Here is a 54,991-nt window from a genome sequence, read left to right on the forward strand (position 1 = left end):
ACGGCGGATTCACCCCGAGCCCCACGGCGAGCACCGAGCCGCCGCCGAGCACGAGGACGAGCCCCAGCACCCCGAGCACGATCCGGTTGACGGTCCTGAGCACGCCGCTCACCCCTTCTTCCCCGGCCGCGCGACCCGCACGGACAGGCCCGGCGCCTTGCCGAGCCCCAGCTGCTTGATCCCGTCGCCGAGCGTGGCGTCCAAGTCGGCCCGTACGTCGTCGAGTTCACGGAAGTGCGAGAGCGCCCGCACGTCCACCTTGGAGCGCTTCATACGGACGCGTACGGACTGCACGCCCGACACCTCCATGGCCCGGTCGCGCAGCACCATCGCCGCGGCGTCCCGGTGCAGCGCCGCACGGACGTCGGGGTGGGTGCGGCGCATCGGCAGCAGCGCGCGCAGGCCCGGCGTCACCGCGAGCAGGATCAGCCACAGGCCGAGCGCGGCCGCGACACCCGCGCCGACGAGGACGGCGGTGTCGTCGAGGGTCCGCGTGGACAGCTCGTCCGCGAGCGTCCGGCGCCACTGCATGGACTCGTGTCCCGCCCGCACCGCGGCCACGTCGTAGAGCAGCAGTCCCGCGGCGGCCAGGATCACCAGGGCCACGAGCGCCGCGGGAACCCGCCGACCGGACCAGAAACGACTCGCCCTCGGTTCGCTCTCCAGCGTGGGATGCGGTTCGTACGAGGCGGCGGACGCCGACTGGTCGAGCGTGCTGCCGTCCGGCTCGACCACCGGAATCGGCCGGGTGGGTTCGCTCATCGGATCCTCCCCCGGTCCGTTCCCCGCGTGTGCGCCGAGTGCAGCCGCTCGACCTGGACGGCCACCTCGGGCACCTCCATTCCCGCCAACTCCCTTACCCGCTCGGACACTTGACGACGCACGGCACCGCACTGGCGGCCGATGTCCGTCGGGTACTCCAGCTCAAGGCTGATCCGGACCCGCGCACTGTCCTGCCGTACGGTGACCGTGGCGCCCGGCGCCGCCCCGTCCTCGGGGATCCGGTCGAGTGCCTCTCGTGCCGCGTGCGCGGCGATCTTCGCGACGACCCGGTCGGCGATCCGGGTCGCGCCGCGCTCGGCCGGCGCGACCTGTGCCGCCATCGGTCACCCCCGCCGATCGCCGCGCGAACGGAAGAACTCGCCGACTTCCAGGTCCCCTTCCAGGAACCGGCCCGCGACGAAGCCGATGGCGCCGAGCGCCGCCACCAGCAGGAAGGCCCCGAAACCGCCGAAGTATCCGGCGAATCCGAGGGCCATGCCGGCGATCATGCCGACCACGGCCAGATTCATCGTGCGCTCCTCCTAGGGAAGCCCGTAGCTACGCGGACGGATCTCACTGGAGCCGGGACTCCGGCTCCTCGTCCTCCTCGTCCGGCAGCTTCACGTCGCTGACGGCGATATTGACCTCGACGACCTCGAGCCCGGTCATGCGCTCGACGGCGACGATCACGTTCTCCCTGACGGCGCGCGCGGTGTCCGCGATCGACACGCCGTACTCGACGACGATCTCCAGATCGAGCGCCGTCTGGACCTCGCCGACCTCGGCCTTCACTCCGCGCGAGACGGACTTGGCGCCGCCGGGGACCCGGTCGCGCACCGCGCCGAACGTGCGGGAGAGGCCGCTGCCCATGGCATGGACGCCGTCGACGTCGCGCGCCGCGAGGCCCGCGATCTTCTCGACGACGCCGTCGGCGATCGTCGTCCGTCCCCGGCCGGCGGGGTCGCCGCCGCCCCGCTTGGTCACATTGGTCTTGGCTGCGGCCGAACCGGGCGTCTCGCCCGGCTTCTGCGCGGTGTCACTCATCGGGCCGTCCCCTCGGTGAGGTGCGATCTCGGTGGGGTGTTGCATTCTTTTGCCCACATTAGGTCCAGGAACAGGAAGGCGCGCTCGCTATGCGGCAGCCTGGGGCAATGACGGCTGATCGATGGACACAGGCAGTGCGCACGCAGCTGGGCCTCGGCAGACTGCTGCCGCTCGGCGGGCCGCGGGACGGCGCGTGGGTCACGGAACCGGCGGCGGCGCAGGCGCTGCGCCGTGCGGTTCAAGGGGTGCGGGGCGTGCGGCTCGGCGCATTGCGCATCGGTCTCGCCGATCCCGAGGAGGCGGCGGAGGCCGTGGTTCCGGCCCCGCCGAGTGCCCTGCCGCCGGGGGCCCTGCGGCTCACGGCGGAGTGTGCGGCGACGGCGGAGGAACCGCTGCCGGTTGCCGCCGATCGGCTGAGGGAGGCGCTCGCGGGGGCGGCGGAGCGGGTGGGGCTCGTGGTGGCGGAGGTCGACCTTCAGGTCACGGCGCTGCTCGACGAGGACGACCGGGTGGCGGACGCGGGGCCCGGTTCCGCCGACGAGCCGGCCCCCGACGCGAAGCCGGCCGCTTCCTCGGGGGACGCGGGGCGTGTGGCGGAGGCGGTGCTCGGGGTGCCGGGGGTGACGCGGCTGACCGGGGCGCTTGGTGGTCTCGGCCGAGCGGTCCACATCGAGGAGCACCCGGGCGGGGCGGCGCTCCCCCGGCGTCATGTGCGGGTGGAGCTGGCGGTGGCGGCGGACGTCCGCGCGATCGAGGTGACGGGGGCGGTTCGGGCCGCCGTGGCCAAGGCCCTCCCGAACAATCCGACGGTCGCGGTCCTGGTCACGGACCTCACGACGTAACTCGCCCCCGCCGCCCCTACCCGTCCCATCCCTGGGGGCTACGCCCCCAGACCCCCTGTCCTCAATCGCCGGACGGGCTTGATTGGCAAGCCCCGGACCGACTGGGATGGCAAGCCCCGGACGGGCTTGATTGGCAAGCCCCGGACCGGCTGGGATGGCGAGCCCCGGACCGGCTGGAATGGCAGCGCTGGGCGGGCTGGGATGGTGGGCGCCGGGCGGGCTGGAGGGGTGGCGTCAGTCGCCCAATCCCGCCAGGTCGCGGAGGCGGCGGCCCTGGGCCGCGCGTTCCGCCGTGCGCTGGGCGTCGAGGGTGCGGTCCGTGGCTCCCTGGAGCAGCGCCTTCGTCTCGATCACGGCGTCGCGGGGCGCGGCGACGAGGGCCGCGACCAGGTCCTGGGTCGCGTCCGCGAGCTCGCCCGCGGGGACGGACACATTGGCCAGGCCGCTGCGGACGGCCTCGTCGGCGTGGACGTAGCGGCCGGTGACGCAGATTTCGAGGGCTCGCGCGTAGCCGACCAGCGAGACGAGCGGGTGCGTGCCCGTCAGGTCCGGCACCAGGCCGAGGCTGGTCTCGCGCATGGAGAACTGCACGTCGTCGGCGACGACGCGCAGATCGCAGGAGAGGGCGAGCTGGAACCCGGCCCCGATGGCATGCCCCTGCACCGCGGCGACGGTCAGGATGTCGCTGCGCCGCAGCCAGGTGAAAGCGTCCTGGTACTCGGCGATCGTCGCGTCGAGGACGTCGTCGTCACCGCGCGCCAGGTCGATGAAGGACGGCTCGCCGTCGAAGCCCTCGGGCGTGAAGGCCTGACGGTCGAGGCCCGCGGAGAAGGACTTGCCCTCACCGCGCACCACGACGACCCGCACGGACCCCGGCAGGGCACGCCCGGCCTCGCCCAACGCCCGCCACAGCGCGGGACTCTGGACATTGCGCTTGTCCGGGTTGGTCAGGCTGACCGTGGCGATCGCGTCGTCGACGGTGAGCCGGACGCCGTCCTTGTCGAGCAGCGGTGCGGGCTGGTTCATCTGGGCCTCCGGGTCTGCGCAGCCGTACGGCACGTAGTCGTACGAGACGTAAGTGACTGCACAGTAACCACCCGGCCGGACTGCGGACCGACCGGGTGGTCAGTTGGGCCCAGTGAGCCGAGCGAGCCCCGCGAGGGTCAGGCCGACGCGGCCTTCTTGCCTCGCGTGGCCCCGCCGCGACCGCGCAGCGTGACCCCGGATTCGCTCAGCATCCGGTGGACGAAGCCATACGAGCGGCCGGTCTCCTCGGCCAATGCCCGAATGCTCGCACCGGAGTCGTACTTCTTCTTCAGGTCTGCCGCGAGCTTGTCGCGCGCGGCGCCGGTTACCCGGCTGCCCTTCTTCAGAGTCTCGGCCACCCGTGCCTCCTCATGGGAAGTGCGCTCTGGATTTCCCATGATCACCCCTTGCGGCGTTCCTGGCCACCCATTCGGCAAGGTCCATAGACCACCAATTCCGGGCTCGACGGGGATCCACACGAGTGGAATCCGGAATTCCGGCGGGGTTTCGCGGCCCTGGAATGCGCCCGCGCGAAAGAAGCGCCAGGTCAGCCACGGGCCAGGCGCCGCAAGGGCGCCATGCACCACGCGGCCCGAAATTCCGTGCATGACACACCTGAGTACGAGGCGATCTCACCCAGATGAAGGATCACGGATCGGCCGAATGATCCAGATGGAGTGGATCAGTCAGTCGATCAGCCAGTGGATCAGTCGGCGATCAAGAAGTGGATCAAGGAATGGATCACCGGCCGGCCACCGTTCGGATCACGCGAGGGCCACGAGATCCGCGTACGCCTGGCCCCACAGGTCCTCGATTCCGTCCGGAAGCAGAATGATCCGCTCCGGCTGCAGGGCGTCCACCGCGCCCTCGTCGTGCGTGACGAGGACGACCGCGCCCTTGTACGTGCGCAGCGCGCCGAGGATCTCCTCGCGGCTGGCCGGGTCGAGGTTGTTCGTGGGCTCGTCGAGGAGCAGCACGTTCGCCGAGGACACGACGAGCGTGGCGAGCGCCAGACGGGTCTTCTCGCCGCCGGAGAGGACCCCGGCCGGCTTGTCGACGTCGTCGCCGGAGAACAGGAACGAGCCGAGCGTCTTGCGCACCTGGATCAGGTCCAGGTCGGGGGCGGCGGAGCGCATGTTCTCCAGGACCGTGCGCTCCGGGTCCAGGGTCTCGTGCTCCTGCGCGTAGTAGCCGAGCTTGAGGCCGTGGCCCTCGATGACCTGGCCCGTGTCGGGCTTCTCGGCGCCGCCGAGGAGCTTGAGCAGGGTCGTCTTGCCCGCGCCGTTGAGGCCGAGGATGACGACGCGCGAGCCCTTGTCGATGGCCAGGTCGACGTCCGTGAAGATCTCCAGGGAGCCGTAGGACTTCGACAGGCCCTCGGCCATGAGCGGCGTCTTGCCGCACGGCGAGGGCTCCGGGAAGCGCAGCTTGGCGACCTTGTCGGACTGGCGGACCTCTTCGAGTCCGGCGAGGAGCTTGTCGGCGCGCTTGGCCATGTTCTGCGCGGCGACGGTCTTGGTGGCCTTGGCGCGCATCTTGTCGGCCTGCGCGTTCAGCGTCGCGGCCTTCTTCTCGGCGTTCTGCCGCTCGCGCTTGCGACGCTTCTCGTCGGCCTCGCGCTGCTGCTGGTAGAGCTTCCAGCCCATGTTGTAGACGTCGATCTGGGAGCGGTTGGCGTCCAGGTAGAAGACCTTGTTGACGACCGTCTCGACCAGTTCGACGTCGTGGGAGATCACGATGAAGCCGCCGCTGTACGTCTTGAGGTAGTCGCGCAGCCAGACGATCGAGTCCGCGTCCAGGTGGTTCGTGGGCTCGTCGAGGAGGAGCGTGTCGGCGTCCGAGAAGAGGATGCGGGCCAGCTCGATACGGCGCCGCTGACCGCCGGAGAGCGTGTGCAGTGGCTGGCCGAGCACCCGGTCCGGCAGGTTCAGCGCGGCGGCGATGGTGGCGGCCTCGGCCTCGGCGGCGTACCCGCCCTTGGTGAGGAACTCCGTCTCCTGGCGCTCGTACTGCCGCAGGGCCTTGGCCTGCGTGGCGCCCGAGCCGTTCGCGATGCGCTGCTCGTTCTCGCGCATCTTGCGCATCAGGACGTCGAGGCCGCGGGCCGAGAGGATGCGGTCGCGGGCCAGCACGTCGAGGTCGCCGGTGCGCGGGTCCTGCGGCAGGTAGCCGACCTCGCCGGAGCGCGAGATGGTGCCGCCGGCCGGCTGGCCCTCGCCCGCCAGGCACTTCGTGAGGGTCGTCTTGCCCGCGCCGTTGCGGCCGACGAGGCCGATGCGGTCGCCCTTGGCGACACGGAAGGTGGCGTTCTCGATGAGGATGCGCGCACCGGCGCGCAGTTCGATACCCGATGCGGTGATCAAGGGAGGTACTCCAGGACAGGATTAACGGCTGGTTGACAGGGCGGGGGCCAATCAGCGCCGCTAATGCACCCAGAGAAGGAACGTCATACGAACCAGTTTACCGGTGACGTGCAAGCGGTTTTCCCGGGCGCCCGCGTCCCCCGTTCGGCCCTCGGATCCGGCCCCGCTGACCAGGGACGTAACAGGATGAGGGGGTCATGCCCGGCGAGAAGGCGGTGCCGCATGCAGTTCGACGACGACGCGCGTCTGGACACCTCGGAGGTCCAGGACGTGCGCGGCAGCCGGCTTCCCGGCGGCAGGGCCACCATGGGCGGCGGCCTCGTGGGGGTGATCGCGCTGGTCCTCGGGCTGCTCTTCGGCACGGACCAGTTCGGGCTCTCCGACGGGACCACCGGCGCCCCGGCCGCGCGGATGTCCAGCGAGGCGCAGGTCCAGGAGCAGTGCCGGACGGGCTCGGACGCGAACAGCCGGCAGGACTGCCGGACCGTCGCCGTGGTCAACAGCGTGCAGGACTTCTGGGGCGCGGAGTTCGCGCGCAGGAGCGCCGCGTACACGCCCGCGTCGACGGTGTTCTTCACCAACCAGGTCGCCACCGCGTGCGGCTCGGCGACCTCGTCGGTCGGGCCGTTCTACTGCCCCGGGGACCGGCGGGTCTATCTCGACCTCGGCTTCTTCGACGAGCTGCGCACGAAGTTCGGTTCGAGCGGCGGGCCCTTCGCGCAGGCGTACGTGGTGGCGCACGAGTACGGGCACCACGTGCAGAACCTGATGGGCACGCTGACCCGCGCCCAGGACGGGCGTACGGGCGAGAACAGCAACGCGGTCAGGGTCGAGCTGCAGGCCGACTGCTACGGGGGCGTGTGGGCGCGGCACGCGACGCGCACGCCCACCGAGTCCACCGGCAGGCCGCTGATCACCAGCCTGACCGACGCGGACATCCGCGACGGCCTGGACGCCGCCGCGGCGGTCGGCGACGACCGGATCCAGGAGCGGTACCAGGGCCGGGTGACTCCGGAGACCTGGACGCACGGCTCGGCCGCCCAGCGCCAGCAGTGGTTCTACCGGGGCTTCGAGAGCGGCGACATGGCCCAGTGCAACACCTTCCGGTGAGCCGCTCGAGCCGGTGGGCTACGCCCCGCCGGTGTGCACCTGGAAGGCCGCCCTGCGGACCGCCTTCGCGAGCGCCGGGTCGGGGTGCGCGGCGGCCAGCGCGACGAGCACCTGCACCGTGCGCGGGTGCCCGACGGCGCGCACCTCGTCGATGAGCGCGGGCACCGTCGGCTGCACCGCGGCCTCCAAGTGCCGTACGAGGAGCGGGGCTTCGCCGTGGTCGGCGACGGCGGCGGCGGTGTCCACCCACAGCCAGGTCGCCTCCTCGCGGCTGAGGACCGTGTGCACGTCCTCGGGGTCGGCGCCCTCGTGCTCGGCGAGCCACAGCAGCGCGTAGGGGCGCAGGTGCGGGTCGTCGGCGGCGCGCCGGACCTCGGGCTCCGCGGGGGCGCCGACGACGCGCAGCGCCTCGAAGGCGAGTCCGCGCAGCAGGGCGTCCTCGCCGCGCGCGGCGTCGAGGAGGTCGGTGACGGCGGTGCCGATGTCACGGGCGGCGAGCCAGGCCCGGTACTCGTCGCGCGCCGCCTTGGGGCGCAGGCGCGCGCAGCCGCGCAGCATGTCCTCGGCCGCCACCTCGATGTTCCCCGCCGGGGACTGGGCGGCGACGCAGATCTGCTCCAGCTTGACCCACACCGCCCAGCTGCCGAGCGGGGTGAGCGTGGCGTGCCCGTCCTCGTACGTGAGCGCGCCGACGGCGGCGAGGCCGCGCAGCGCCCAGTCGAGCAGCGGGAGCAGCGGGGTGTCCTGCGGCGGGGTCGGTTCGGGCTGGGGCCCGAAGGGGATCTCGCAGCGTTCGGTGCGCAGCTCGGTGACGCGCTGGTCGAGGAGGTCAAGGAGCTGGGCGACGGCGACCCGGTCCGCCATCAGCTGCAGGAAGCTCAGCAGTTGCGGCACCGCCTCGACGACCTCGGCCACGGCGGCGGGGCCGACCCCTTCCGGTGCCGGGTGGACCAGCGACCAGGCGTCGAACAGGGCGACCCAGCCGCGCAGGACGGCGGTGTCGTCGCGGTCCCAGGCGCGCAGCCGCCAGCCGGGCCGGGCGCTTGCTCCGTGCACCTCGACGAGCCCGGCGAGGCGGGCCGTGTCCCAGTCCGCGCGGATCTGATCGACCGTCAGCCCGAGCTCGTCCGCGGCGCGCAGCGCGGTCGCGTCGGAGAGGGTGCCCTTTCCGTCGCGCGCGGCCGTGCTGTTGCCGGGGCCGATCCTGGTGTCCGCCCAGCGGGCCACGCGGACGGCGGCGGCGAGGTCGCGGCGCGCGGCGCGGGCGAGCTCCGCGGGCGGTGGGGTGCCCTCCGGTGGGCGGGGTGCGGGACGGCGTGCGGCGACCGGCCGCGGGGTCGGGGCGGCCAGGGGCTGGCGGCGCGGGCTGACGAGTCGGAGCCGGGAGTCGCGCGGGGTACGGGACGTCACGAAGGGCAGTCTCCCGGTTGACCCTGCCAATTCCCAAACGGGGGCCCGGTGCTGCCGTTACATCAACGGCGTCAGGAACCTTCGCAGGGCCTCCTCGTAGCCCTTCGCGTCCGCGTTCCACATCGCGTTGTGCGGCGCCTCGTCCACCTCGTGGAGCGTGACCAGGTCCGGGCGGCGGTCCGCCAGGCGGCGGGAGAGCGCCCACGGGGAGACCTCGTCGCCGGGGCCGTGGAACAGGAGCGTGGGGACCTTGAGGGCGCCCGGGTCCGCGGCCTCCGAGAGGCGGTCGCCGGTCAGGCCGGTGCGGCCCTGCGCGGCGCGGACCGCGAGCGGGAGCAGCGGGCCCGGGGTGCGACGGGCCCGTGCCAGGGCGCGCAGCGTGGCCTCCCAGCTGAGCACCGGCGAGTCGAGGACGAGGCCCTTGATCCGGTCGCGCAGCGCCGAGTGGGCCGCCGCGTGCAGGGCCATCGCTGCACCGGTCGACCAGCCGAGCACGATGACGTCGCGGGCGCCGTAGCGCACGGCGTAGCGGATCGCCGCGTCCAGGTCGCGCCACTCCGTCTCGCCGAGGTGGTTCAGGCCGTCGGGAGAGCGGGGCGCGCCGAGGTCGCCGCGGTAGGCGAGGTCGAGCACCGGGAACTGGTGGTGGTGCAGGAACTCCATGAGGTTCATGGGGTGTTCGCGGGTGGTGCCGAGTCCGTGCACGGCGATCACCCAGGTGTCGCGGGTGCCGGGCAGGAACCAGGCGGGCAGCGCGCCGAGTTCGCCGGGCACGTCGACGTCGGCGTGGTCGAGGCCGAGCGCGGCCTTGGGGTCGCCGATGTGCACCTGGGGCGTGAGCCAGGCCTTGGCGCCGGGTTCGAGGGTGCCGTGGGTGACCCGCTCCAGGCGGCGTACGACGGTGTCGGCGGAGGTCGTGGCCGATTCGACGACCGGGCCGACCACCGCGTGGTAGCCGTCGCCCTGCAGCCCGTACCTGCCGGGGCGCAGCGAGGCCAGGTCGCGGGTCAGGGTGACCTGGCCCGCGGCGGTGGCGTGCACGGTGAGTCTCGGCTCGGTGGGCAGCGGACGGCCCGAGGGCGCCTTGAGCGCTGCGTCGCTGGCCAGGCGGCCCGCGGCGATCGCGGCGACCGAGGCCCCCAGGGCGGCGGTGACGGCAGCGGCCGTCGCTTTGGCGGTGCGCACCCGTCCAGTGTCGGGGCCCGCGCCCGCCCCGGCCAGTGGGGCGACGGTCACGGGTGACGCGAACGACGCGTACCGGTCACCCCGCGCCCTGCTGCCCGTACCCGCCGAGCCGCTCCCCCACCTCGCGCAACTGCTCCCCGGTCAGCAGTGAGGGGGTGCGGCCGGGGACGGAGTGGGCGGTGAGCCACAGGCGGCACATCCACTCCAGTTGGGCGGTGCGGTCGTAGGCGGCGGCGAGGGTGGCTCCGTATGTGAGGGCGCCGTGGTTCTGCAGCAGGCAGCCCGTGCGGTCGGCGAGCGCGAGCAGCATGTTCTCGGCCAACTCCTGCGTGCCGTACGTGGCGTAGGGGGCGACGCGGACGGGGCCGCCGAGCGCCGCCGTCATGTAGTGCACGGGCGGGAGCTCGGTCACGAGCGTGGAGACCGCGGTGGCGTGCAGTGCGTGGGTGTGCACGACGGCGCGGGCGTCGGTGTGCCGGTAGACCGCGAGGTGCATCGGGAGCTCGCTGGTCGGCTTCAGGGAGCCGGCCAGCCGCTCCCCGTCGAGGCCGACGGCGAGGAGATCGTCCGGACCGAGGTCCTCGTACGGGACGCCGGTCGGGGTGACCAGCACGGTGTCGCCGACCCGCGCCGAAACATTGCCGGAGGTCCCGACGACCAGGCCGTCGGCCACCGTACGGCGGGCCGTCGCCACCAGTTCCCGCCATGCCTCGTCGAGTTCCTGAAGCCGTGTCATGGCGCGCATCCTGCCAGCCGCCGGGCGGCACAGCGGCGGCGGCCGGTGCGGAGCCGGAACCTCCGGAATACCCCATATGGGGATTGATCAGTCTCCGATGTTATTTGGCCGAGCTTGACCGGGTAATTGATGATCTCTCGCTACTCTCTGGGGGTTCCCTGGGGATTTGTCATGCACGTCGTCACTTTCGGGGGGTATCCATGGCTCTCAGCCGCACCGCGTCCCCGCGTCGCCACCGCGTCGCCGCGCTCACGTCCGTCGCCGCACTGACCATCGGCGGCACCCTGCTCGCGGAGCTTCCGGCCCAGGGCGCGGGCAAGCCGCGCGGGCACGACGTCTCGTCGCACCAGAAGAACGTGAACTGGCAGAAGGCCAGGAACAACGGCGCCCGGTTCGCCTACGTCAAGGCGACCGAGTCGACGAACTACCGCAACCCCTACTTCTCCCGGCAGTACAACGGCGCCCGGAACGCCGGCATCATCCGCGGCGCCTACCACTTCGCGCTGCCGCAGAAGTCCTCCGGCAAGGCGCAGGCCTCGTACTTCGTGCGCAACGGCGGGGCGTGGCGGCGCGACGGCTGGACGCTGCCGCCCGCGCTCGACATCGAGTACAACCCGTACGGCAAGGGCAAGCACCCCTGCTACGGACTGCGGAAGTCCACCCTGGTGTCCTGGATCAAGTCCTTCAGCGACCAGATCGTGCGCAGCACCGGACGCCGTCCGGTCATCTACACGAACGCGCGCTGGTGGAAGCAGTGCACCGGGAACAGCAGGGCCTTCGCCGCCAACCACGCGTTGTGGCTCGCCCGGTACGACGAGCGCGCGGGCGCACTACCGGCAGGCTGGACCTACTGGACGTTCTGGCAGTACGACGAGAGCGGCCGGCTGCCGGGTGATCAGAATCTCTTCAACGGGTCGATGGCCCAGCTCAAGCGGTTCGCGCGGGGGTAGCCGAAAGACCCGGCCGAAGGTCCCCGGAGCCCCTGGTTCCGGGGCCGAGGGCGCCTCGAACCGGAACCGGCCGCGCCGCCTGATGGCAAGCGGAGCGAGGCCCCTCCGGTTCGGGTCACCGGGGCGCCCGGCCCAGTTCATCTTCCGTTCACTCGGGCTCTTTACGTTCCAAGAGCCACTGACGTCCAACCGAAGCCTGGGTAAATGGAACACATCACGCTGCTCCTAGCGATCGTGATCGTTACCGCGCTGGTCTTTGATTTCACCAACGGTTTCCACGACACCGCCAACGCGATGGCCACGACCATCTCGACAGGCGCCCTCAAGCCGAAGACGGCGGTGGCCATGTCCGCCGTGCTGAACCTCGTCGGAGCGTTCCTCTCCGTCGAAGTGGCCAAGACGATCTCCGGCGGCATCATCAACGAGGACGGCCTCAAAACGGAGGTCATCTTCGCGGCGCTGGTAGGCGCCATCCTCTGGAACCTGCTGACCTGGCTGCTCGGCCTGCCGTCCAGCTCCTCGCACGCCCTGTTCGGCGGCCTCATCGGCGCCGCGGTCATGTCGATGGGCTGGTCCTCGGTGAACGGCGGCACGGTCGTCACCAAGGTGCTGCTGCCCGCGGTGGCCGCACCCCTCGTCGCCGGCATCGCCTCGATGCTGGCCACCCGCCTCACGTACCGCATCAGCAAGAAGACGGACGAGAAGGCGACCGCCAAGGGCTACCGCGCCGGGCAGATCGCCTCCGCGGGCCTCGTCTCCCTCGCGCACGGCACGAACGACGCGCAGAAGACGATGGGCATCATCACCCTCGCCCTGATCACCGGTGGCGTGCTCGCGCCGAACGCCGATCCGCCCCTGTGGGTCATCGTCTCGGCCGGTGTGGCCATCGCCCTCGGCACGTACCTGGGCGGCTGGCGCATCATCCGCACCATGGGCAAGGGCCTCACCGAACTGGCGCCGCAGCAGGGCTTCGCGGCGCAGACCAGTGCGGCGACCGCGATCCTCGCCTCCTCGCACCTGGGCTTCTCCCTCTCCACCACGCAGGTCTGCTCCGGCGGTGTGATGGGCGCGGGCCTCGGTCGCAAGGGCGGTGTCGTCCGCTGGTCGACCGCCACCCGGATGTTCGTGGCCTGGGGTCTGACCCTGCCGGCCGCGGGCCTGGTGGGCGCGGGCGCCGAGTTCCTGACCAAGCAGGGCCCGTGGGGCATCGGCCTCACCGCCGCGCTGCTCGTGACCGGCTCGGCGATCATCTGGAAGCTGTCGCGCCGCAACTCCATCGACCACACCAACGTCACGGCGGACGAGCCGCACGCCACCCCCGCGCAGGACGCTCCGGGTGTCGTGACGACCGCGATCGCCTCGGTCACCCCGCCGCCGGTGGGCACGGTCGAGTCGGCCGAGTCCGAGGCGAAGAGCACCGACCGGCCGAAGGCCGGAGCGGTGCACGACCCCGCGCGCCCCGCCGGCGCCACGCTGTAAGGAAGCAGGACAGGTATGAAGATCGACTGGGCGGCCCTCGGCTCCGTCTTCGGTGTCTCGCTCGTGGTCACCGTGGCCCTCGTCGGCCTGTTCACCCTCGGCATCGTCGGCCTCTCCAAGCGGGAGTCCGCGGCGCGCGAGGGCGGCTCGGCGGCGGTCGCGACGTCCGGCGCCTACGTCTGCTTCGCCCTGTGCGCGGCGGCCGTGGCCTACGGGATCTATCTGATCGTGGCCTGACACGGCCCGATGACGCACGGATGGGGTGCGGGACGTACGACGTCCCGCACCCCATCCGCGTACTGAACAGCAAGTTGACGTGCCAACTCGGGGCGTGGTGGACTTCCCCCGCCATATACGGCAGCAGTCCGAGGAAGCCGGTGCGAATCCGGCGCGGTCCCGCCACTGTGAGCCCCCTTCTCCAAAGGGGCGAGCCAGGAACTCTCGCTGCCGGTCTCGTCGAACCAGGGCGTGGACACCCTGAGTGAGGACACCTACCGCCATGCTCGCCCCGCGCGGCACTTGGCGGCACGAGCGCGTGTATGCGTGCGGTGCCGCCGCCGGAATCTTCGCCGACCTTCTGCTCGGCGATCCGCGCCGAGGGCACCCCGTCGCCGGATTCGGCCGCGCCGCCGCGGCCGTCGAGCGCCGGCTGTGGCGGGACCACCGTGGCGCGGGCGCCCTGCACACCGCGGTGTGTGCCGGAGGCGCCGCCGCTCTCGCCGCCGTCGCCTCGCGTGCCGTACGCCGCTCCCCCGCCGCCTCCGTCGCGCTGACGGCCGCGGCGACCTGGGCCGTCGTCGGCGGCACCTCGCTGGGCCGCGAGGCGCGCGGCGTGGGATCCGCCCTGGAGGCCGGGGACGTGGAACTCGCGCGCGAGCTGCTGCCCCGGCTGTGCGGCCGTGACCCGCAGGGGCTCGACGCCGACGGGATCGCCCGGGGCGTCGTCGAGTCCGTCGCCGAGAACACCTCCGACGCTGTCGTGGGCGCGCTCGTGTGGGGCGCGCTCGGCGGGGTGCCGGGCCTGGTCGCCTTCCGCGCGGTGAACACGCTCGACGCGATGGTCGGCCACAAGTCCGCGAAGTACCGGCGGTTCGGCTGGGCCTCGGCCCGCCTCGACGACGTGGCCGGCTGGCCGGGGGCCCGGCTGACCGGCGCGCTCGCCGTCCTCGCCGGTGGCAGGCCCCGGGAGGCGCTCGACGCGTGGCGGGCGGACGCGCGGCGCCACCCCAGCCCGAACGCCGGCGTCGTCGAGTCCTCGTTCGCGGGAGCCCTCGGGGTGCGGCTCGGCGGGACGTTGGCGTACGGCGGGCGGGTCGAGCACCGGCCGGTGCTGAACGCGCCGGGGCGCGCCGTCGAGGTGCGTGATGTGGATCGGGCCGTGCGGCTGTCACGGCGGGTGTCTCTGTTGGCGTTGGGAGTCTGTGTGGGTGCGCGAGTGGCTGTACGAGCGCGGGGGCGGCGATGACGGGCGGCGGGCTGCTCGTCGCGGGGACCACCTCCGACGCCGGGAAGAGTGTCGTCACCGCCGGGATCTGCCGGTGGCTGGTGCGGCAGGGCGTGAAGGTCGCGCCGTTCAAGGGGCAGAACATGTCCCTCAACTCGTTCGTGACCCGCGAGGGCGCCGAGATCGGGCGCGCGCAGGCCATGCAGGCGCAGGCCGCGCAGGTCGAGCCGAGCGCGCTCATGAACCCCGTCCTGCTGAAGCCGGGCAGCGACCGCAGCAGCCAGGTCGTCCTCATGGGCAAGCCCGTGGGCGAGCTGAGCGCGCGGGGCTACCACGGCGGGCGGCAGGCCTCGCTGATGGACACCGTCGTCGGGTGCCTGGAGGAGCTGCGGGCCACCCATGACGCCGTGATCTGCGAGGGCGCCGGATCGCCCGCCGAGATCAACCTGCGGCGCACCGACATCGTGAACATGGGGCTCGCGCGGGCGGCGCGCCTTCCGGTCCTCGTGGTGGGCGACATCGACCGGGGCGGGGTCTTCGCCTCGTTCTTCGGGACGACCGCACTGCTCGCTCCCGAGGACCAGGAGCTGCTGGCGGGGTACCTGGTGAACAAGTTCCGCGGTGACGTGAGCCTCCTCGAGCCGGGCCTCGACATGCTCAAGTCCCTTACCGGGCGCGACACTTACGGCGTTCTGCCGTTCCAGCACGGCCTCGGCATCGACGAGGAGGACGGGCTGCGGGTGTCCCTGCGGGGCGCCGTACGGGAGTCGATCGTGGCGCCGCCGGTCGGCGAGGACGTGCTGCGGGTCGCCGTGTGCGCGGTACCGCTGATGTCGAACTTCACCGATGTCGACGCGCTGGCCGCCGAGCCGGGGGTCGTCGTGCGGTTCGTCGACCGGGCCGAGGAGCTCGTCGACGCCGATCTCGTCGTGGTGCCGGGGACGCGCGGCACGGTGCGGGCGCTCGACTGGCTGCGCGAGCGCGGGCTCGCGGACGCGCTCGCGCGGCGGGTCGCCGAGGGGCGGCCCGTGCTCGGCATCTGCGGCGGCTTCCAGGTGCTCGGCGAGACCATCGAGGACGAGGTCGAGTCGCGGGCCGGGACCGTCGACGGGCTCGGGCTGCTCCCCGTACGAGTGCGGTTCGAGGCCGAGAAGACCCTCGCGCGGCCGGTCGGCGAGGCGCTCGGCGAGGACGTCGCGGGGTACGAGATCCATCACGGGGTCGCCGAGGTGCTGGGCGGGGAGGCCTTCCTGGACGGGTGCCGGGTCGGGGCCGTGTGGGGGACGCACTGGCACGGGTCGCTGGAGTCGGACGGGTTCCGGCGGGCGTTCCTGCGGGCGGTCGCCGAGGCGGCCGGGCGGCGGTTCGTGCCGGCGCCGGACACGTCGTTCGAGGCGCTTCGGGAGGAGCAGCTCGATCGGCTCGGGGATCTGATCGAGCGGCATGCGGATACGGATGCGTTGTGGCGGTTGATCGACGGTGGGGCGCCGGGCGGGTTGCCGTTCGTGCCGCCGGGAGCGCCGTGATGGGAAGTCGCCCCCGCCGCCCCTTCCCGTCCCGTCCCCGGGGGCTGCGCCCCCGGACCCCCCTAAAAGATGCGCAGTTCCCCGCGCCCCTAGTGATGGAGGTCCGTTTCCGATGAGCACCCCCTACCCGTTCACCGCCGTCGTCGGGCAGGACGATCTGCGGCTCGCCCTGTTGCTCAACGCCGTGTCGCCCGCCGTTGGCGGTGTGCTCGTGCGTGGGGAGAAGGGGACCGCCAAGTCCACCGCCGTGCGTGCCCTCTCCGCGCTCATGCCGGGCGTCGACGTCGTCTCCGGGTGCCGGTTCTCGTGTGATCCGGCGGCGCCCGATCCGCAGTGCCCGGACGGGCCGCACGACGACGTTCCCGGCGGTCAACGGGACACCCGAATGGTCGAGTTGCCCGTCGGCGCGTCCGAGGACCGGCTCGTGGGCGCGCTCGACATCGAGCGGGCGCTCTCCGAGGGCGTGAAGGCCTTCGAGCCGGGGCTGCTGGCCGACGCGCACCGCGGGATCCTGTACGTCGACGAGGTGAACCTGCTGCACGACCACCTCGTCGACCTGCTGCTCGACGCCGCCGCCATGGGCGCCTCGTACGTCGAGCGCGAGGGTGTGTCCGTACGGCATGCCGCACGGTTCCTCCTCGTAGGGACGATGAACCCCGAAGAGGGCGAGCTGCGGCCGCAGTTGCTCGACCGGTTCGGGCTGACCGTGGAGGTCGCGGCCTCGCGGGAGCCGGAGCAGCGCGTCGAGGTCGTCAAGCGGCGGCTCGCCTACGACGACGACCCCGAGGGCTTCGTCGGCCGGTGGGCCGAGGACGAGGCCGACGTGCGGGCCCGGATCGTCGCCGCGCGCGAGCTGCTGCCCCACGTGCGGCTCGGCGACCGGGCGTTGACGCAGATCGCGGCGACGTGCGCGGCCTTCGAGGTGGACGGCATGCGCGCCGACATCGTGATGGCGCGCACCGCGACCGCGCTCGCCGCCTGGGCGGGCCGCGAGGACGTACTGGCGGAGGACGTGCGGCAGGCCGCGCTGCTCGCGCTCCCGCACCGCAGGCGCCGCAACCCCTTCGACGCGCCGGGCCTCGACGAGGACAAGCTCGACGAGACCCTGGACGAGTTCGGTCCCGAGGAGGAGCCCGAGGGTCCGGAGGGGGACGACGATCCCGACGGGCCCGGCGGCGGCCCGGACGGCGGCGGCCCCGGTGGTGGCGTGCCGCCGCAGCAGGATGGCCCGCACGACGCCCCGCAGGAGAGCGGCGACTCGCAGGACACACGGGACCCGCAGGACGCCCCGGCCGGTGACGACCGGGAGGACTCCCCCGAGGAGCCCGCCGCCGCGCCCGCGTCCGGCGGCGGAGCCCCCGAGCAGAAGCCCGTGGCGGCCGGTGAGCCCTTTCGTACGAAGATGCTGAGTGTTCCCGGCCTCGGCGAGGGCGCCGCGGGGCGGCGGTCCCGGGCCCGTACCGAGCACGGCCGCACCACCGGCGCCACTCGCCCCCGCGGCGCCCTGACCAAGCTGCACCTGGCCGCGACCGTGCAGGCCGCCGCCCCGCACCAGCGGGCGCGCGGCCGTTCGGGCCGGGGGCTCGTCGTACGCCGTGACGATCTGCGGCAGGCGACCCGCGAGGGGCGCGAGGGGAACCTCGTCCTGTTCGTGGTCGACGCCTCCGGGTCGATGGCGGCGCGGCAGCGGATGACCGCCGTGAAGGGCGCCGTCCTTTCGCTGCTGCTCGACGCGTACCAGCGGCGGGACAAGGTCGGGCTCGTGACCTTCCGGAAGTCGGCTGCCGAGGTCGCGCTGCCGCCCACGTCGAGCGTGGACGCGGCGGCGAGCCGCCTGGAGTCGCTGCCGACCGGCGGGCGCACCCCGCTGGCGGCCGGGCTGCTCAAGGCCCACGAGGTGCTGCGCGTGGAACGGCTGCGGGATCCGGCGCGGCGGCCGCTGATGGTCGTCGTGACCGACGGGCGGGCGACCGGCGGCCCGGAACCGGTGCAGCTGGCGGGGCGTGCGGCCGGGCTGCACGCCGCCGAGGGCACCGCGTCCGTGGTCGTCGACTGCGAGACGGGCATGGTGCGGCTCGGGCTCGCCACGGAACTCGCCGGACGGCTCGGCGGCACCGCCGTCACACTCGACGAGCTGCGGGCGGACTCGATCGCCGGGCTCGTGAAGGACGTCACCGGAACACAGAACACCATCAGGAGGGCCGCTTAAATGCCGCAGGGACAGCCGAGCGTCGTACCGAACGACGGACTGACGACTCGTCAGCGCCGCAACCGTCCGCTGGTGTTCGTGCACACGGGCATCGGCAAGGGCAAGTCGACGGCAGCGTTCGGGCTCGCGCTGCGCGCCTGGAACCAGGGCTGGCCGATCGGGGTGTTCCAGTTCGTCAAGTCGGCGAAGTGGAAGGTCGGCGAGGAGAACGCGCTCAAGACGCTCGGCGCGAGCGGCGAGGGCGGCACCGTGGCCTGGCACAAGATGGGCGAGGGCTGGTCGTGGGTGCAGCGGGACGACCAGGCCGACAATGAAGAGAAGGCGCGCGAGGGCTGGGAGCAGGTCAAGCGCGACCTGGCCAACGAGACGTACAAGCTGTATGTGCTCGACGAGTTCGCCTACCCGATGCACTGGGGCTGGATCGACGTGGACGACGTCGTCGAGACGCTGCGCAACCGTCCCGGGCAGCAGCATGTCGTCATCACCGGCCGCAACGCCCCCGAGAAGCTCGTCGAGTTCGCGGATCTCGTCACCGACATGTCGAAGGTGAAGCACCCGATGGACGAGGGCCAGAAGGGCCAGCGGGGCATCGAATGGTAGGTCCGCAGACTGCGCAGGCCGTGGACGTGCCCCGCCTCGTGGTCGCCGCTCCGGCCTCCGGGACCGGCAAGACGACCGTGGCGACGGGCCTGATGGCGGCGTTCGCCGAGCGCGGGCTCGCCGTGTCGCCGCACAAGGTGGGGCCCGACTACATCGACCCCGGCTACCACGCGCTCGCGACCGGCCGTCCCGGGCGCAACCTCGACGCGTACATGTGCGGGCCCGAGCTCGTCGCCCCGCTGTTCGCGCACGGTTCGGCGGGGTGCGAACTCGCCGTCGTGGAAGGCGTGATGGGGCTGTTCGACGGCGCGTCGGGCGAGGGCGAGCTGGCCTCGACGGCGCACGTCGCGAAGCTGCTGAAGGCGCCCGTCGTGCTCGTCGTCGACGCCTCCTCGCAGTCGCGGTCGGTGGCGGCGCTCGTGCACGGCTTCGCGTCCTTCGACCCCGAGGTGCGGCTCGCGGGCGTCATCCTCAACAAGGTCGGCTCCGACCGCCATGAGGAGTTGCTGCGGGAGGCCATGGAGGAGGTCGGCGTCCCGGTGTACGGGGCGCTCCGCCGAACGCCCCAAGTGGCGACTCCGTCAAGGCACTTGGGGCTGGTGCCCGTGGCCGAGCGGAGTACGGAGGCGGTCGACTCGGTCCGGGCCTCTGCCGCGATGGTGCGGGAGGGGTGTGACCTGGAGGGGTTGCTGGAGCTGGCCCGTAGCGCGCCGGCTCTCCGTACGGATGTGTGGAGTCCGGGTGAGCCCGGAGCTCTGGGCGGAACCGGCGTTGAGGTCGCGGGGCTCCGCCCCGGACCCCGCTCCTCAATCGCCGGAGGGGCTGGATTGGCCGGCCGGGCTGAATTGGCCCAACCCGTTGTCGCGGTCGCCGGGGGTGCCGCGTTCACCTTCTCGTACGCCGAGCACACGGAGTTGCTGCGCGCGGCAGGCGCGGAGGTCGTGCCGTTCGATCCGCTGCACGACGAGGCCCTCCCCGAGGACACCGCCGCCGTCGTCATCGGCGGTGGGTTCCCCGAGGTCTACGCGCCCGAGCTGTCGGCCAACGAACGGCTGCGCAAGGCCGTCGCCGAACTGGCCCGCACGGGTGCCCCCGTGGTCGCCGAGTGTGCGGGGCTGCTCTATCTGTCCCGTTCGCTCGACGGGCAGCCGATGTGCGGGGTGCTGGACGCCGACGCGACGATGTCGGGGCGTCTCACCCTCGGCTACCGGGACGCCGTGGCCGTGTCCGACAGCCCGCTCACCCCTGCGGGGGCCCGGCTGCGCGGTCACGAGTTCCACCGGACCGTGCTCGAGCCGGGCGCGGGGCCCACGCCCGCCTGGGGCATGCGGCTGCCGACGCGGCGCGTCGAGGGCTTCGTGCAGGGCGGCGTGCACGCCAGCTATCTGCACACGCACTGGGCGGCGCTGCCGGACATCGCGCACCGCCTGGTCCGGTGGAGCGGCGCACGGTGAACCGATCAGCCCGCGATGCCCACAACGAGCCAGATGAAGGCCGCGCCCGCGACGGTGCACAGCAGCGTCGAGCGGGCCGGGTGCTCGTGGTGGGCCTCCGGGAGGATCTCGGCGGCGGCCAGGTACAGCAGCACGCCGCCGAAGAAGCCGAGATAGCCGCCGAGCAATTGCTCCGGAATGGTGAACAGGAGCGTGGACGCGGCGCCCACCACGGGCGCCGCCGCGTCCGCGAACAGCATGATCAGCGCCTTGCGGCGGGCGTTCCCGTAGAGCCGGGTGATCGTGTACGTGTTGAAGCCGTCGGCGAAGTCGTGGGCGATCACCGCGAGCGCCACGGCGGCGCCCATGCCGCCGCCGATCTGGAAGGCCGCGCCGATCGCCATGCCGTCCATCAGGCTGTGCCCGACCATCGCGGACGCCGCCGTGAGCCCCACCTCGGGGGCCCGGCCGTTCGCCCCCTCCTCCGCCCCGTGGGCGGCCTGGCGGCGGGCGAGCAGGTGCTCCATGATGTGCGCGCCGAGGAACCCGGCCACGAACAGCAGCAGTGCCCCCGGCACCCCGTACAGCTCGCCGTCCATGGCCTCCAGGGCCTCGGGCAGCAGGTCGAGGCCGACCACGCCGAGCATCAGGCCACCGGCGAGGCCGAGCACCAGGTGGCGCCGGTCGGTGACCCGCTGCGCGGTCCAGCCGCCGACCAAAGTCATCAAGAAGGCGCTGAGCGCCACGATCACGGCCATGGCCCCTTGCTAACCCATCCGGGGGCCTGCGCGCACATCCTGCGTGGCGTGGTCGTCGGCGTCGGCGCCCGGTCCGGCGCCCCGGCGGACGAGGTCATCGGACTCGTGCGGGCCGTGCTCGCCGAGGCGGGCGCGACGGACGTCCTGGCGCTCGCGACGCTCGACGCGAAGGGCCGCGAGCCCGGCATCGTCGCGGCGGCGCGGGCGCTCGGCGTGCCCCTGGAGACGTACGACGCCGAGCGGCTCGCCGCCGTCCCCGTGCCGCACCCGTCCGCGCGGGCCCGCACCGCCGTGGGCACCCCTTCGGTCGCCGAGGCCGCCGCCCTCGTACGCGGTGGTGAACTGCTCGTCCCGAAGCGGACGTCGGCCGGGGCGGGCGGGGGCCCGGGCCGGGTGACGTGTGCGGTGGCCCGGCCCGGGTAGGGACCGGCCCGGCTTCTCCTTCCCCCTGGATTCCTCTCCCGATCCCCGCTCGATCTCCTGCAAGGAGCCCGTCCCCATGCACACCCCTCCCCCGGCCCTGCTCGCCGCTCTGGAGCAACGGCTCGACGACGTGTCCGGCGGCGGCCCGCGGACACCGCGCGACCGCGCCGATGTGACCGTGCTGCTCGTCGGGGCCGGCTCGGCCGACTCCGCGGCCAACGCCGAACTCGCCGCCGCCGCACGGATGTTGTGGGAGGGCAGCGGCTACGCGGGCGTGGAGGCGGCGTATGTCTCGGCGGCGCCCGACGTGCCCGCGGGGCTCGACCGGTGCGCGGCGCTCGGCGCGCGGCGGGTCGTCGTGCTTCCGTACGGGGCGCTGCCGCCGGAGCGGTTCCACGCGCAGGCCGTGGGGTGGGCCGCGGCGCATCCGGAGGTCGACGTGCGCTGCGCGGCCGCCCCGGCCGTGGCGGAGCCGGTCGGCGGGCCCGACCTGCGGCACCACGGTGACGCCGAAGTCCGTGACGACGGCGAGAAGTTGACGGATCTCGCGGTGAACGTGCGCACGGGCACGCCGCCGGCCTGGCTGCGCGATCACATCGCCGGTTCGCTGGAAGGGCTCGCGGCGTATCCGGACGGGCGGGCCGCGCGGGCCGCGGTGGCCGCGCACCACGGGGTGCCGGTGGAGCGGGTGCTGCTCACGGCCGGGGCGGCGGAGGCGTTCGTGCTGCTCGCGCGGGCGCTGCGGGTGCGCAGACCCGTCGTCGTGCACCCGCAGTTCACCGAGCCGGAGGCGGCGCTGGAGGATGCCGGGCACGCGGTGGGGCGGGTGCTGCTGCGGGCGGAGGACGGGTTCCGGCTCGATCCGGCGCTCGTGCCGCACGACGCGGATCTGGTGGTGGTCGGCAATCCGACGAACCCGACCTCGGTGCTGCACCCGGCGGACACGCTGACCAGGCTGGCGCGGCCGGGGCGGTTCCTGGTGGTCGACGAGGCGTTCATGGACGCCGTGCCGGGCGAGCGGGAGTCCCTGGCCGGGCGGACGGATGTGCCGGGGCTGGTGGTGCTGCGGAGTCTGACGAAGACGTGGGGCCTGGCCGGGTTGCGGGTCGGCTATGTGGTGGCCGAGCCGGAGGTGGTGGCTTCCCTCGAGCGGGCGCAGCCGCTGTGGCCGGTGTCCTCGCCCGCGCTCGTCGCGGCGCAGGCGTGCGTGTCCGCTCGCGGGGTGGCGGAGGCGGCGGACGCGGCGGGTGCCGTTGCGGCGGACCGGGCGTATCTGGTCGGGCTGCTGCGGGAGTTGGCGCCGTACGGGGTGTCGGTGGCCGGGCCGGCGGAGGGGCCGTTCGTACTGGTGCGGGTTCCGGGCGCGGGCGCCGTGCGCGAGCGGTTGCGGGGTGTCGGGTTCGCGGTGCGGCGCGGTGACACGTTCCCGGGGCTCGGTCCGGACTGGGTTCGCCTGGCGGTCCGGGACCGCGCCACCAGCAACAGTTTCGTCGCCGCGCTGGCCGGGGTGTTGCACGTCATCGCTTGAGCCGCTGCGCACCTCCAAGCCCCTGCGGCGTTGCGGCCACGGGGCTCCGCCCCGGACCCCGCTGCTCAATCGCCGCAGGGGCTTGATTTGCCTACACCCGGTTGCGGCCGCGCCGCGCCATGGCCACCGCGCCGCCGCCCGCGAGCAGCAGCACGATCGCCCCACCCGCGATGTACGGCGTCGTCTCGTTGCCGCCCGTCTCCGCGAGGTCCTGCTTGTCGGCCACGGGCTGCGCCTGCGTCTTCTCCCCCTGAGGCTTCGGCTTCGGTGCGGGCGCCTGCGCCTCCGCCGCCTTCGGCGTCTCGCACGTCGCCTCCGCGAGCGTGACCTCGCCGTCGACCTCCGCGACGTTGAGGTTCAACGGGTTGACGTGGACCTTGAGCTGGAGCGCGGAGGCAGCCGCCGTGGTGTCCGTCGTGGAACGGTTCGAGAGACCCAGCGTCACCTCGCCGACCTGCGGGACCTTGATGGACGTCGTACCGCCGGTCGACAGGGTGACCTTCTTGCCGAGAACCGTGATGCCGCCCAGCAGGTTCGACTCGGCGAGCGGCTTCTCGCCCGCCACGCACAGCGCCCTGGACGTGACCTGGTCGACCTCGATGAGGGAGAGCAGCGGAAGGCCGGGGACGTGCACCTTGGCGTGGGCGAGCCGGGTGAGGCCTTCCGCCTTTCCGCCCTCGACGGTGGCCTTCGTCCGCGCCACGTCCGCGCGCAGCACGCTGAACGGCTTGCCGCCGTCGACCCCGTCCAGCGTCGCGGTCAGCGCGGTCCGGTCGGCGCTCTTGGGCGCCTGCACCTCGTTCAGCGAGACCTTGAGCGGGACGTTCACGGTCTTGTTGAGGAGCGATACGTCGAGTCCCGTGCGGAGGACGACGGCGCCGGCCTTGCCGCCGCTGTGCTCGGTGGCCGCGGCCGGGCCCGCGGTCGCGAGCAGGGTCGGGCCGAGAGCGAGCGCGGTGGCGGCCGCGGTCGCGGCGAAGCGGCGGCCGGGCGTGCGCAGGACTGTGGGCAGGGTGGAGCTGGGCATGGCGGTGGGACCCCCAAGTAGCAACCAGGACCGCGCGTGACGGGACAGCACGGAACAAGGCAGGAAGGAATGAGGCGGAACGGGACGGAACCGCCTCGACTGGTCATCGGTAAGGGAATCTTTACGCACTGAGAGTGAACGGGCGCCCACGTTCATGGAGTTCACCCCAAAGTGGCGTTTCCGTGCACACCTTCGAATCAGGGGGCACGCCCGTCCCGCCGGTCACACACCGTCAACGCGGCAGGTCACCCGACCACGTTGCCCCGCAGCACGATCCTGCGCGGCGCCGCCAGCGCCCGGACGTCCTCGCGCGGATCCGATCCGTAGACCACGAGGTCCGCGGGCGCGCCCTCCTCGATGCCGGGGCGGCCGAGCCAGGACCGGGCGCCCCACGCCGTCGCCGAGAGCGCCTCGACCGGCGGGATGCCGGCCTTCACCAGTTCCTCGACCTCGCCCGCCACCAGGCCGTGCGCGAGGGAGCCGCCCGCGTCCGTGCCGACGTAGACCGGGATCCCGGCGTCGTAGGCGTTGCGGACGGTGTCGTAGCGGCGCTCGTACAGGCGGCGCATGTGCGCGGACCAGTCGGGGAACTTGCTCTCGCCGCCCGCCGCGAGCTGCGGGAACGTGGCGATGTTGACGAGGGTCGGGACGATCGCGACGCCGCGCTCGGCGAAGAGCGGAATGGTGTCGTCGGTCAGGCCCGTGGCGTGCTCGATGCAGTCGATGCCCGCCTCGACGAGATCGCGCAGCGAGTCCTCGGCGAAGCAGTGGGCCGTGACGCGGGCGCCGAGCCGGTGCGCCTCCGCGATCGCCGCCTCGACGGCCTCGCGCGGCCAGCAGGCGCCGAGGTCGCCCGTCGCCCGGTCGATCCAGTCGCCGACGAGCTTGACCCAGCCGTCGCCGCGCCACGCCTCCTGGGCGACGTACGCGACGAGCTCCTCCGGCTCGATCTCGTGCGCGAAATTGCGGATGTAACGGCGGGTCCGGGCGATGTGCCGCCCCGCACGGATGATGCGCGGCAGGTCCTCGCGGTCGTCTACCCAGCGGGTGTCGGACGGGGAGCCCGCGTCGCGCAGCAGCAGCGTGCCGTGGTCGCGGTCGGTGAGGGCCTGCTTCTCCGCGGTCTCGGCGTCGACGGGGCCGTGCGTGCCGAGCCCGACGTGGCAGTGCGCGTCGACCAGGCCGGGCAGCGTCCAGCCCTCGACCGTGGTGACGTCGAGGCCCGCGGAGCGCGGCCGTTCGTATGCGATCCGGCCGTCCACCACCCACAGTTCGTCGCGTACGTCGTCGGGCCCGACGAGGACCCGGCCCTTCACGTGCAGAACCCCGCCAATACTCATGCGCGCAGCCTATGAGGCGGTCGGTACGCTCGACACCGGCACCCGTACGAACCCGTGAGCGAAGAGAGCCCCACCGTGACGCATCCGTTTCTCGACCTGGCCCCGTTGAGCGCCGAGCATTTCGCCTCCATCGAGGACCGTGTCGCCCGGCTCATGGACACGTCGCAGGACGTCGTGATCATGCAGGGTGAGGCGCTGCTTCCACTGGAGGGCGCGATCCGTGCCGCCGCGGGACCCGGCACAGTGGCGCTGAACGTGATCACCGGTCCTTACGGGCAGACCTTCGGCGACTGGCTGCGCGACTGCGGCGCCGAGGTGCACGACCTCGCGGTGCCGTTCCACACGGCCGTCACCGCCGAGCAGGTCGGGCAGGCGCTCGCCGAGCACCCGGAGATCGACTTCGTCTCCCTGGTGCACGCGGAGGCCGCGACCGGCAACACCAACCCGGTCGCCGAGATCGGTGAGGTGGTGCGGGCGCACGGGGCCCTGTTCTACCTGGACGCCGTCGCGTCGATCGCCGCCGAGCCGGTGCTCCCGGACGCGTGGGGCGTGGACCTGTGCGTGATCGGCGCGCAGAAGGCGATGGGCGGCCCGGCCGGCGTCTCGGCCGTGTCGGTGAGCGCGCGGGCCTGGGAGCGGATGGCCGCCAACCCGAACGCGCCGCGGCACTCCTACCTCTCGCTGCTCGACTGGAAGCAGCGGTGGGTGGACGGCGGCCGCAAGGCGCTGCTGCACGCCCCCGCACAGCTGGAGATGCTCGCCCTTGAGGCGTGCGTGGAGCGCATCGAGAGCGAGGGCCTGGACGCCCTGATGGCGCGGCACGCCTCGGCCGCCGCCGCCACGCGCGCAGGAACGCTCGCCCTCGGCGGTGGACTTGAGCCATACGTCCACGAAGCCCGCGACGCCGCCCCTGTCGCCACTACACTGCGCGCTCCGGCCGGCACGGACGCCCGTGAGCTGGTGGCGCGGGCGCTGGCCGTGGACCCGGTCCTTCCGCTGGTCGCGGGTGGTGGCGCGCTCGCTCAGGAGATGATCCGGGTCAATCACTACGGTCCGCAGGCGACCCGCGGCGTGGTCCAATCGTCGCTTGCCGCGCTCGGTGGGGCGCTCGCGGAGGCCGGGTTCGAGGTCGATCTGGAAGGGGCGCGAAAGGCGGTCGCGGCCGCCTGGGAATAAGCACCCCGGCGCACGAACCGGCGCACTCGACACAAGGCGTCGCCCTTTTCAGGGCGGCGCCTTTCACTTTATCCAAGAATTATTCAGACAGAATTGTCCCGCACTTTATCGGAGGCATCAGGCGAGCCTTCCTGTACTGCTTCTGCCCGCTTCCTCGCGACGTAAACACTGAGATTTCATCAACGGGAACCGACGTAATTCGGACGCGTCTCGTGACGATTACGTTGCTGTGACGTACTCCACACCAATTCAAGTACGACCGTTTTGTCCCGCTCAAACCGGGACATACCGCCGGGATTTCGTGCGCGCGCCCACCTGCGCGCGATAACACACAAGCCCGCTTTACGTAACCCCTGCCGCGGGTGCAATCCCGAAAATTGCTCGGTAAATTCAATTTGCATGACCGCCGCACAAGCGCAATTCCTGGAAGTCGCCGAAGTGGCCCCGGTCCCCGACGGACTGAAGATCGACCACCCAGAGGTGGCCGACGGAGCCGCGATCTGGCGTATCGCCCGCGACTCGAAGGTGCTCGACCTCAACTCCTCCTACAGCTACCTGCTGTGGTGTCGCGACTTCGCCGCCACGTCGGTGATCGCCCGCGACGAGAAGGGGGAGGTGGCCGGTTTCATCACCGGTTACGTACGTCCCGACCGACCCGACATCCTCGTGGTGTGGCAGGTCGCCGTGGACGCTGCGCACCGCGGGCGCGGCCTCGCCGCCGCGCTGCTCGACGGGCTGGCCGCGCGAGTGGCGGCGGCGCGTCCGGTCACCACGCTGGAGACGACCATCACGCCCGACAACGCCGCGTCCCAGGCCCTGTTCACCTCGTTCGCCCGCCGGCACCGCGTCGGCGTGGCACGCACGGTGCTGTTCGACGCGGGCCTGTTCCCGGACGACGGGCACCTGCCCGAGGAGCTGTACCGCATAGGCCCGCTGGCCTGAGCGCGCCCTCGCCCCACTCACCCCGAACCCCCCTCAACTTTCCCTCCCTAGAGGAGTTTTTGCTGTGACCATCACCCAGCCGGACCTGAGCGTCTTCGAGACCCTTGAGTCGGAGGTGCGCAGCTACTGCCGCAGCTGGCCCACCGTCTTCGACCGGGCCCGGGGCAGCCGTATGTACGACGAGGACGGCCACGAGTACCTGGACTTCTTCGCCGGCGCCGGTTCGCTCAACTACGGCCACAACAACCCGGTCCTCAAACGCGCTCTGATCGACTACCTGGAGCGCGACAGCGTCGTGCACGGGCTCGACATGTCGACCTCGGCCAAGCGCAACTTCCTGGAGTCCTTCCAGAACATCATCCTGCGGCCGCGCGACCTGCCGTACAAGGTCATGTTCCCGGGCCCGACGGGCACCAACGCCGTCGAGTCCGCGCTGAAGCTGGCCCGCAAGGTCAAGGGCCGCGAGTCCATCGTGTCCTTCACCAACGCCTTCCACGGCATGTCGCTCGGCTCGCTCGCCGTGACCGGCAACGCCTTCAAGCGGGCCGGCGCCGGCATCCCGCTGGTGCACGGCACGCCGATGCCGTTCGACAACTACCTCGACGGGCAGACGCCGGACTTCATCTGGTTCGAGCGCCTCCTGGAGGACTCCGGCTCCGGCCTGAACACCCCGGCCGCCGTGATCGTCGAGACGGTCCAGGGCGAGGGCGGCATCAATGTCGCCCGTGCCGAGTGGCTGCGCAAACTGGCGGATGTCTGCGAACGTTGGGACATGCTCCTGATCGTCGACGACATTCAGATGGGCTGCGGCCGCACCGGCGCCTTCTTCTCGTTCGAGGAGGCGGGCATCACGCCGGACATCGTGACCGTTTCGAAGTCCATCAGCGGGTACGGGCTTCCCATGTCCCTGTGCATGTTCAAGCCGGAGCTGGACGTCTGGGAGCCGGGCGAGCACAACGGCACGTTCCGCGGCAACAACCCCGCGTTCGTGACGGCGGCCGCCGCCCTGGAGACGTACTGGACCGACGGCGCGGCCATGGAGAAGCAGACCCTGGAGCGCGGCGAGCAGATCGACGAGGTGCTCGGCGCCCTGCGCACCGAGTACTCCGACGAGATCGTCGAATACCGCGGCCGCGGCCTGGTCTGGGGCATCGAGTTCCGTGACAAGGACCGGGCGGGCAAGGTCGCCAAGCGGGCCTTCGAGCTGGGCCTGCTCATCGAGACCTCCGGCCCCGAGAGCGAGGTCGTCAAGCTGCTTCCGGCACTGACGATCACGCGCGAGGAGCTGGAAGAGGGGCTTCGCACGCTCACCCGAGCCGTGCGCGAGACCGCCTGACCAGCACAACCAAGTTTACGAGGAAAGGCAGCAACCCACCGTGATTGTCCGTTCGTTCAAGGAGATAGAGAACACCGACCGGCACGTGAAGTCGGCGACCGGCACCTGGGAGAGCAAGCGCATCGTGCTTGCCAAGGAGAAGGTCGGCTTCTCTCTGCACGAGACGATCCTCTACGCGGGCACCGAGACCGACATGTGGTACGCCAACCACATCGAGGCCGTGCTGTGCGTCGAGGGCGAGGCCGAGCTCACCAACCGGGAGACCGGTGAGACGCATTGGATCGAGCCAGGAACGATGTACCTCCTGGACGGCCACGAGAAGCACACCATGCGCCCGAAGACCGACTTCCGCTGCGTCTGCGTGTTCAACCCTCCGGTGACCGGACGGGAGGACCACGACGAGAACGGCGTCTACCCGCTGCTGACAGAGGACGAGGAGGCCTGATCCCGATGACGACCGCACCCGACATCACGGACCTGTACCCGACGCGAGGCGCCTCCGAGGTGGCCACGCCGCGTGTCGACCCGGTCGTCTGGTCGGCGGAGGGAGCGCGAGGGCCGATCCGCCAGTCGGACCTCGCCTCCTTCGAGCGGGACGGCTTCCTCGCCATCGACGAGCTGATCGGCCCGGACGAGATCGGCATCTACCAGGCCGAGTTGAACCGTCTGGTGACCGATCCGGCGATGCGCGCCGACGAGCGCTCCATCGTCGAGAAGCAGTCGCAGGAGATCCGCTCGGTCTTCGAGATCCACAAGATCAGCGAGGTCTTCGCCAACCTGGTGCGCGACGAGCGCATCGTGGGGCGGGCGCGGCAGATCCTCGGCTCGGACGTCTACGTCCACCAGTCGCGGATCAACGTCAAGCCCGGTTTCGGTGCCCGGGGCTTCTACTGGCACTCGGACTTCGAGACCTGGCACGCCGAGGACGGCCTGCCGAACATGCGGACGGTGTCCGTCTCCATCGCGCTGACGGAGAACTACGACACCAACGGCGGTCTCATGATCATGCCGGGTTCGCACAAGACGTTCCTCGGCTGCGCGGGTGAGACGCCGAAGGACAACTACAAGAAGTCGCTGCAGATGCAGGATGCGGGCCTGCCCTCGGACGAGGCCCTCACCAAGTTCGCCGACGCGCACGGGATCCGGCTGTTCACCGGCTCGCCCGGCTCGGCGACGTGGTTCGACTGCAACGCCATGCACGGCTCCGGCGACAACATCACCCCGTACCCGCGCTCGAACGTGTTCATCGTGTTCAACAGCGTGGAGAACACGGCGGTGGAGCCGTTCGCGGCGCCGGTGCGGCGTCCGGAGTTCATCGGGGCGCGGGACTTCACTCCGGTGAAGTGATCCTCGTACGCACATGAGTTGGGGCGGGACCGGCTTCGGTCCCGCCCCAACTGCTGTTGCCGGGTCTACCGGGTCGGGTAGTCCGTGTAGCCCTTCTCGGTGCCGCCGAAGAAGGTCGCCGGGTCCGGGGTGTTGTACGGGCCCTCGCTGCCGAGGCGGGCCGGCAGGTCCGGGTTGGCGAGGAAGAGGGCACCGAAGCTGAGGATGTCGGCGACGCCGTCCTCGATGAGGCCGAGGGCCCGGTGGTCGGTGGGGCCCTCGGTGTGCGCGTTGAGCACGAACGGCCCGCTGAACCGCTTGCGCAGATCGGCGGTCACCTCGCGGCTCTGCTCGCCCACCTCCAGTACGTGCAGGTAGGCGAGGCCCAGCGGCTCCAGGGCGTCGACGAGCGCGGTGTACGTCTCGACCGTGTCGTGGTCGCCCATGGAGTTGTACGGGTTGCCGGGCGAGAGGCGGATGGCGGTGCGCTCGGCGCCGATGGCGTCGGCGACGGCCCTGACCGCCTCGACGGCGAACCGGATGCGGTTCTCGACGCCGCCGCCCCACTCGTCGGTGCGCAGGTTCGTGCCGGGCGAGAGGAACTGGTGGATCAAGTAGCCGTTGGCGCCGTGCAGTTCGACTCCGTCGAAGCCGGCCGCGACGGCGCCGCGGGCGGCCTCCGCGAAGTCGGCCACGGTCGCGCGCACCTCGTCCGAGGTCAGCGCGCGCGGCGTCGTGAAGTCCTGGAAGCCCTCGTTGGTGAAGGCCTGGCCCTCCGGGGCGACGGCGGACGGGGCGACCGGCGCGCCGCCGTCCGGCTGCAGCGACGGGTGGCCGATCCGGCCCGCGTGCATCACCTGGGCGAAGATCGTGCCGCCCTCGGCGTGCACGGCGTCGGTCACCGGGCGCCAGGAGTCGACCTGCTCCGGCGTGTGCAGGCCCGGCGTCCAGGCATAGCCCTGCCCCACGGCCGAGGGCTGGATCCCCTCCGTGACGATGAGCCCGGCGGAGGCGCGCTGCGCGTAGTACTCGGCGGTCAGGGCGGTGGCGGTGCCGCCCTCGCCGGCCCGGCTGCGGGTCATGGGGGCCATGGCTATGCGGTTGGCCAGGCGGGTGCCGGGGAGTTCGATGGGGTCGAAAGCGGTGGTCATGGCTACTCCGTTCAACGGGATATGACACAGGGCGACACATGCAACACGGGCGACACACGGCCGCAATAAAACATTGGCCGGCCAATCAATCGAGCCGCCTTCACTGTAGCCCATTCATTGGCCGGCCAAGGTAATCTCGTGGAGAAGTCGAGAGGAGCCCTCATGTCCCCCACCGCCGACGAGCCCGCCTGTACCGGTGATCTCCCGGTCGCCGCCCGCAGCGGCCCCGTCAGCCTGGCCCTCTCCCGTGTCGCCCGGCTGCACCGGATCGCCGCCGGGCAGCGACTGCGCGGGCTCGGCCTCTACCCGGGGCAGGAGTTCGTGATGATGCACCTGTGGGACAAGGGGCCCGTGCGTCAGTCGGAGCTGATCAGGACGCTCGACCTGGATCCGTCCACGGTCACGAAGATGCTGCAGCGCCTGGAGCAGTCCGGGCACGTGCGCCGCACCCCCGACCCGAGCGACCGCCGCGCCTCGCTCGTCGAGGCGACGGAGCGCAGTTGCGGACTCCTGGAGGACGTGGCCGGGGTGTGGGGCACGCTGGAGGAGCAGACCCTGGCGGGGCTCTCCGAGCGGGACCGGGCGGAGTTCGCTCGGCTGCTGTCCCTGGTCGAGGGCAACCTGTGCGCGCAGGCCGGGGCGGAGGAGTGCTCTTAGCTCCGGCCAGGAGGAGTACTCCTAGGGCCTGTCTTCGCTCACAGCCAGGCCAGTTGGGCCGCGCGGTCCAGGAGGGTGCGGGCCGCCCTCGGGTCGCCGGTGCCGGGCGGGAGGGTGTCGGGGGCCGCGCGGCCGCCGATGAGCAGGCAGAAGTCGACCGGGTCGAGGGTGAGTTCGGCGCGGACCGGTTCGTCCTCCGAGCCGAGGACCCACTCCGTGGAGCGGCTCGCGTCCGCCACGGTCAGCGCGACGGGCGTGGCCCGCGGGCCGAGCGCCTGACCGAGGATCCGCACGGCGAGCCGGACCAGGCGCCACAGGTGACCGGCCGGTGGCGGGGGCACGGGGCGGTCGAGGGCGCGGCCGATGTCGTGGCTGTGGATCCACGTCTCGAAGGCACGGACCAGGAAGTGCTCGGCGACGGGGAGCCGCGCGCCCATCAACGTGGCGGCCTGCGCGGCGAGTTCGGTGTCGTGGGCGGCCGGGGCCGCGAGCAGCTCGGCTGCCCGGGCGCGCCAGACGGCCACCGTGGCGTGCGGGTCACGCGCGCGTTCGTGGGCGATGACGGTGCGGGTGCGGGCCTCCCAGGCCGTGTGCCAGTCGCTGTCGTGCGGCGCGTCGGCGGGCGGTTCGTGGCCCGGCAGGCCGAGGTGGAGGGCCAGCGGCTCGTCGGCGGCGATGAGGTGCGCGACCGTGTCCCGCACCGTCCAGCCGTGGACCACCTCCGTGGACCACGCGTCGTCCGCCTCGGCGAGCAGCGCCTGGAGGGCGGCGACGGTGGCCGCGTACGGCTGGGCGTGCGGGGCGGCGGACGACGCCCGGGGTGCGGGCGGGCGCCGCGCCAGGGCCGCGGCGAGGGGTCCGGCGTCCGTACGGAACGGGAGACCGGCCGCCGGGGCCCGCGGCGCGCCGACCGCACTGTGCCCGACCGCACTGTGCCCGCCCGCACCGTTCTCGCTGCCGCTCGTCCCGTTCTCGTCTCCGTTCGGCCCGCTCAGGGACCGTACCGTCGCCCGCAGCCGTTCCGCCTCGGCCGCGCACTCCTCGCAGTCCGCCAAGTGCGCGGGGACGGCGCGCTGTTCGTCGGCGGGGAGGGCCTGCAGGGCCCAGGCGCCCAGGAGTTCGCTCACCGTCGCGTGGTCGCGCGCGTCCGTGGCCATCAGGCACCCCTTTCGTGAGCCTCGTAGTCCGGCTCCGCCGGGTCCGCCAGGGTTTCGGCCAGGCGGTGCAGTGCGGTGCGCAGGCGGGTCTTGGCGGTCCCTTCCGGTATGCCGAGTTCCGCCGCCGCCTGACGGTACGTCCGTCCCGCGAAGTACGCCAGATGCACCACTTGACGCTGCGGCAGCGGGAGTTGGGCCAGGGCCGAATGCAGGAGCAGCGAGCGCTCGCGGTCGACGACCCGCTCGTCGGGCCCCGGCTCGGGGGCCGGGATGGCGTGCAGCGCCGCGTCGTCCGCGGTGCGGGCCTTGCGGTGGCGGGCCTCGCTGCGCACCCAGTCGACCGCGCGGCGGTGCGCCAGCATGGTGAGCCAGGTGCGCAGCGTGCCGCGCCGCGCGTCGAAGGCGTAGGGCCGCGCCCACAGGTGTGCGAAGACCTCCTGCGCGACGTCGTCCGCCGCGCCCGCCGAGCGGGTCACGCGCACGGCGACACCGCGGACGAGCCCGCTGTACACGTCGTACGCCTCGGAGAGCGCGGCCTCGTCGCCGTAGACGAGACGTCGGTGCAGCTCGGCGTCGTCCGCGACCCGGTCCTTGGGGTCGCAACGCTCCGTACGGGCCACCGGCACCACCACCTCGTACTGCCTTCCTAGCGTCCTGGGGAGCGGGACGCCAGGGGGCGGCAGGACTTCAGGCGGAGAGTGCGTCGAGGAGGCGGTCGACGTCGGCGGGCGTGTTGTAGAGGTGGAAGGAGGCCCGCAGGTTGCCCGCCCTGTTGGAGACTTCGATGCCTGCGCGCTGCAACTGCGGCTGCCGCACGCCGAGTTCGGGGACCGAGACGATCGGGGAGCCGGGCGAGGGCACCGGCTCGTGCCCGAGACGCGCGAGGCCGGCGCGGAACCGGTCCGCGAGTGCCAGATCGTGGGCGTGGATCGCCTCCGGGCCCAACTCCTCGATCACGGCGAGGGATTGGCGGGCGCCGGTGTACGCGACGAGGCTCTGGGTCTCGTCGAAGCGGCGGGCGGAGCGGGCGGGTTCGGTGACGGGTCCGTAGCAGCTGTCCCAGGGGTTCTCCCCCGAGACCCAGCCGCCGAAGACGGGCGCGAGCGCGTCGAAGCCCTCGGTGTCGGCCGGGCCGACGAAGAAGACGGCGCCGCGCGGGCAGGTCAGCCACTTGAAGGCGACGGACGCCAGACAGTCGGCGTCGGCCGCGTGCGCGGCGACCGGGTACCAGCCGGACGCCTGCGAGACGTCGACGTAGAGCCGGGCGCCGTGCGCACGCGTGGCGGCGCGCAGCGCGGGCACGTCGGCGATCCGGCCGTCGGCCGACTGGGCCGCGCTCACCGCGACGAGCGCGGTGCCCGGGCGTACGGCGTCGGGCAGCGCGTCGAGCGGTACGGCGCGGACCTTGAGGTCGCCCCGTACGTGGAAAGGGTTGACGGTCGAGCTGAAGTCGCCCTCCGCCGTGAGGACTTCGGCCCCCGCGGGCAGGGACGCGGCGATGAGACCGCTGTAGACGGCGACGGAGCCGCCGGTCGCGACGCGGCTCACCGGGACGCCGGCGATCCGCGCGAACGCGGCGCGCGCCTCCTCGACGTCGGCGAAGAGCGAGTCGGGGGAACGGCCCTCGGCCATGTCGACGATCGCGGACCGCATCGCGTCCGCGGCGCGCGCCGGGAGCAGCCCGGAACTCGCGGTGTTCAGGTAGGTGGTGGCGGGGGCGTACTGCGCGCGGACCAGCTCCGCGTCGAGGGCCTTGGCGGCCGTGGCCGGGGCCTGGTGCTCACCGGAAGTCTCCATGGCACCCACTGTGCCGCGCCGCCAACTACCCGTCCATTGCGAATATTTACCGAGTACGCCTAAGCAACCCTTATGCGTGCAGGTCAAGCCTGCGGGACCGCGCAGCCGTCGGGGCCGCAGGCGTCGCCGCCGTCCGCGCTGTCGATGACGGTGAGCGGGGAGCGGTCGGCCCACGCCTGGGTCAGCGCCTGCGTGAACACCTCGGCGGGCTGGGCGCCGGAGACGCCGAACTTGCGGTCGAGGACGAAGAACGGCACGCCGTTCGCGCCGAGCTCGGCGGCCTCGCGCTCGTCGGCGCGCACCGCGTCCGCGTACGCCTCGGGGTCGGCGAGCATCGCCCGGACCTCCGCCTCGTCGAGTCCTGCCTCGACGGCGAGCCGCACGACGTTCTCGGTGTCGCCGAAGACGGAGTCCTGCTCGGCGAAGTTGCCCCGGTACAGGGCGTCGATCATCCGGTCCTGCACGCCCTTGTCCATGGCGAGGTGGAGCAGCCGGTGCAGGTCGAAGCTGTTGCCGAAGTCGCGGCCCTCGGTGAGGTAGGGCAGGCCGAGGGCGCCGGCCTGCTGGCCGAGGCCCTGCTCGTTGGCGGCGGCCTGGGCCTCGCTGATGCCGTACTTCTTGGCGATGTACGGGACGACGAGGCCGGTCTCCCCCGGCTTGGCGTTCGGGTCGAGCTCGAAGGACCGGTGCACGACCTCTACGTCGTCCTTGTGCGCGAACCCGTCGAGCGCCTCCTCGAAGCGGGCCTTGCCGATGTAGCAGAACGGGCAGTTGATGTCGGTCCAGATCTCGACGCGCATGGGGTTCTCTCGCTTCGGTGTCGTACGGGGCAGGGGGTGCCCTGCGCTCCGCTACAACCGGACGGGGCCTCCGGTCATTCCCCGCCGGTGGTGAGGCGCATCCGGCGGTGCGAGCTCCCGCCGCCCTCCGGGCCCTCGTCGACCCAGCCGTGGCGGGCGTAGAAGGTCTGGGCGCGGGTGTTCTCCCCGTGCACGATGAGGTGGACCTCGGCGACGCCGTCGACCCGCCACTGCTCGACGCAGGCGGCGTGCAGTTCCGTGCCGATGCCGCGGTTCCAGTGGTCGGGGTCGACCTGGAACTGGTAGAGCACGGAGGCGTCGGCCGGGGCCCCGTCGGGGCGCCGGAAGGAGGCGAGCCCGACGACGGCGCCGTCCCTGACGCAGACGAGTACGTGCCCGTGCGGCCGGGCTATGGCCACCTCCCACCGCTCGACCCACGCGCCCGGATCCCCGTCGTCCGGGAGCCCCTCCCGGTAGTACGTGGCACGGGCCCTGCGGTGCAGGGCGGCGAGAACGGGGGCGTCGGCGGGGACGGCGGTACGGATCATGCCCCTGATGACGCGGTTCGACGCCGTCGGGGTTTCGCCGGGGGTGGTCGGGCGGCGTGATTTGTGCGGGTGGGTGGGGTGGTGGGGGCGGGGAGGTGGTGTGACGGGGGGGGCGTGCGCCCGGCCTGTAGTGGAGTGGGCGGGCACACGGGCCCGGGTGGAGGCAATGCCTGACGGGGGCCGGGGGGCGGTCCTACGTCCGCGGTGGCCAATTGCCCGGCGGGGTGGGGCGGCGGCAACGGTCGGCCCGCGGTACCGGCCGTTGCGGCCGACCCACGGCACCGTGCGGGCCGTACCGATCGGCCGTGCACGCCGTCCGCGCTCAGCTCCGTTCCTCGCCCACCTCCCACCCACCCGCCCCCTCCGGGGGCTCCGGTCGGAGCCCCCGGTGCCCGGCCGTCCCGGCCGAAGCCCAAACGGTTCCCGGACCGCTCCCCGCGCTTCGGGCACCTACGGCAAGGGCCGTCGACGACCGGGGTCGGGCACCTCGCGGGCCGAGCGGGGCGAGCCGGGGGCGGTTGCGAGGCAGGTGGTCAGGTGTGCCGGGTCGCCCCGGCTCCGAGCGACCTGGCCGGGTGACGCGGCCACATCTGACACCCGGCCTCGCGAGGCCGGAACCACGACCGCATCAAGCGGACACCCACACCGGGCGACGGGCCGGAGGCATCGGGGCGGCCCCGGGCCGGCGCGGCCCCGATGGCTCCAGCGGACGGGCACGCCGGGCGACAACCGGAACGGTTCGCCCGGGGGCGTCGCCGACCTGGAACGGGGGCCGCGCCACGCTCCGGCCCGAAGCACTCCGGGCCGAGGCCCCCGGAGGGGGCGGGTGGGTGGGAAGTGGGCTCAGGCGCCGAGGCGAGGCGAGCCGCAGTGCGGACCGGGCTCGTCTCGCCCGGGACGAACCGCACCCGGGCCCAAGCTCCCGGCTGAGGTGGAAAGTGAGCCAGGAACGGAAACCGGGCCGAGGCAATCCGGGCCGAAGCCCCCGGAGGGGGCGGGAGGGTGGGAGGTGGGCCAGGCACGGAGGCTGTGCGCCGGGCCCCGTCGCGGGCCGAGCAGGCCAGGCCACGGGCTACGTGAGAGCAAACCCCGGCCCCCGCCACGAACCACGTCCCCCCGGCGGAGCCGCCCGTTACGAGCCGTCCCGCAAGCCCTTCGGCCACGTCGACCGGTGTTCGATGTGGTCGTAGGTGACGACGCAGCCCTCGCCCACCGGGGACTGCGCCAGGAAGCCGACCAGGGCCGACGACGCGGACTTCTCGTCGCCGAGGGAGAAGATGCGGATGAAGGTCCACCGCGAACCGTCGGTCGACGCGTGGAAGGCGAACGCCGAGCCCGTGCGGCTGACGCGGAGCCACACCGAGGAGCCCGGCACCACGAACGCGTTCGCGTCGTCGGAGTGACCGCGGGTGACGACCGTACAGATCGTGGGCTCGTCCGGGGACCGCTCGAAGCAGAGCTTCGCCCACTCCCGGTCGCCCACGTGAACGTAGAGGACCCCCGCGTCGAAGGCCGCCTCGAAGCCGACCGTCACACGGGCGATCAGCTGGAAGTCACCGTCGGGGGCCCCGAGGAGCCGCGGCGCGTCCGACGCCGGTTCCAGCGAGGAACCGGTCGGCGGCACGAACCGGTCCTGGCGCGGCCCCGCCCACCCGGTGAGCACCCCGTCCTCGTACGACCAGTGGCCGTCGGGTCCGTATGTGCGCAACGGGAAGGGCAGGGGCGGTATTTCGAGATCCATGCCGCCAGTCTGGCAGGGGCCCGCAGGTCCGCGGGCCCCGTCCGGTCAGTTCTCCAGGCGGCCGTTGAAGCGGCGCGGCAGCCCCAGCGGGTTGTCGTCGCGCAGCTCCTGCGGGAGGAGCGCCTCGGGCGTCGTCTGGTACGAGACCGGGCGCAGCCAGCGCTCGATCGCGGTGCCGCCCACCGACGTGGACGTCGATGTCGTCGCCGGGTACGGCCCGCCGTGGTGCTGGGCGGGCGCGACCGCGACACCGGTCGGCCAGCCGTTGACGAGGACGCGGCCCGCGATGGGCGTCAGCTCGGCGAGGATCTCGGCGCCGCGCCCCTCGCCGACGGCCTCGCCCGAGGACAGCTGGACCGTCGCCGTGAGGTTGCCGGGGAGGCGGTTGAGTACCGCCGTGATCTCGTCGGCCGTCTCGTAGCGGGCGACGACCGTCACCGGGCCGAAGCACTCCTCCAGGAGCAGGTCGTGCGCGCCGCCCTCGGTCGCGAGCCGACCGGCCGGAACCGTGAGGAAGCCGGGCGCCACCGTGTGCTCGCTGCCCGCGCCGGGCGTCACCGGCGCCTCCACGTCGGGAAGCTCGGCCCGCGCGGCGACACCGGCGACGAAGTTGTCGCGCATGCGGTGGTCGAGCAGCACGCCGGAGGCGGTGTCGCTGACGGCGGCCGTCAGCGACTTGACGAGCGTGTCGCCCGCCTCGCCCTTCGGCGCGAAGACGAGACCCGGCTTCACGCAGAACTGGCCGACGCCCAGCGTCATGGAACCGGCGAGCCCCGTGCCGATCTGGTCGGCGCGCTCGGCGGCCGCGGCCTCGGTGATGACGACCGGGTTCAGCGAGCCCAGCTCGCCGTGGAACGGGATCGGCACCGGACGCGCGGCGGCGGCGTCGAAGAGCGCGCGCCCGCCGCGTACGGAACCGGTGAAGCCGGCCGCGGCCACCAGCGGGTGCTTGACCAGCTCGACGCCCGCCTCGAAGCCGTGCACGAGACCGAGCACGCCCTCCGGGATGCTGTGCTCCGCGGCGGCCCGCCGGATGGTGGCGGCGACCAGCTCGGAGGTGGCCGGGTGGTCGGGGTGCGCCTTGACGACGACCGGGCAGCCGGCCGCGAGCGCGCTCGACGTGTCGCCGCCGGGCACGGAGAAGGCGAACGGGAAGTTCGAGGCCGCGTAGACCGCGACGACGCCCAGCGGAATCTTGTAGCGGCGCAGGTCCGGGATGGGCGGCGTCGCCGTGTCGTCGGGGTGGTCGATGACGACGCCGAGGAAGGCGCCCTCGTCGACGATGTCCGCGAACTTCCTCAACTGGAAGCAGCTGCGGGCGAGTTCACCGGTGAGCCGGACCGGGCCGAGCGCGGTCTCCGCGTCCGCCGCCTCGACGAGGTGGTCCTTGGCCTCTTCCAGGCGGTCGGCCGCGGTGCGCAGGAACGCGGCGCGGACGGTGCGGTCGGCGAGGGCGGCGCGGGCGTCCTGCGCGGCGCGGACCGCCTCGTCCACTTCCTGCGCCGTGGCCTCGTCCGCGACCTGCTCCCGCTGCTTCCCGGTTCGGGGGTCGACACTCCAGACTGGTGTTGCTGCCACGGCACATTCCTCCAGCTTTTCTCGCCGCGCACCAGGGTGAGCGACGAGGATCGTTCGATATACTGAACGCTGTCTCTGATGATGAACTACTCACCGAGACTATTTCTCGTCGAACGAAGGGGTCAAGGGCGATGTCGGCAGACGAGACGGGGGCCGCGGCAGGCGGCGGGCAGGTGAAGTCCGCGGTGCGGACCGTGGAGTTGCTCGAGTACTTCGCGGGCCGCCCCGGGATGCACTCCCTGGCCGCGGTGCAGGAGGCCGTCGGGTACCCGAAGTCCAGCCTGTACATGCTGCTGCGCACGCTCGTGGACCTCGGCTGGGTGGAGACGGACGCGACCGGCACGCGGTACGGCATCGGGGTGCGCGCCCTCCTCGTCGGCACCTCGTACATCGACGGCGACGAGGTCGTGGCGGCCGCCCGCCCCACCCTCGACCGGCTCTCCGACGACACGACGGAGACCATCCACCTGGCCCGGCTCGACGGCACGAACGTCGTCTACCTCGCCACCCGGCAGTCGCAGCACTATCTGCGCCCCTTCACCCGCGTCGGCCGCCGGCTGCCCGCCCACTCCACGTCGCTCGGCAAGGCGCTGCTCGCCACCCACACCGACGAGCAGGTGCGCAAGCTGCTCCCGGAGACGCTGCCCTCGCTGACCGAGCACACGATCACGGACCGCGAGAAGCTCATCGAGGAACTGCACCAGATCCGGGAGCAGGGCTTCGCGGTCGACCGCGAGGAGAACACGCTGGGGCTGCGCTGCTTCGGCGTGGCGATCCCGTACCGCACCCCGGCCCGCGACGCGATCTCCTGCTCGGTCCCGGTGGCCCGCCTCACGCCCGCGCACGAGCAGATGGTCAAGGACGCCCTGTTCGACGCGCGGGACCGGTTGACCTTGGCAACGCGCAGGCTCTGACGATCAAGCCGGGCAAATCAAGCCCGCCTTTCGTACGAGAGCCCGCGGGGTCCGGGGCAGAGCCCCGCGACCGCAACACCGGCGCCGGGCACCACATGAACGTACGGTGAGAAATCGCACCACCAGGAACGAATCGCGCCGATCCGCTCGTCTTCCGTACGCGATGAACAAGACGATCAGGCGCGCCTCCGTCTTTACGCTGCTCCTCGTGTTCGCCCTGCTGGTCAGGGCGACCTGGGTGCAGTTCTACGACGGCCAGGCCCTCGCCAACAGCGACGACAACCGGCGGAAGACCATCTCGCAGTACGCGAATCCGCTCGGCGACATCATCGTGGGCGGAAAGGCGGTGACCGGCTCGACGAAGACGGGCGAAGACAGCGACCTGAAGTACAAGCGGACCTACACCGACGGTTCGCTGTACTCGGCGGTGACCGGCTTCACCTCGCAGGTGTACGGCGCCACGCAGCTGGAGGGGATCTATCAGAGCGTGCTCGACGGCACCGACACGCAGCTGAAGAGCCCCCTGGACACGCTCACGGGCAAGAGCAGCGACCCCGGTGACGTGGTCACGACGATCGACCCGGGGGTGCAGAAGGCCGCGTACAGCGCGCTCGGCGACAAGAAGGGCGCCGCCGTCGCGATCGACCCGGACACGGGCAGGATCCTCGGCATGGTGTCGACGCCGTCCTTCGACCCGTCGAAGATCAGCGGCTCCGGTTCCGAGGACGCCGCGGCGTGGCAGAAGCTCTCCAAGGACAAGGAGGCGCCGACCGTGAACCGGGCGCTCAAGCAGGCGCTGCCGCCCGGCTCGACGTTCAAGCTGGTGGTCGCGGCCGCGGCCCTGGAAGACGGCCTGTACTCGTCGATCGACGAGAAGACCCAGTCGCCGAACCCGTACAAGCTCCCCGGCACCAGCACGTACCTGAAGAACGAGAGCGCCTCAGCGCCCTGCGAGAACGCCACGCTGCGCACGGCGCTGCAGTACTCCTGCAACAACGTCTTCGGCAAGGTCGCCGCCGACCTGGGCAAGGACAAGGTCCGGGCGACGGCCGAGAAGTTCGGCTTCAACGACGCCAAGACGGATGTGCCGGTGCGGGCCGGGGTGAGCAAGTACCCGTCGAAGATGGACGACGCGCAGACGGCCCTGTCCGGCATCGGCCAGTTCGACGTGACGGCGACGCCGCTGCAGATCGCGATGGTCTCCGCGACGATCGCGAACGGCGGCGAGCAGGCGTCCCCGCACATGGTGTCGCAGGTGACGGACGCCGACGGCGACGCGGTCAAGGAGTTCGCGGACGACGACAGCACCCGGGTGATCAGCGAGCGGACCGCCACGCAGTTGCAGTCCGCGATGGAGACCGTCGTCTCGGAGGGCACCGGCACGAACGCGCGGGTCGACGGCGCGACGGTCGGCGGCAAGACGGGCACGGCGCAGCACGGCGAGAACAACAGCCAGACCCCGTACGCCTGGTTCACCTCGTACGCGAAGGACGACTCGTCCGGCAAGAAGGTCGCGGTGTCGGTGCTCGTGGAGCAGTCCGACGCCGCCCGCTCCGAGGTCAGCGGCAACGGCCTGGCGGCGCCGATCGCCAAGGCGATGATGGCGGCGGCACTCAAGAACTGACGCCTCCTCAACCACAGTTCCACCGAAGGGTGTCCGGTATCACGGACACCCTTCGGTGCGTCGTACACAACGCTGGTACGCTCACGCCTCCCCCATCGGGCCGCCACTGTGAGGGAGGGATCGCGTGAGCACGGTCGTGGACGCCGGGGACGATTCCGCTTCTGCCGAGTTCCATGCCTTCTTCGAACGGCACCACCGCGAACTCGCGCGCCTCGCCCACCTGTTGACGGGCGAGGCGGACGCCGCGGACGATCTCGCGGCGGACGCCCTGCTCGCGCTCTGGCACCGCTGGGACCGGGTGCGGGACGCCGAGCACCCGGTGGCGTACGCGCGCGGCGTCGTCGCCAATCTCGCGCGCACCCGGATCCGCAGCGCGGTGCGCGAGCGGCGGCGTGTGGCGCTCTTCTGGTCCGGCCGGCAGGACCGCACGGACGGGCCCGACGTTCCGGCGGTCGTCGACGTGCAGGGCGCGCTGCGTGAACTCCCGTTCCGCAAGCGGGCCTGCGTGGTGCTGCGGCACGCCTTCGACCTGTCGGAGAAGGACACCGCGCTCACGCTCGGCGTCTCGGTCGGTACGGTGAAGAGCCAGACCTCGAAGGGCATGGCCGAGCTGGAACGGCGGCTGGGGCACGGCGGTTCGGGCGAGCCCGCGTCCGGGCGCGTACGCTCGGTCGGCGCCGCACTCGACGCCACGGAAGGGGGGCGCGGATGAGCGAGGAGGACGTGCGGCAGCGGCTGCGCGAGGCCGCCGACGCGCACCGCCCCGACCGCGCGCGGATGCTCGCCCGTGTCGAGCGCGGGCTGCACGAGCCGGAGCGGCGGCCCGCGGTGGGCTGGGTACGGGTCGCCGCGCTGACGGCGGGCGCCGCGGGGGCGCTCGCGGTGGGCGGCTTCGCGGTCGGCTCGGCGCTGCGCACCGATCCGGGGCCGCAGCAGCGGCAGGTCGCGGTGTCGCCCACGGCCGACCCGCTGTGGGCCGACGGTTCGGTGGACCCGGGGTCCAACGCGTACTGGGCGCAGTCCAACGTCACGTTCAGGACAAAGACCGAACTGGCCTCGCTGACCGTCGAGTTGCGGGTGGCGCAGACCGGGAAGGTCAACAGCACGGGGCACTGGCGCTCACTGCCCGCCACTGACTTCAAGGAGTACGTGAGCGAGCGGGACGGGTTCCTCGTGTACCGGTGGGTGCTGAGGCCGGGGCGGACGGTGCCGGTGGGGCAACACGTGTTCGCCGGGCAGTACAACCACGCGGAGGGCGGCCGGGACGCGGGCGCCGACTCCTATGCGGTCACCGGGCGGACCACTGGAGGCCAACGGGCCTTTGTGGACGGGGATTTCGCATAAAGAAGAAGCGGCGGCAACCCTTCCCCCGTCAGTGACCACTGAAGGGCATGACCAACACATCGCGACACACTCATCGCCGCCGCACCACCCGCCGCAGAGCCCTGCTCGGTGGGCTCGGGGCGCTCACGCTGACCGGGGGCGCGCTCATGGCGAGCGGCATGCTCGGGACGGCGGGGGCCGCGTCCGCCTGGCCGACGGCCACCGGCACCAAGGCCGTCAGCAGCTCGATCTCCGTCTCGGGCACGTACGACGGCGGGCTCAAGCGGTTCTACGGCTCCGGGGACCTCGGCGGCGACGGACAGGAAGAGGGGCAGGACCCGATCTTCAACCTGAAGGACGGCGCCACCCTCAAGAACGTGATCATCGGCTCCCCCGCCGCCGACGGCGTGCACTGCGCGGGCAGTTGCACGCTGCAGAACGTGTGGTGGGAGGACGTCGGCGAGGACGCGGCGACCTTCAAGGGCAAGTCGACGTCGTCCGTCTACACGGTGTACGGCGGCGGCGCGAAGAAGGCCGACGACAAGGTGTTCCAGTTCAACGGCGCGGGCAAGCTCGTCGTCACCAAGTTCCAGGTCTCCGACTTCGGCAAGCTGGTCCGCTCCTGCGGCAACTGCTCGACGCAGTACAAGAACCGCACCATCACCATCAACGACGTCGACGTGACGGCGCCGGGCAAGTCGATCGTCGGCATCAACTCGAACTACGGGGACACGGCGGCCCTGCGCAACGTCCGCATCCACGGCGACAGCAGCAAGAAGATCAAGCCGTGCATCCGGTACGAGGGCAACGACACCGGCGACGAGCCCAAGGAGCTGGGCAGCGGCCCCGACGGCACGTACTGCCGGTACACGGCGTCCGACCTGTCCTACGACTGAACCGACAACGACCGTGGGGTGCGGCCGCGGCCGGGCGGCCGCACCCCACGGGCCCGTCGGCGTCAGTCCACGTAGTACGTCGGGTTCGGGAGCTTGTACGTCCTGTTCGCGTACCCGCCCTCCAGGTCCGAGTACTGGTCGCCGAAGTTGCCGACGATGTCGTAGCCACGGGACTCGATGTGCTTGCGCGTCGCCGACTTGTACTGCACCGTCGTGCAGTTCCAGGCGGCGGCCGTGGCGCAGCCGGCCAGGTACGCGGGCGGGTTCGCCTTGTCCTTGAGGAAGACGTGGTCCGCGTCGAGGTTGACGTCGATGCCGACCTTCTTCAGGTTCTCCACGGCGGCGGCGCGCTGCGTCTCGCCGAGCCCGGAGTTGTAGAAGACCTCGACGCCCTTGGACTCGGCGTACCGGATGAGCGCGGGCGTGCCGAAGACGGCGGGGCGGTTCGCCTTGCCCACGTACTCCTTCCAACTCGCGTCGTTGTAGACGTAGTTGGTCTTCTTCTCGTAGTCGAGGCTGAGCAGCAGCGTGTCGTCGATGTCGAAGACGATCGCGGGCCTGTCGCCCTTGCCGTGGTGCTGCCGGGCCGCCGCGGCGATCTGCCGCTTCGCGCCCTTCTCGATACGGGCGAGGTCATCGGCGTACGGGCTGTCGGGCGAGGCCTGCCAGACGCCGTCGGCGTCCTGCTTCGCGCCGTAGTAGGAGTCGATCTCCTTGGTGAGGAGGCCGATGTTGTGCGGCTCGGCCGTGGCCTTGTCGCCGGTGGAGCCCGCGTCGGCGGAGCCGGCGGTGACGACGCCGGCGAGTACGAGGGAAGCGACCGTCGCTGTGGCGGCGGCGAGATGGCGCTTGCGCATCGGTGACGTGATCCAATTCTGGCCGTGACGACTGCGGGAGCCGTCGAGGACGGGGGGATTCGTGCAGGTGGATGCATGTCTACGCGCATCACATGAGTCCCGCGACCGGCTTTACCCGATCGATACCCGACGCCGATATGGCCGCACCATTGCTCCTGCATGGCGCCTTGTTGACCGACCCTTGAAGGGGCCCCTTCTAGGGTCGGAGGAAGCGCTTCGACCCACAGAATGCAGGCCCCCACCGTGACCGTGACCCCGACGAGTCTTCTCCCCCTCGCCGCCGGCGACCGCGCCACATCGCCGGTCCTTCTCGGCTTCTTCGCCGTGGGCGGGGTCGTCGCCATATCGGCCGGTCTCAGCTGGGCGTTCGACCTTCGCGGCCTGGCACCCGTGGGCTACCTCCGTGTCCTCGGCGCGGCGCTGACCCTCGCGGGCCTGGTGCTGCTGTTCGTCACCTACGCCCTGTGGCACCTGGGCTGACGGACGGCGCGGCTCACTCCCACGGCCGCCACTGCCCGAGATACGTCTCCCGGGTGTGCGCGGCCGCCTGTTCCGCGGTGAGTTGCGGTCGGTTCTCCGGGATCGACACCGCGGCGCCGGGGCCGGTGTTCCGGTACTCCGCGAACCGCTGCTCCTGCCACGGGAAGCTCGCCGACATGTTGGCGTAGGGCTCGGCCGCGTCGATGCCGCGGCCGAGCCGCGACTCGCGGACGACCAGGGCGGGCCTGGCCGTCGTGTCGGAGCTGGGCACCCAGGGGCGGGCCAGCTTGTAGTACGCGTCCGGGGCCGTCGAGCCGATCCGGGCACGGGTGACCAGGAAGCCGAGCGGGTTGGCGCCCGCCGTGGACGGCGCGAACACGAAGCCGTACGGGGCGGAGCCGAGGTCGGTGCGGTCGAGCGTGCGGAAGTCGCAGCGCTCGAAGACCGCGGTGCCGCGCCCGAAGACGAAGTCGACGTCGCCCTCGACGTAGCAGTCGTGGAAGTACTGCCGGGAGAAAGCGGTCAGCGCGGGCGAGTCCGCGTACAGGGTGTCCTGGTGGCCGAGGAAGCGGCATTGGTGGAACGCCGAGCGGTCGCCCGTCACCTTGACCGCGACGGCCTGCGTTCCGGTGATCCCCGGGTGGTCCGCGCGCAACCAGTCGTTGGCGAAGGTGAGGTGGTGCGCGGTGAAGCCGTCGGGGCGCAGGGTGACGGTGGCGCTGCCGGTGGTGCCGTACGTGCCGGAGCCGTCGGGCTTCGGGGTGCCGGCGGCGTTGTCGTACACGATGACCGTGTCGCGGGGGTCGCCGGTGGCGCCGATCCAGGTCGCGTCGGTGGCCGTGGCCGGGACGTTCACCGTTTCCCGGTAGGTGCCGGGGGCGAGCACGAGGGTGTGACCGGGGGTCGTTGCGGCGGATGTTGCTGCTTGCACGGTGGTGAAGTCGCCGGCGCCGCGGGGGTGTACGTAGAGGGTCTTCGGGGTGAGGCGGGTCTTGGGTGAGCCGTAGCGGCCGAAGGGGTTTCTACGGGGTGGTGTGGCGTTCGACGGTGTGGTGGTGGCGCTCAGGGCGAGCGCCGCGCCCACGATGACGCTCCGTCTGGGGACATGGGTGGGCATGGTGCGGCTCCCTGGGAATGTGGCCGGCGATCGGGGCGCACGTCGCGGGGCTCTGCCCCGGACCCCGCGCCTCAATCGCCGGCGGGGCTTGATCAATGGAGCTGGCGCGGGCCTGCGCCCCGCGCGACCACCCGTGGCACCGACTTCGCCGGGTCCACATGCCCCCGCAGGGCCGGCTTCCAGCCCGCGCCCGCGCGGAGGGGAGCGTCCGCGTGGTCCGCGTTGTAGGCCGCCACGAGGTCGACCCGCTTGCCGTTGACCCGGTTGTCGGTGGTCGTCAGGGGATAGTCGTTCCAGCGGTGCAGGACGGCGCCCGCCGACGTTCCCTTGGGCAGCGTGAACGCGTTCTTCTCCGCGTAGAGCTGCGACTCGAAGCCGATGCCGAACGAGTACGCGTAATCGGCGTTGCCCACATACGAGTTGTTGTAGACGTCGACCTGTCCGAAGCGGACGCGCGGGGCCCGTTCGACGAGGTTCTTGAAGAGGTTGTGGTGCAGGGTCACGCGCAGCTTGCCGCGATCCGTGGCGGCCGCGCCGTCGCTGTTGCCGATCATCAAAGTCTTGTCGTGGTCGGCGAAGACGTTCCAGGACGCGGTCACGTAGTCGGCGCCCTTGACGATGTCGAGCTCGCCGTCGTGCTGCTGGTAGATGCGGCCGTAGTAGCTGGGCAGCGTGGAGTCGGGGTGGGCGCCGTCGGTGAACTCGTTGTGGTCCAGCCAGACATGCGTCGAGTTGTAGACGACGGCCGCGTCGTACTCGGAGTTCCAGTTGCCGGTGTCGCCGTCCGTCGGGTCCCACTGCGGGAAGCAGTCGAGCGGGGACTCCAGGGTGAGGCCGCGCACGATGACGTTGTCGACGCCGTTGATCTGGAGGCTGCCGCCGACGATGCCCGGGTTCTTCCCGACGCCGATGATCGTGGTGTTGGCGGGCACGTTCGCCTTGATGGCCTTGGCCTGGGCGGCGGCGGACGCGGCGCGCAGGTCCTCCTGTTCGCCGGTCACCTCCTTGTCGTAGCCCCAGACCTTCGGGTCGTAAGCGGCGAGGTACTGGTCGAAGTCGTAGCCGTCGGCGGCGAAGTCGGCGCAGGTCGCGCCGTCCGCGTCGAGGGTGCCCCTGATCTTGACGATCTTGGGGGCGGTGCCGCCGTCGGCGAAGGCGGCCTTCAGCTCGGCCCAGGTGGTGACGGTGTAGACGTGTGCGGCGTCGGCGGCGGCCCCGCCCGTGGTGCCGGTGGTGGCCGAGCCCCAGCCGTCGCCCTTGGCGAGGGTCTGGCGGGCGAGGTCGCGGCCGTGGGGCTCCGCCGCGCCCGCGGCGGTGACCGTGCCGGTGACGGCGAGGACGACGGCGGTGCAGCCGGCGGCGACGACCGCGTATCTCTGCTTGCTCTTCCTGTGTGCTCTCACTGTGCGGCTCCTGGAGGACGGTGTCGGGGAGATGTCAGGCGGCGGATGTCATACGGGGGTGGTTCCGGCGAGCCAGGTCAGGCGGGAGTGCCAGGCCGGGTCCAGCTCGTCGAGGGCGTCGGGCCCGTCGCCGGTGCGGCGCACGTCGCGGGCGGGCAGCACCTTGCGGCCCAGCAGTTCGGTGGCGACCAGGCGGGCGACCGCGATCGCGCCCGGCGGGTTGAAGTGCGTGTTGTCCTGCTCGGTCGCGGTCCAGTTGAAGTACGTCTTCGTGCCCTCGACGCCGAGCCCCCGCCACAGCGCGAGGGACAGCGCCTGGATGTCGAGCAGCGCGACGCCCTCCCGTTCGGCGAGGGCGCGCATGGCCGCCGGGTAGTCGCCGTGGGTGGGCACGGGGTTGCCGCCCGCGTCGAACTTTCTGCGCTCGACGGCGGTGGCGAGCACCGGGCGGGCGCCCCTGGCCCGGGCCCCGTCGACGTACAGCTTCAGGCAGTCCTGGTACGTCGACCAGGGCTCGGTGTAGCGGGTGGGGTCGGCGCTCTTCTCGTCGTTGTGCGCGAACTGGATGAGGAGGAGGTCGCCGGGGCGGATCGCGGCGAGGATCGTGTCCAGGCGGCCCTCGTCGGCGAAGCTCTTCGAACTGCGGCCGTTGACCGCGTGGTTGGCGACGCGGACGCGGTCGGCGAGGAAGAACGGGAGGGCCATGCCCCAGCCGGTCTCGGGCTTGGCGTCGAGGTACTTCTGGGCGGCGGTGGAGTCGCCCGCGACGAAGAGGGTCCGCCGGTCGTCGCGGCGGGCGGTGGCCGCCGGCGCGGGAGAGGCGAGGGCCGCCGCGAGGGGCAGCGAGGCGAGGGCGGCCAGAGCGGATCTTCGGGTGGTCGACACGTCGGTGTGCCGTCCTTTCATGAGCGTGCTTCATGAAGGTGTGTGGAGGGCCGACGGCGGGAGCCGCGGGGCACGAGGCGTCCCGCCGCCGGCCCGGTCAGAGGTGAACAGGCATATGGCGAGCGCTAGTTGGCCTGCTGCTTCCATTCGGCCTGCGCCTTGTTGAGCTGGTCGGCGAGCGAGTCGAGGAAGGTCTTCGCCGTCGTCTTGCCGAGCATGACCTTCTGGAAGTCGTCCTCGTTGTCGGCCTTGGAGATGGTGTTCCAGTCCGGCAGGTAGTACGGCAGCTGCACGATCTTGGTGGAGCCGGACTGCAGCGCCTCGGCGGCGAGCTTCGTCGGCTCGGACTTCTGCACCCAGTCGTCCTTGGCGGCCTCGGTGTTGGCCGGGATCTGCTTGGCCGACTCGTTCCACTTGCTGTTCTCCGCGTGCGAGGCGGCGAACTCCATGAACTTCCAGGCGGCCTTCTTGTTCTTGCTCGCCTTGAACAGGCCGAGCCCGTCGACCGGGTTGGAGACCTGGACGCGGGTGCCGCCCGGGCCGGTCGGGTTGGGGATGCCGCGGAACTTGGTGCCGAAGGCCTTCACGTGGTCGCCGTACGAGCCGAGGTTGTGGCTCAGCATGCCGATCTTGCCGCTGTCGTACTGCGCGACCATCTTCGTGAAGTCGTTGTTGACGTCGGCGGCCGGCGTCGCCTTCTTGTAGAGGTCGGCGTACTTCTGCAGCGCGGCCACGTTCTTCGGGTCGTTGACCGTGGTCTTCTCGTTGTCCGCGTCCCAGAACGAGGTGATGCCGCTCTGCCCGTACGTCGCGTCGAGGGCCTGCGCGATGGAGCCCTCGCCGCCGCGGATGGTGTAACCGAACTCGTTCTTGCCGGTGTCGGTGAGCTTGGCCGCCGCGTCGAAGAACTTGTCCCAGGTCGTCGGCGCGCCCAGGCCCGCCTTCTTGAACAGGTCGGTGCGGTAGTAGAGGACGCCGTTGTTGGCGGAGGTCGGCAGCTCGTAGAGCTTGTCGCCCGCGCCCGCGGACTTCACGGACTCCATGAAGGCGTCGTTGAGCTTCCCGTTGAGCGAGCTCGTCGCTATCCGCTCGTCGAGCGGTTCGAGGGCGCCCTGCGCGGCGATCCCGGCGAGCATCGCGGTGCCCACGCCGCCGACGTCGGGCAGTCCGCCGCCCTGGATGGCGGTGTCGTACTTGGACTGCACGTTCTCGGCGGGGATGCCGACGTACTTGACCTTGATGTTCGGGTACTTCTTCTCGAAGTCCTTGATGATCTCCATCCAGACGTCGCGACGCACGGCCGTGTTGTTGTCCCAGAAGGTGATCTCACCCTTGCCCGAACCCTCGTTCCCCTTGTCGCCGCCCGCACCGCTGCCGTCGTCGCCGCAGGCCGTGGCGGTCAGGGCGAGGACGGTGCTGATGGCGACGGCGGTGCCGGTGCGCAGGGCGGATCTGCGGATGCCGCTGCGGGTTCCTCTGCGTGCACTGATGGTCATGGTCGGCTCTCTTCTTCTGGATCCAACTGGAGGGTGGTGCTGCGGAAGTGCGTGAACCGTGCGGCGCCGGCGGCCTGACCACCGGGCGGCGCCGCCGCGAACAGGCCGAGCAGGGCGCCGACCCAGCGCCAGGGCTGGGCGGCGAACACCTGGCCCGGGCGCCGGAAACCGTCTCCGGTGTCGACGAAGAAGCGGCAGCGGGCCCCGTCGGCGATGTCGACGCGCAGCCGTGCCGTCGCGCCGGGCGCCGCGCGCGGATGGGCGGCGTCGCGTTCCGCGTCGGCGGTGGTCTCGGCGAACCGGTGCACGACATGGACCGTGTCGTCCGCCCCGCGCTCGAGGCCGATCCAGGTGTATGCGTCCCCGAGGACGGCAAGTCCGGCTCGGGCGCCGGGAGTTGTGGCATCGAGCCGGAGGTCGACCTCCACCCGGCTGGGCAGGAGCGGCAGCCGCTGTGTCAGCAGGTGCGGTACGCGGCGCAGGTCGCGCACCCCGTCGGCGGAGCGCACGCAGGCGAGCCGCAGGCCGTCCTCCTCGTGCGAACTCGTCCAGTCCGCCTCGGAGTTGGCCGCCCACTGCCACTGCGGCCCGAAGCGCCCGCCGGGGAAGTCGTCGTCCGCCTGGGGCGCCGTCACCGGCCGCGGCGGCAGCTTCGGCTTCTCGTGTACGTCGACGGGGGCGCCGTCGTCGCCGATCACCGGCCACCCGGAGGCGTCCCAGCGCATCGGCTGCAGATGCACCACCCGCCCGTACGGGCCGCGCTGCTGGAAGTGCAGGAACCAGTCCTCACCCGCCGTGGTGCGCACCCATCCGCCCTGGTGGGGGCCGTTGACGTCGGTGTCGCCCTGTTCGAGCACGACCCGCTCCTCGTAGGGCCCGAAGAACGAGCGGGAGCGGAAGGCGCCCTGCCAGCCGGTCTCGACGCTGCCCGCGGGGGCGAGGATCCAGTACCAGCCGTCGTGCCGGTAGAGCTTGGGGCCCTCAAGGGTGAACCAGCCGGGGATGCGGTCCCCGTCGATCAACACTGCGCCCTCGTCGAGGAGTTCACTGCCGTCCGGTGCCATGCGGTGGCCGGTGAGGCGGTTCTTGATGCCGGCGCGGGACTTGGCGTAGGCGTGCACGAGGTACGCCTCGCCGGTCTCCTCGTCCCACAGCGGGCAGGCGTCGATGAGGCCCTTGCCCGCCTTGATCAGGTGCGGGGCCGTCCAAGGCCCCTCGATGGACGGGGAGTTGACCTGGTACACGCCGTGGTCGGGGTCGCCCCAGAAGATCCAGAAGCGGCCGTCGTGGTGGCGGATCGCCGGGGCCCACACGCCGCAGTCGTGGCGCGGCGTGGTGAACGCCTCAGCGGGTTCGAGGCGGTCGAGGGCGTGCCCGACGAGCGTCCAGTTGACGAGGTCGCGGGAGTGCAGCAGCGGCAGGCCGGGAGCGCGGCCGAAGCTGGACGCGGTCAGGTAGAAGTCCTCGCCGACCCGGACCACGTCGGGGTCGGACCAGTCGGCGGCGAGCACCGGGTTGCGGTACGTGCCGTCGCCCAGGTCGCCGGTTCTGCGCGGCACGCGGCTCATGCGGCCACCGCCTTGCGGACGAGCGTCGCGGCCCGTTTCCGGTCGAGCGCCCCGTCGGCGACGACCGTGACCACGCGGCGTACGACGGTGTCGCCGGGGCCGACGGTCAGCCGGGCCGCGGAGGCGAGCGAGGAGCCGACGCCCGGGTACTCGTCGGTGCGGACGAACCACGGGTCGCGGCGGGTCTCGGCGGTGGCGCCCGCGAAGACGAGGGTCCAGCCGTCGCCCGCCATGGCCAGCCAGTCGGCGGGGCGGCCGTGCACGGCGGCCTCGCCCTCGGCGGCGGCTGTGAACACCGCCGGGGCCGCGGCCTCCTTGGGCGCCCGCCAGAAGAAACCTCCGTACGCCGCGCCGGGGCGGCCGTTCGTCGCGGGGCTGCCGATGCTCAGACCGGCGTCCGACGGGTTGGTGAGCGAGAACGTGAAGTCCAACGCCCAGGCGTCGTCGCACAGTTGGGTCACGGCCACGGTGCGGCGCTCGCGCAGGAGCGGCACGCAGCCGTCCGCGATCCAGTCCAGGTCCTCCACGAACCCGTCCGGGTCGCACAGCTTGAACGCGCGGTGCCGCTGCTCGCCGTGGTTGTCGAGCTCGGTCGGGCCCCGGCCCTCGACGTAGGTGCGCCCGCCCCAGAAGTTGCGCCCCGCGACGTCCGGCACGGCGACGCCCACCCCGAGGTGGTGCGGGTGGTCGGCGGGCGCGAACTCGGTGACGGGGGTGCCGGCGAGCGTGGTCACCGGGTGCAGGAAGGGGCGCGGCGAGAGGCGGCGCGCGTCTTCCCCGGCGTACGGCCGGATCTCGTAGCGGGCGACGGGGCGGCCCGCGCAGCTCAGCGTCAGCGGGGCGGTGGCCAGCCCGTGCAGGGTGCGGGTCATGACGTGGCCTCCGCTCCGGGGCGGGCCCAGGACGCGCCGAGCCCGGCGAACCCCGTGAGGCCGTCGGCGCTCGCGGCGACGAGCCCGTCGGCGCCGTGCACCACCCGGCGTACGGTGCCCGGCCGGTCGGCGGGCACCTCGCTCCACGCGTCGGCGGGCAGCGCCAGTGGGTCGGGGGCCAGCCGGATCGCCTCGACCACGCGCATGAACGCCCCGGTGGCGGCGGGCGGCACGAGCAGCGGCGTCTCCCCGTCGGTGGCGAGGTGGTCGACGAGGTTCGCCAGGAGGTCGGTGCGCCCGTGCACGGACTCCTCCGGGCCGCGGCCCGCGCGCTGCACGAGGACGCGGTCCTGCTTGTACCAGAACGTGATCCGGCCGCGGCTCCCGTGCACGACGACGTACGGCTCGTCGGGCCGCTCGGCGCACAGCGTCGCCGCGACGGTGACGCGCGATCCGGTGCGGGTGGTCAGCTCGACGTACGAGGTGTCGTCGGCCTCGATGTCGTTGGCGCGGTACAGCTCGGTGCGGATCGCGGTGAGGTCGGCGCCGCCGGTCGCGCCGTCGAGGGCGAGGGAGGTGGCGACGGCGTGGGCGAGCGGGTTGGTGAGCACGCCGTCGACGACGTCGACCGTGCGGCCCGCGCCGGTGCCGGTGCCTCCGTCGGCGGGGAGGCGGCGGCGTCCTGCCCAGGGGGCGCGCCGGTAGTAGGCCTCGTCGCGGGCCCAGGCTCCGGCGGCGCCGATGCCGAGGGGCTCGCCGATGGCGCCGTCGCGTACGAGATCTCGTATATGAGACACCGCATGCGAGCCGAGCGACTGGAAGCCGACCTGGCAGGCGATCCCCGCCGCGGCGACCCCGGCCGCCATCCGCTCGTATTCCGTGTATGACGGCGCGGGCGGCTTCTCCAGGAGCAGGTGCACGCCCCGCTCGGCGGCGACCAGGGCCAGATCCGTGTGCGTGGGGATCGGGGTACAGATGATCGCGATCCGGGCGCCGGTGCGGTCGAGCAGCTCCCCGAAGTCGGCGCTCTGGACGATGTCTCCGGCGTCGAAGCCGTCGAGCTCCGCCCCGTCCAGGGGCCGCAGCTCGCACACTCCGACGAGCCGCACGCGGCCCGCCTCGGCGAGGCCCCGCAGGTTGTTGATGTGCCAGCGGCCGTGTCCGCGCGCGCCCGCGAGGACGACGGGAACGGGCTCGTGCATCGGGCCGCTGTTGTCCGTCTGCATGATCGACTTGATCTTCATAGTGCTTGTCATCCCTTCACCGCCCCCGCGCTGAACCCCGTGACGAGCCATTTCTGAATGAAGGCAAAGACGATCACCACGGGCAGCGCGGCCACGACGCCGCCGGCCGCGAGCGCGCCCAGGTCGACGGAGTCCGCGCCCATGAGGGTGGCGAGCCCGACGGGGATCGTCTGCTTGTCCTGGTTGGAGAGGAACATCAGGGCGAACAGGAAGTGGTTCCAGCTGTGCACGAAGGCGAAGGAGCCGACCGCGATGAGGCCGGGCCGCAGAAGGGGAAGCACGACGGCGCAGAAGGCGCGGAAGCGTCCGCAGCCGTCGACCCAGGCGGCCTCCTCCAGCGAGTACGGCACGTTCTTGATGAAGCCGCTGATGAGGATCATCGTGAGCGGCAGCTGGAAGACGGTCTCGGCGATGATGACGCTGCCGAGCGAGTTGATCAGCCGCAGGTTGGCGAAGATCTGGAACAGCGGGACCAGCATCAGGGCGCCCGGAATGAACTGCGAGCACAGCAGCGCGAGCATGAAGCCCCGCTTGATCCGGAAGTTGAAGCGGGCGAGCGCGTAGCCGCCGGCCAGCGCCACGACCGTCGTCATCAGCATCGAGGCGAGTCCGACGAGCAGGCTGTTCTGGAAGAAGACCGCGAAGGACCGCTCGTTCCACACCTTGTCGAAGTGCTCGAAGGTGAGCGGCCACGGCACGAGGGACGTGGATCCGGCGGGCCGGAACGCGAACAGCAGCATCCAGTAGAAGGGGACGAGCGTGAAGAGGAGATAGACGCCGAGCGGCACATAGATCTGCCAGCGCGGGACGTGCTCCCAGGAAGGTCCGTCGCTCCCCTTCTTGGAGGGGGTGAGGGCGGCGCGGTGCCGGCCGCCGCCGGAGGCGGTGGCGACGGGCGCGGTCGTGGT

55 protein-coding genes, 1 pseudogene and 1 riboswitch (2 of these 57 cut by a window edge) are annotated in these 54,991 nt (G+C 72.1%); of the genes and pseudogenes, 25 read left to right on the forward strand and 31 right to left on the reverse strand.

All coding sequences use genetic code 11. The features are described from left to right. The 5 genes in view from amaP to ACZ7L4_RS13470 are tightly spaced (at most 43 nt apart) and all read right to left on the reverse strand, a layout consistent with a single transcriptional unit that may run on beyond the window. Positions 1-112, reverse strand: the 5' portion of a protein-coding gene (gene amaP / locus ACZ7L4_RS13450) for an alkaline shock response membrane anchor protein AmaP (RefSeq protein ID WP_472102122.1). The gene continues 476 nt to the left of window position 1, outside the view; the window shows 112 of its 588 coding nt (coding positions 1-112); its start codon is at positions 110-112; the stop codon falls past the left edge of the window. Then, positions 109-762: a DUF6286 domain-containing protein gene (locus tag ACZ7L4_RS13455; protein ID WP_472102124.1), complete on the reverse strand. Its 654-nt coding sequence runs from the start codon at positions 760-762 to the stop codon at positions 109-111. Before ACZ7L4_RS13455 ends, amaP begins: the two co-directional genes overlap by 4 nt. Then, positions 759-1,103, reverse strand: coding sequence for an Asp23/Gls24 family envelope stress response protein (locus ACZ7L4_RS13460; RefSeq protein WP_461780950.1), 345 nt, complete (start codon positions 1,101-1,103; stop codon positions 759-761). Before ACZ7L4_RS13460 ends, ACZ7L4_RS13455 begins: the two co-directional genes overlap by 4 nt. A gap of 3 nt (positions 1,104-1,106) precedes the next feature. Beyond that, positions 1,107-1,292, reverse strand: a complete 186-nt coding sequence (locus tag ACZ7L4_RS13465; RefSeq protein ID WP_266721070.1) for a hypothetical protein — start codon at positions 1,290-1,292, stop codon at positions 1,107-1,109. Between the two features lie 43 nt (positions 1,293-1,335). Continuing rightward, complete coding sequence (locus tag ACZ7L4_RS13470; protein ID WP_422406547.1) at positions 1,336-1,806, reverse strand: Asp23/Gls24 family envelope stress response protein; 471 nt, start codon at positions 1,804-1,806, stop codon at positions 1,336-1,338. A gap of 107 nt (positions 1,807-1,913) precedes the next feature. Here ACZ7L4_RS13470 and ACZ7L4_RS13475 point away from each other — a divergent pair, with 107 nt between their 5' ends. Further along, positions 1,914-2,648 (forward strand): nucleopolyhedrovirus P10 family protein, encoded by a 735-nt coding sequence (locus ACZ7L4_RS13475; RefSeq protein WP_472102126.1) that lies wholly within the window; start codon positions 1,914-1,916, stop codon positions 2,646-2,648. 234 nt (positions 2,649-2,882) lie between these two features. Here ACZ7L4_RS13475 and ACZ7L4_RS13480 read toward each other — a convergent pair whose 3' ends face one another. From ACZ7L4_RS13480 to ACZ7L4_RS13490, 3 genes are all read right to left on the reverse strand, one after another. After that, complete coding sequence (locus ACZ7L4_RS13480) at positions 2,883-3,674, reverse strand: enoyl-CoA hydratase/isomerase family protein (protein ID WP_472102128.1); 792 nt, start codon at positions 3,672-3,674, stop codon at positions 2,883-2,885. A gap of 137 nt (positions 3,675-3,811) precedes the next feature. Continuing rightward, the gene (locus ACZ7L4_RS13485) at positions 3,812-4,033 is read right to left on the reverse strand and encodes a helix-turn-helix domain-containing protein (protein WP_006123601.1); all 222 of its coding nucleotides are present in this window, start codon (positions 4,031-4,033) and stop codon (positions 3,812-3,814) included. A gap of 405 nt (positions 4,034-4,438) precedes the next feature. Further along, the gene (locus ACZ7L4_RS13490) at positions 4,439-6,037 is read right to left on the reverse strand and encodes an ABC-F family ATP-binding cassette domain-containing protein (RefSeq protein ID WP_472102130.1); all 1,599 of its coding nucleotides are present in this window, start codon (positions 6,035-6,037) and stop codon (positions 4,439-4,441) included. A gap of 222 nt (positions 6,038-6,259) precedes the next feature. On the opposite strand from ACZ7L4_RS13490, the gene ypfJ reads away from it, so the two are divergent. Next, the gene (ypfJ, locus tag ACZ7L4_RS13495; protein WP_472102132.1) at positions 6,260-7,147 is read left to right on the forward strand and encodes a KPN_02809 family neutral zinc metallopeptidase; all 888 of its coding nucleotides are present in this window, start codon (positions 6,260-6,262) and stop codon (positions 7,145-7,147) included. 18 nt (positions 7,148-7,165) lie between these two features. On the opposite strand, the gene ACZ7L4_RS13500 is transcribed toward ypfJ, so the two are convergent. From ACZ7L4_RS13500 to ACZ7L4_RS13510, 3 genes are all read right to left on the reverse strand, one after another. Further along, positions 7,166-8,557 carry a hypothetical protein gene (locus ACZ7L4_RS13500; protein WP_472102134.1) on the reverse strand — a complete coding sequence of 464 codons (1,392 nt, stop codon included), beginning with the start codon at positions 8,555-8,557 and terminating at the stop codon, positions 7,166-7,168. Positions 8,558-8,614: 57 nt separating this feature from the next. After that, a complete protein-coding gene (locus tag ACZ7L4_RS13505) occupies positions 8,615-9,742 on the reverse strand; it encodes an alpha/beta hydrolase (RefSeq protein ID WP_472102136.1) in 1,128 nt (375 codons plus the stop codon). Between the two features lie 76 nt (positions 9,743-9,818). Continuing rightward, a complete protein-coding gene (locus ACZ7L4_RS13510; protein ID WP_472102138.1) occupies positions 9,819-10,478 on the reverse strand; it encodes a class II aldolase/adducin family protein in 660 nt (219 codons plus the stop codon). Between the two features lie 200 nt (positions 10,479-10,678). On the opposite strand from ACZ7L4_RS13510, the gene ACZ7L4_RS13515 reads away from it, so the two are divergent. The 8 genes from ACZ7L4_RS13515 to ACZ7L4_RS13550 all read left to right on the forward strand — a co-directional run bounded on the left by ACZ7L4_RS13515 (position 10,679) and on the right by ACZ7L4_RS13550 (position 20,140). Then, positions 10,679-11,428 (forward strand): lysozyme, encoded by a 750-nt coding sequence (locus ACZ7L4_RS13515; RefSeq protein ID WP_472102140.1) that lies wholly within the window; start codon positions 10,679-10,681, stop codon positions 11,426-11,428. Positions 11,429-11,632: 204 nt separating this feature from the next. Continuing rightward, the gene (locus ACZ7L4_RS13520; protein ID WP_472102142.1) at positions 11,633-12,907 is read left to right on the forward strand and encodes an inorganic phosphate transporter; all 1,275 of its coding nucleotides are present in this window, start codon (positions 11,633-11,635) and stop codon (positions 12,905-12,907) included. 15 nt (positions 12,908-12,922) lie between these two features. Beyond that, a complete protein-coding gene (locus ACZ7L4_RS13525) occupies positions 12,923-13,144 on the forward strand; it encodes a hypothetical protein (RefSeq protein WP_462718858.1) in 222 nt (73 codons plus the stop codon). Between the two features lie 130 nt (positions 13,145-13,274). Then, positions 13,275-13,348, forward strand: a riboswitch (cobalamin riboswitch). A 58-nt stretch (positions 13,349-13,406) separates the two neighbouring features. Further along, positions 13,407-14,372 (forward strand): cobalamin biosynthesis protein, encoded by a 966-nt coding sequence (locus ACZ7L4_RS13530; RefSeq protein ID WP_472102144.1) that lies wholly within the window; start codon positions 13,407-13,409, stop codon positions 14,370-14,372. Beyond that, positions 14,369-15,877, forward strand: a complete 1,509-nt coding sequence (locus ACZ7L4_RS13535) for a cobyric acid synthase (protein ID WP_472102146.1) — start codon at positions 14,369-14,371, stop codon at positions 15,875-15,877. The genes ACZ7L4_RS13530 and ACZ7L4_RS13535 overlap by 4 nt, the downstream gene beginning before the upstream one ends. Before the next feature lie 112 nt (positions 15,878-15,989). Beyond that, entirely contained in the window at positions 15,990-18,086 is a 2,097-nt protein-coding gene (locus tag ACZ7L4_RS13540) for a putative cobaltochelatase (RefSeq protein WP_472102148.1), read from the forward strand. Then, a complete protein-coding gene (gene cobO, locus ACZ7L4_RS13545; protein ID WP_399232522.1) occupies positions 18,087-18,686 on the forward strand; it encodes a cob(I)yrinic acid a,c-diamide adenosyltransferase in 600 nt (199 codons plus the stop codon). It abuts the gene before it with no gap. Beyond that, positions 18,680-20,140, forward strand: coding sequence for a cobyrinate a,c-diamide synthase (locus tag ACZ7L4_RS13550; RefSeq protein ID WP_472102150.1), 1,461 nt, complete (start codon positions 18,680-18,682; stop codon positions 20,138-20,140). Before cobO ends, ACZ7L4_RS13550 begins: the two co-directional genes overlap by 7 nt. Positions 20,141-20,145: 5 nt before the next feature. Here ACZ7L4_RS13550 and ACZ7L4_RS13555 read toward each other — a convergent pair whose 3' ends face one another. Continuing rightward, entirely contained in the window at positions 20,146-20,877 is a 732-nt protein-coding gene (locus ACZ7L4_RS13555) for a ZIP family metal transporter (RefSeq protein WP_472102152.1), read from the reverse strand. A 48-nt stretch (positions 20,878-20,925) separates the two neighbouring features. Here ACZ7L4_RS13555 and ACZ7L4_RS13560 point away from each other — a divergent pair, with 48 nt between their 5' ends. From ACZ7L4_RS13560 to cobC, 3 genes and pseudogenes are all read left to right on the forward strand, one after another. After that, positions 20,926-21,300, forward strand: a complete 375-nt coding sequence (locus tag ACZ7L4_RS13560; RefSeq protein ID WP_472102154.1) for a cobalamin biosynthesis protein — start codon at positions 20,926-20,928, stop codon at positions 21,298-21,300. A gap of 244 nt (positions 21,301-21,544) precedes the next feature. Next, positions 21,545-21,610: pseudogene (locus ACZ7L4_RS13565) on the forward strand (hypothetical protein); the annotation flags it as partial. 129 nt (positions 21,611-21,739) lie between these two features. Continuing rightward, complete coding sequence (gene cobC / locus ACZ7L4_RS13570; RefSeq protein WP_472103984.1) at positions 21,740-22,828, forward strand: Rv2231c family pyridoxal phosphate-dependent protein CobC; 1,089 nt, start codon at positions 21,740-21,742, stop codon at positions 22,826-22,828. A gap of 91 nt (positions 22,829-22,919) precedes the next feature. On the opposite strand, the gene ACZ7L4_RS13575 is transcribed toward cobC, so the two are convergent. Continuing rightward, a complete protein-coding gene (locus tag ACZ7L4_RS13575) occupies positions 22,920-23,855 on the reverse strand; it encodes an SCO1860 family LAETG-anchored protein (RefSeq protein WP_472102156.1) in 936 nt (311 codons plus the stop codon). 245 nt (positions 23,856-24,100) lie between these two features. Next, positions 24,101-25,195: an amidohydrolase family protein gene (locus ACZ7L4_RS13580; protein WP_472102158.1), complete on the reverse strand. Its 1,095-nt coding sequence runs from the start codon at positions 25,193-25,195 to the stop codon at positions 24,101-24,103. A 75-nt stretch (positions 25,196-25,270) separates the two neighbouring features. Between ACZ7L4_RS13580 and ACZ7L4_RS13585 the strand changes: the two genes are divergently transcribed. From ACZ7L4_RS13585 to thpD, 5 genes are all read left to right on the forward strand, one after another. After that, positions 25,271-26,371 (forward strand): pyridoxal-phosphate-dependent aminotransferase family protein, encoded by a 1,101-nt coding sequence (locus ACZ7L4_RS13585; protein WP_472102160.1) that lies wholly within the window; start codon positions 25,271-25,273, stop codon positions 26,369-26,371. Between the two features lie 399 nt (positions 26,372-26,770). Further along, a complete protein-coding gene (gene ectA / locus ACZ7L4_RS13590) occupies positions 26,771-27,313 on the forward strand; it encodes a diaminobutyrate acetyltransferase (RefSeq protein ID WP_450814923.1) in 543 nt (180 codons plus the stop codon). A 64-nt stretch (positions 27,314-27,377) separates the two neighbouring features. Further along, positions 27,378-28,649 carry a diaminobutyrate--2-oxoglutarate transaminase gene (ectB, locus tag ACZ7L4_RS13595; RefSeq protein WP_472102162.1) on the forward strand — a complete coding sequence of 424 codons (1,272 nt, stop codon included), beginning with the start codon at positions 27,378-27,380 and terminating at the stop codon, positions 28,647-28,649. A gap of 40 nt (positions 28,650-28,689) precedes the next feature. Further along, a complete protein-coding gene (locus tag ACZ7L4_RS13600; protein ID WP_266721029.1) occupies positions 28,690-29,094 on the forward strand; it encodes an ectoine synthase in 405 nt (134 codons plus the stop codon). Positions 29,095-29,099: 5 nt separating this feature from the next. Beyond that, entirely contained in the window at positions 29,100-29,996 is an 897-nt protein-coding gene (thpD, locus tag ACZ7L4_RS13605; protein WP_472102164.1) for an ectoine hydroxylase, read from the forward strand. Positions 29,997-30,061: 65 nt separating this feature from the next. Here thpD and ACZ7L4_RS13610 read toward each other — a convergent pair whose 3' ends face one another. After that, complete coding sequence (locus ACZ7L4_RS13610) at positions 30,062-31,126, reverse strand: alkene reductase (protein ID WP_472102166.1); 1,065 nt, start codon at positions 31,124-31,126, stop codon at positions 30,062-30,064. A gap of 162 nt (positions 31,127-31,288) precedes the next feature. Between ACZ7L4_RS13610 and ACZ7L4_RS13615 the strand changes: the two genes are divergently transcribed. Next, on the forward strand, positions 31,289-31,783 hold the full coding sequence (locus tag ACZ7L4_RS13615) for a MarR family winged helix-turn-helix transcriptional regulator (RefSeq protein WP_472102168.1): 495 nt from the start codon (positions 31,289-31,291) through the stop codon (positions 31,781-31,783). Positions 31,784-31,821: 38 nt separating this feature from the next. Here the strand turns inward: ACZ7L4_RS13615 and ACZ7L4_RS13620 are convergent, their stop codons facing one another. From ACZ7L4_RS13620 to ACZ7L4_RS13650, 7 genes are all read right to left on the reverse strand, one after another. Further along, positions 31,822-32,940 carry a maleylpyruvate isomerase family mycothiol-dependent enzyme gene (locus ACZ7L4_RS13620; protein ID WP_472102170.1) on the reverse strand — a complete coding sequence of 373 codons (1,119 nt, stop codon included), beginning with the start codon at positions 32,938-32,940 and terminating at the stop codon, positions 31,822-31,824. Continuing rightward, entirely contained in the window at positions 32,940-33,572 is a 633-nt protein-coding gene (locus ACZ7L4_RS13625; protein ID WP_472102172.1) for a sigma-70 family RNA polymerase sigma factor, read from the reverse strand. The genes ACZ7L4_RS13620 and ACZ7L4_RS13625 overlap by 1 nt, the downstream gene beginning before the upstream one ends. A 55-nt stretch (positions 33,573-33,627) precedes the next feature. Next, positions 33,628-34,737, reverse strand: coding sequence for an aminotransferase class V-fold PLP-dependent enzyme (locus tag ACZ7L4_RS13630; protein WP_472102173.1), 1,110 nt, complete (start codon positions 34,735-34,737; stop codon positions 33,628-33,630). Positions 34,738-34,820: 83 nt separating this feature from the next. Then, the gene (locus ACZ7L4_RS13635) at positions 34,821-35,537 is read right to left on the reverse strand and encodes a DsbA family oxidoreductase (protein WP_472102175.1); all 717 of its coding nucleotides are present in this window, start codon (positions 35,535-35,537) and stop codon (positions 34,821-34,823) included. Between the two features lie 74 nt (positions 35,538-35,611). Further along, positions 35,612-36,085, reverse strand: a complete 474-nt coding sequence (locus ACZ7L4_RS13640) for a GNAT family N-acetyltransferase (RefSeq protein ID WP_472102177.1) — start codon at positions 36,083-36,085, stop codon at positions 35,612-35,614. A gap of 1,132 nt (positions 36,086-37,217) precedes the next feature. Then, positions 37,218-37,826 carry a DUF1349 domain-containing protein gene (locus ACZ7L4_RS13645; RefSeq protein WP_472102179.1) on the reverse strand — a complete coding sequence of 203 codons (609 nt, stop codon included), beginning with the start codon at positions 37,824-37,826 and terminating at the stop codon, positions 37,218-37,220. 45 nt (positions 37,827-37,871) lie between these two features. Continuing rightward, on the reverse strand, positions 37,872-39,404 hold the full coding sequence (locus tag ACZ7L4_RS13650) for an aldehyde dehydrogenase (NADP(+)) (protein WP_472102181.1): 1,533 nt from the start codon (positions 39,402-39,404) through the stop codon (positions 37,872-37,874). A gap of 131 nt (positions 39,405-39,535) precedes the next feature. Between ACZ7L4_RS13650 and ACZ7L4_RS13655 the strand changes: the two genes are divergently transcribed. The 5 genes from ACZ7L4_RS13655 to ACZ7L4_RS13675 all read left to right on the forward strand — a co-directional run bounded on the left by ACZ7L4_RS13655 (position 39,536) and on the right by ACZ7L4_RS13675 (position 44,161). Then, the gene (locus ACZ7L4_RS13655) at positions 39,536-40,318 is read left to right on the forward strand and encodes an IclR family transcriptional regulator (protein WP_450818179.1); all 783 of its coding nucleotides are present in this window, start codon (positions 39,536-39,538) and stop codon (positions 40,316-40,318) included. A gap of 163 nt (positions 40,319-40,481) precedes the next feature. Next, complete coding sequence (locus ACZ7L4_RS13660) at positions 40,482-41,942, forward strand: peptidoglycan D,D-transpeptidase FtsI family protein (protein ID WP_472102183.1); 1,461 nt, start codon at positions 40,482-40,484, stop codon at positions 41,940-41,942. A 124-nt stretch (positions 41,943-42,066) separates the two neighbouring features. Then, complete coding sequence (locus tag ACZ7L4_RS13665) at positions 42,067-42,654, forward strand: SigE family RNA polymerase sigma factor (protein ID WP_472102185.1); 588 nt, start codon at positions 42,067-42,069, stop codon at positions 42,652-42,654. Then, positions 42,651-43,286 (forward strand): hypothetical protein, encoded by a 636-nt coding sequence (locus tag ACZ7L4_RS13670; RefSeq protein ID WP_472102187.1) that lies wholly within the window; start codon positions 42,651-42,653, stop codon positions 43,284-43,286. Before ACZ7L4_RS13665 ends, ACZ7L4_RS13670 begins: the two co-directional genes overlap by 4 nt. A gap of 47 nt (positions 43,287-43,333) precedes the next feature. Continuing rightward, the gene (locus ACZ7L4_RS13675) at positions 43,334-44,161 is read left to right on the forward strand and encodes a pectate lyase (RefSeq protein ID WP_472102189.1); all 828 of its coding nucleotides are present in this window, start codon (positions 43,334-43,336) and stop codon (positions 44,159-44,161) included. 62 nt (positions 44,162-44,223) lie between these two features. On the opposite strand, the gene ACZ7L4_RS13680 is transcribed toward ACZ7L4_RS13675, so the two are convergent. Beyond that, positions 44,224-45,018, reverse strand: coding sequence for an HAD family acid phosphatase (locus ACZ7L4_RS13680; protein WP_472102191.1), 795 nt, complete (start codon positions 45,016-45,018; stop codon positions 44,224-44,226). Positions 45,019-45,267: 249 nt separating this feature from the next. On the opposite strand from ACZ7L4_RS13680, the gene ACZ7L4_RS13685 reads away from it, so the two are divergent. Further along, a complete protein-coding gene (locus tag ACZ7L4_RS13685) occupies positions 45,268-45,498 on the forward strand; it encodes a hypothetical protein (RefSeq protein WP_426885852.1) in 231 nt (76 codons plus the stop codon). A gap of 13 nt (positions 45,499-45,511) precedes the next feature. Here the strand turns inward: ACZ7L4_RS13685 and ACZ7L4_RS13690 are convergent, their stop codons facing one another. From ACZ7L4_RS13690 to ACZ7L4_RS13725, 8 genes are all read right to left on the reverse strand, one after another. Beyond that, positions 45,512-46,615 carry a pectinesterase family protein gene (locus tag ACZ7L4_RS13690; RefSeq protein WP_472102193.1) on the reverse strand — a complete coding sequence of 368 codons (1,104 nt, stop codon included), beginning with the start codon at positions 46,613-46,615 and terminating at the stop codon, positions 45,512-45,514. Between the two features lie 92 nt (positions 46,616-46,707). Further along, positions 46,708-48,018 (reverse strand): pectate lyase family protein, encoded by a 1,311-nt coding sequence (locus ACZ7L4_RS13695; protein WP_472102195.1) that lies wholly within the window; start codon positions 48,016-48,018, stop codon positions 46,708-46,710. A 48-nt stretch (positions 48,019-48,066) separates the two neighbouring features. Further along, the gene (locus tag ACZ7L4_RS13700) at positions 48,067-48,924 is read right to left on the reverse strand and encodes a rhamnogalacturonan acetylesterase (protein ID WP_472102197.1); all 858 of its coding nucleotides are present in this window, start codon (positions 48,922-48,924) and stop codon (positions 48,067-48,069) included. 104 nt (positions 48,925-49,028) lie between these two features. Further along, complete coding sequence (locus tag ACZ7L4_RS13705) at positions 49,029-50,399, reverse strand: ABC transporter substrate-binding protein (RefSeq protein WP_472102199.1); 1,371 nt, start codon at positions 50,397-50,399, stop codon at positions 49,029-49,031. Continuing rightward, positions 50,396-51,967, reverse strand: coding sequence for a glycoside hydrolase family 43 protein (locus tag ACZ7L4_RS13710; RefSeq protein WP_472102201.1), 1,572 nt, complete (start codon positions 51,965-51,967; stop codon positions 50,396-50,398). Before ACZ7L4_RS13710 ends, ACZ7L4_RS13705 begins: the two co-directional genes overlap by 4 nt. Further along, entirely contained in the window at positions 51,964-52,839 is an 876-nt protein-coding gene (locus ACZ7L4_RS13715; protein WP_472102203.1) for a DUF6807 domain-containing protein, read from the reverse strand. The genes ACZ7L4_RS13710 and ACZ7L4_RS13715 overlap by 4 nt, the downstream gene beginning before the upstream one ends. Next, positions 52,836-54,083 (reverse strand): Gfo/Idh/MocA family protein, encoded by a 1,248-nt coding sequence (locus tag ACZ7L4_RS13720; protein WP_472102205.1) that lies wholly within the window; start codon positions 54,081-54,083, stop codon positions 52,836-52,838. Before ACZ7L4_RS13720 ends, ACZ7L4_RS13715 begins: the two co-directional genes overlap by 4 nt. A gap of 8 nt (positions 54,084-54,091) precedes the next feature. Beyond that, positions 54,092-54,991 carry the 3' portion of a carbohydrate ABC transporter permease gene (locus ACZ7L4_RS13725; RefSeq protein ID WP_472102207.1) on the reverse strand. The gene runs 30 nt beyond the window's last position, so 900 of the gene's 930 nt are visible here — the last part of the coding sequence; its start codon lies beyond the right edge, outside the window; its stop codon occupies positions 54,092-54,094.

Source organism: Streptomyces sp. NPDC107575 (assembly GCF_055657265.1).

Coding starts and splice junctions, on each gene's coding strand:
- ACZ7L4_RS13455 (WP_472102124.1), bottom strand. CDS start 762: ATGAGCGAACCCACCCGGCCGATTCCGGTGGTCGAGCCGGACGGCAGC.
- ACZ7L4_RS13460 (WP_461780950.1), bottom strand. CDS start 1,103: ATGGCGGCACAGGTCGCGCCGGCCGAGCGCGGCGCGACCCGGATCGCC.
- ACZ7L4_RS13465 (WP_266721070.1), bottom strand. CDS start 1,292: ATGAATCTGGCCGTGGTCGGCATGATCGCCGGCATGGCCCTCGGATTC.
- ACZ7L4_RS13470 (WP_422406547.1), bottom strand. CDS start 1,806: ATGAGTGACACCGCGCAGAAGCCGGGCGAGACGCCCGGTTCGGCCGCA.
- ACZ7L4_RS13475 (WP_472102126.1), top strand. CDS start 1,914: ATGACGGCTGATCGATGGACACAGGCAGTGCGCACGCAGCTGGGCCTC.
- ACZ7L4_RS13480 (WP_472102128.1), bottom strand. CDS start 3,674: ATGAACCAGCCCGCACCGCTGCTCGACAAGGACGGCGTCCGGCTCACC.
- ypfJ (WP_472102132.1), top strand. CDS start 6,260: ATGCAGTTCGACGACGACGCGCGTCTGGACACCTCGGAGGTCCAGGAC.
- ACZ7L4_RS13510 (WP_472102138.1), bottom strand. CDS start 10,478: ATGACACGGCTTCAGGAACTCGACGAGGCATGGCGGGAACTGGTGGCG.
- ACZ7L4_RS13515 (WP_472102140.1), top strand. CDS start 10,679: ATGGCTCTCAGCCGCACCGCGTCCCCGCGTCGCCACCGCGTCGCCGCG.
- ACZ7L4_RS13520 (WP_472102142.1), top strand. CDS start 11,633: ATGGAACACATCACGCTGCTCCTAGCGATCGTGATCGTTACCGCGCTG.
- ACZ7L4_RS13525 (WP_462718858.1), top strand. CDS start 12,923: ATGAAGATCGACTGGGCGGCCCTCGGCTCCGTCTTCGGTGTCTCGCTC.
- ACZ7L4_RS13530 (WP_472102144.1), top strand. CDS start 13,407: ATGCTCGCCCCGCGCGGCACTTGGCGGCACGAGCGCGTGTATGCGTGC.
- ACZ7L4_RS13535 (WP_472102146.1), top strand. CDS start 14,369: ATGACGGGCGGCGGGCTGCTCGTCGCGGGGACCACCTCCGACGCCGGG.
- ACZ7L4_RS13540 (WP_472102148.1), top strand. CDS start 15,990: ATGAGCACCCCCTACCCGTTCACCGCCGTCGTCGGGCAGGACGATCTG.
- cobO (WP_399232522.1), top strand. CDS start 18,087: ATGCCGCAGGGACAGCCGAGCGTCGTACCGAACGACGGACTGACGACT.
- ACZ7L4_RS13550 (WP_472102150.1), top strand. CDS start 18,680: ATGGTAGGTCCGCAGACTGCGCAGGCCGTGGACGTGCCCCGCCTCGTG.
- ACZ7L4_RS13555 (WP_472102152.1), bottom strand. CDS start 20,877: ATGGCCGTGATCGTGGCGCTCAGCGCCTTCTTGATGACTTTGGTCGGC.
- ACZ7L4_RS13575 (WP_472102156.1), bottom strand. CDS start 23,855: ATGCCCAGCTCCACCCTGCCCACAGTCCTGCGCACGCCCGGCCGCCGC.
- ACZ7L4_RS13580 (WP_472102158.1), bottom strand. CDS start 25,195: ATGAGTATTGGCGGGGTTCTGCACGTGAAGGGCCGGGTCCTCGTCGGG.
- ectA (WP_450814923.1), top strand. CDS start 26,771: ATGACCGCCGCACAAGCGCAATTCCTGGAAGTCGCCGAAGTGGCCCCG.
- thpD (WP_472102164.1), top strand. CDS start 29,100: ATGACGACCGCACCCGACATCACGGACCTGTACCCGACGCGAGGCGCC.
- ACZ7L4_RS13610 (WP_472102166.1), bottom strand. CDS start 31,126: ATGACCACCGCTTTCGACCCCATCGAACTCCCCGGCACCCGCCTGGCC.
- ACZ7L4_RS13615 (WP_472102168.1), top strand. CDS start 31,289: ATGTCCCCCACCGCCGACGAGCCCGCCTGTACCGGTGATCTCCCGGTC.
- ACZ7L4_RS13620 (WP_472102170.1), bottom strand. CDS start 32,940: ATGGCCACGGACGCGCGCGACCACGCGACGGTGAGCGAACTCCTGGGC.
- ACZ7L4_RS13630 (WP_472102173.1), bottom strand. CDS start 34,737: ATGGAGACTTCCGGTGAGCACCAGGCCCCGGCCACGGCCGCCAAGGCC.
- ACZ7L4_RS13635 (WP_472102175.1), bottom strand. CDS start 35,537: ATGCGCGTCGAGATCTGGACCGACATCAACTGCCCGTTCTGCTACATC.
- ACZ7L4_RS13640 (WP_472102177.1), bottom strand. CDS start 36,085: ATGATCCGTACCGCCGTCCCCGCCGACGCCCCCGTTCTCGCCGCCCTG.
- ACZ7L4_RS13645 (WP_472102179.1), bottom strand. CDS start 37,826: ATGGATCTCGAAATACCGCCCCTGCCCTTCCCGTTGCGCACATACGGA.
- ACZ7L4_RS13655 (WP_450818179.1), top strand. CDS start 39,536: ATGTCGGCAGACGAGACGGGGGCCGCGGCAGGCGGCGGGCAGGTGAAG.
- ACZ7L4_RS13660 (WP_472102183.1), top strand. CDS start 40,482: ATGAACAAGACGATCAGGCGCGCCTCCGTCTTTACGCTGCTCCTCGTG.
- ACZ7L4_RS13670 (WP_472102187.1), top strand. CDS start 42,651: ATGAGCGAGGAGGACGTGCGGCAGCGGCTGCGCGAGGCCGCCGACGCG.
- ACZ7L4_RS13675 (WP_472102189.1), top strand. CDS start 43,334: ATGACCAACACATCGCGACACACTCATCGCCGCCGCACCACCCGCCGC.
- ACZ7L4_RS13680 (WP_472102191.1), bottom strand. CDS start 45,018: ATGCGCAAGCGCCATCTCGCCGCCGCCACAGCGACGGTCGCTTCCCTC.
- ACZ7L4_RS13690 (WP_472102193.1), bottom strand. CDS start 46,615: ATGCCCACCCATGTCCCCAGACGGAGCGTCATCGTGGGCGCGGCGCTC.
- ACZ7L4_RS13700 (WP_472102197.1), bottom strand. CDS start 48,924: ATGAAAGGACGGCACACCGACGTGTCGACCACCCGAAGATCCGCTCTG.
- ACZ7L4_RS13705 (WP_472102199.1), bottom strand. CDS start 50,399: ATGACCATCAGTGCACGCAGAGGAACCCGCAGCGGCATCCGCAGATCC.
- ACZ7L4_RS13710 (WP_472102201.1), bottom strand. CDS start 51,967: ATGAGCCGCGTGCCGCGCAGAACCGGCGACCTGGGCGACGGCACGTAC.
- ACZ7L4_RS13715 (WP_472102203.1), bottom strand. CDS start 52,839: ATGACCCGCACCCTGCACGGGCTGGCCACCGCCCCGCTGACGCTGAGC.
- ACZ7L4_RS13720 (WP_472102205.1), bottom strand. CDS start 54,083: ATGAAGATCAAGTCGATCATGCAGACGGACAACAGCGGCCCGATGCAC.